Consider the following 57,671-nt stretch of genomic DNA (forward strand, 5'->3'; position numbering starts at 1 on the left):
CCCGGATGAAGGTGTACCTTACCCGGACGTCTTGGCAAAGTACACCGCGGCTTTTTTCAAGATGTCGCGCTCCTCGGTTACTCGCTTCAGCTCTGCTTTCAAGCGTCGCAGTTCATCATCTTTAGCATCTGCCGCAGCCCGCTCCGCCGGTGGCGTCTCATAGCGCTTTACCCAGGCGTAGATGCTGTGAATGCTGACGCCAAGTCGCTCGGCGACTTCGCTGACTGGATGACCACGCTCAGTTACCTGCTTGACTGCCGCAATCTTGAATTCTTCGGTGTACCTCTTGTCGCTCATAACTGCTCCTTTGCCCTAAATTATGGCTCAGGAGTGTCTACAATACTCGTGGCGATTCATCATGACGTTCCCCCACGTCGGGGTTGATGGCATGATCGTACAACCTGAGGACCAAGTCTTCACCTCGATATGGCACCGATTTAGGCCGCGTTTCCGCATTAGGCTCATGGCGGAGACGACATGAGCCAACGGTGGTCAAGGCATATCCAGATCCAGGTCAACCCGGAATTGCTGCGCCTTGGTTTCAAACATGTACCGGGCACGTCGTTGCTAGGCAAAACCAGTGGGGATCGGCCATGAATGCGAGCGCAAGACCAATACCGGGAGAACACGTCTTATTCCAAATATGCTAAAGGTTTACCCAGAGGTCGGCCACTGCATTTTTAGTATCAACCCCAATTTGGATCAGCCGTTCGCATCGCTCTAGCTGATCCCTCTCCTCGCGGCAAGCCACATACCAGTGTGCTGCTGCGACCGCTGGCACTTTTAGCAACGCTTTAAGATATGGTAGGTCCACATCGGACAAGGAGTGGCCGAGCACGTAGACAGTCTCTACAGCATCGAGTTGATCGAAAAATGCTTGATGCTGCAGGATCAATTTCTCTGAAGGCTTGAAAGTCCGCGAAAAGTAGCCGTCTATGATGCTGTGTGCTTCCATCAGACGGATATCAATCTCCGAAATGTCATCCCGATCATTGAGGGATTTCCTATCAGCGGGATTCCATGCATGGCCAAGGATTAACTCTTCGTCCCGCACTTTGGTTTCACCATGGATATGCAGTACGTGTTCGCCAGGCACTGCATACAGGTCCTGCAGTGTCGAGGTGTAGTTGAAGGTCAGGAAGGTCGCGTCCGCATCCACGCGTTTCAGTAGCGCCTTTGCGGAGTGAGACGTTGGAATCGGTAAGGCCCTTATCCACTCACCAAACAGCCCCAAAAGCCTGGTTGAAAGCCGCCCGACAACCTGCTCGACTTCGTACTGAAAGTCGTGATGCCCGGAATCACTCCAATCGTCATCGCCGTAGGAAGGCATAAACTGGCCCAGGTCGTCGATGATGTTATCCACGTCGATATCGGCCAATGCCGACTCAAGGGACGCCCAATCATCGCCCGCAGGTAGATAGTTTTCGACGGCCTGGAATACCTCGCGGTCATGTTGGCGTACGTACTCTTTGAAGTTCCAGTACCCTGACGGGATACCGTGCCATAAGTCGAATCCATTCCCGATGATGTAGAGCTTGGTCGGCTTTTCGTCTACCGCACGTTGTCGCTGGTTTGAGCGCATTTATTCCCGTCCTATTCTGCGTTCAGAAATTCCGCCCAAGCTTCGCTCAGGGCCGCGGCAAGATGCTGGCTGCCGCCAAGATGGTCGCGCCACTGCCCCTTCGTCGCCCGGCCGCTCGGTGCACGAGGGTCTCTCGCAACGTCGCGCGCCAAATCGCCGACCACGTCATCGCGCTTCGCTTGGGCCTTCAACCATGCCAAGAACGATCTGGCCGGCTTTCTTGTCCATGCGCTATCAACCACCTTCACGCTGGCCGCGCTTAGGTCAATGTCTACGCCAGAGTATTCGTACCAGTGGTCAGTGCAGACAGCCGCCTGGATCATTCGCTGCATATCCTCATCGGCGATGCCGTCAAGTTCGACAGTGTCTGGAATTTCAATTTCAATCTTCATTCGTTACTCTCCATGTGCGGCGCATAAGCTCGCCGGAATACAAGGTCTCCTGCGCCGCAGGATCAATCCTCTTCCTCCTCAAGCATTGCCTTCTTCTCCCTAGCCTGATGCTCGATGTTCTCGTTCGCATGCTTAAGCAGGCTGGAATACAGGCCGTATGCTGGGTCCAGCTTGCTAAGCCCTTTCAAGACGACCTCCGCATGTGCCTTCAAATCCAGATCAGCCTGGAACGGCTCTCCAACGGTGCCCCCCCTGTGGCCGGTGACCGTCGCGGTCCATAGGGCCGAGGACAGATTCTTTGCGGCCTGCTCGCTGACAACGTCTGCCAAGTAAAGCGCACGGCGGATAAATGGCGTTTGCTCGATCACGAACGTCTGGTGGGCGCTGCGGAATATGCTGCCCACGACATCCACGTGCGATTGCGTTCCGCCGCCAAGCACCTCCAGCAGCAGTTCCAGGAGAGCCGGGCCATACTTCCCGCACAGGCCAGATACGGTCGAGCCTATATCCATTGACAGGTCACGGCCGGACTTTTGGCCTACCGCCCAGGCCAAGAAGTCCCGCAGAAGCGTTACACCGTCTGGATGCGAAAGAAGCCCGAGCCCAGTGCCATTGCGGTCGCGCCGCAGGCTGTGGTAATCGAAATTCCGTGCACCGGCCAGCAGCCTTGCCTGCAACATCTTGATGACCTCGCCGGGATGTGCGATTACTGCCTTCTTGAGGAACGCGCGAATCCAGTTGTCATCGAACTGGCGTAGAAGTGCGATACGCTGAATCAGGGTTTCCCATTGCTGTTTCGTGATGGATTCAGGCGGGATCGTGCTGCTATGCGAAAGCCACATGAAGAACTCTCGCGTCGCCACGGCATCGACGGTGAAGTCCACGGTGCAAATCAGCTCCACCGCCAGCGCGGGCTTTTTCGCAGCGATTTGGCGCGCGATATATGCCGCATGCTGTAGCACCACAGGTTCACGCGACCGGAAAATTCGCCGCACAACGTCCATGTCGGCTTCGGTAAAGAAGTCGCCAGCCTGGCGTGCATAGGCCTCCGCGACAAGCTTCCATGCGCTCGGGGAGTCATCATCCAGAAGCTCCGCGAGCAGTTCGTGCCGGCTGGGGTCAGCCATGAGCACCGCCAGGGCAGTTCCAGCGAATTGCTTAAGCAGCGATTGAACGTCATCTTGCCTTGCCATCATCACCTTGGCCAGGTCGGGACGCTTCTGCAACAAGGCGTCGATGAAGGGCTGCGGGGTCGCCCAACCTGCGCCACCCACCTTCACGATTTCCTTAAGCCAGTGCTCCACGAACTCGTACAGGCGCTCGGCATCGGGAAACTCCCGGGACAGGTTTTCGATAGCATGTTCCAAGTCCGCCTGGTGCCCCTTACGGCTGAAGGATTCATCGTCATGCCATGTGTCGCTACCCCACGCGTCCGCGACCAGGCGGACCACCCTGGTCGGCAGATCACGATCCAACAGCCCAAGGATGGCATCGGCCCGTGACTGGCAGACGGCATCCTTGTTATAAACGGCATGCCAACTTACGGACTGCGCGGCCCTCACCAGCACAGCCGGATGCACCGCTGCGTCATCCAGGACATCCCTGACGCGCTCCAGTAGCTTCGCGTGCATGACGTTCCAAACCACATCTTCGTCATCATCGTGCATCGGGCTGCGCAATGCCTCCGAAAGCAGCTCCGCCGCAAGGAAAGCCTTCCGGTGCGAACTATCGGCCAGGCAGTTGACTATCGCGTCAATCACACGCGTGCGCACTGCCTCTGCCAACTCAAGGTCTAACTGGTAACGGGTAATAGTGAAGGTGCGGCCGCTGGAAGACTGTTCTTCCATGTCCGTGCGGAGAGCGCCTTCCAGGATCGAAAACGGCGTGTACACGCCATGTAAGGCCGAAGGCACGTTCAGCAGGTCCAGGGCAAAATCGACTACCTTTTCCACGTAGTCCACCGGCTTCTGTGGCGCGAATTCGGCGAGCTCCTTGAGAATGCGGATGCCATGACTCGGTTGCTGATGGAGCGGGCGGGCGTCTGACTTGCCGGCACGCCACAAGAGAACACACGCATCCTCCAGGCACTCGAAGTTGAACGCGGCGTTACGCACCATGCCGCAAACGCCAGATACGTCACCGTGGCCATCTTCGATAAGCCGGCGAGCGAAGCCCAGCGCCAGGCGTGGCTGGTAGTACGCGACTGCTTCGACGGCCTCGATGTGCGGATTGTGGTACTCGTTCACCCATTGCAGCTTGTTCTCGACGCTGGACAGCAGCGTGCTGCTATCGGTGGCACCGTTATGCATGCGCCAGTCCAGGCGGCCGAGATTGACCAACAGGTTCGTCAAATACTGAGAATCCGCAAGGTCAAATACCTGCTGAACCTTTGTGCTGGCCGCGCCGTTAATGTCGATGAAGTTCCGCTGGATGATAGAGTCAGCAAGGAGGTCTGGCGCCAAGCGATGGCGAAGACCGCGCTTGAATAGCACGCCGCCCTCGCTCAGCAAACGCAGCAGGCGCTGAACGTCCTCTTGCTCCAGGCCTTCAACGTCCCGCAAGATATTCAGCAAGCCTGGATCATCAAAGACCACCGGTTGCAGCAGCGCGACCATTCCCAGCACCGACTGCAGCTTCGGCACGTCACTGCCGGTGACAATTTGACCTGCGATGATCTTCTCGAGCCGGGCAAGCACGTGCTCCTGGAAGTTTTCGCTGTTGCCAATCAGTTCTGGCGCCAGGTTCTCCTTCGCGACGATTTGCGCCGCCAGCACGGTCACCAACGGAGTCAGGTACGTCAGCTCAGCGATAGCCTCTGCCGCGCCAGCCGGACCTTTGCATTCACGCAAAACGTACTTCGCCAGCGCCTTACCATCTTCCTTCGTGCGGACGCGCAGCTCCACCGTAGCCACCTGCCTGCTATCCAGCGCAGCAAGCGAAGCCTGGTTACGAACCATCGCACGGCCATACGGCCGCAGTGCCAGCAGCAGCTTGGCCTTATTTCCAGGCGCCGAGGCGTAGCGCATCAGCAGGCCAAGGTCATCTCGGTCGTGCGCGTCATCGACGATAAGCAGCTTCGCGCCTTGACCAAGCTCCTCCAGGTGATGGGTCTTCACATCTTCTGTGGGCGAGACAAAGCGGACTGAGACTTCCGGCCGTTCGCGCTTAAAGAGATCGACAACTTCACGCAGAACGCGCGTTTTGCCATTGCCCGGCGCACCCAACAACATCGTCACCATGAAGCTGTCATCCTTCAGGAGACCGATCAGCTGTTGCAGCTCATCCTGGCGACCAATCAGCTCCCAGCCATGGGTGAAATAGCGGCCTGGCTCAACGAAGCCCTTGAAGAATTCCGTAGGAGTCAGAAACGGGCCCGCTTCGGGCTCGCCCAGAAGTGCCTGACGGTTACCGCGGAAGTACGTGTCCACCAGGTCACGCCGGTCGACCAGGGGCAGCTCGCGGAACTTTGCCGAAATATCCACACGGTCCCACAGCTGCCAACCGTCATGCTGCGCGATAGCTTCTCGGGCACGCGGGCTTGCGATGTTAGACAGCAGCAGGACCTTCAAATCTGCTTTGTAGGTCTGCGTTCCCACGGCCGCGTTAACTTTCTGCGCACCGAACTCCTCCACACGCTTGCATTGGAAGGAGTGCACGCCGAAAGATGAACCACGGACTTCGATGTCGATGCCGTGTTGCTTGCTGCCAGTGCCGCCATAGCGGTTCACCACCCCGCCACGGGCGCGGTAGTAGCGTGCAAGGAAGTCGGCGCAGAAATTCTCGAAGCTGTCCGGCCGCAGGAAGTGCAGGGGCAAATCCACATCGTACGTCGACGCACCGGGAACTCCGCCCTGGATGGCTTCTTGGGATGCATACCCTGCAGCGGCTTCGAGCAACGCCAATTCCGTCTTCAGCAGCAGCGCCAGATTCGGCAGTTCCTTGGGCCGCGGGCGGGAGACGCCCTGCTCCCACTTGCTGACGGTCTGCTGGGTCACGCTAGCCCGGGCGGCAAACTCATGCTGAGTCCAGCCGAGCGCCTTCCGCAGGGATACCAGCAATGTTCCAAGTTCAGGGTATTTAACCATTTTTATGGGTTCCTTTTTTGATACGCATTTAAAGTGTATCAGAAAATATTACAGTGTCAAGGACGTCCCTCGTCACCTTGCCAGGCCCCATCAAGATGCCTCTATATGCGCTTCAGTTTTCCTTTCCGCGCGGGCACTCCCTTGTTCTGCGACACCGTATTTGTAAAACCCACCCCGAACTGACCTTGCAATTCCAAGCAAGCAGCTGACACATCCACCTGCCCGTAGCACTGCGCCAGGGCGCGATCCAGTTCGGACAGGCGCTCGCGGAACCCAGCCATTTTCCGATTAGTCATCCCGGCCATCAGGTCGCAGCCACCTGGCCCAGGAATTTTGATAATGACGCGCCCCGCCACGCCTAGTGCGGCACCAGACTTCTCAAGCATCTTTTTTACCAGTGCGTGCAATGCCTCCAGGTCTGATGGCTTCCCATCGGGGCCGTGCTTAGGCTGAAACCAGTGCGCCGCGGCGACCGTGAGTGCGATGCTAATCGGACCATCGGAATTAAACCGGTGGTCGCGCCATCGTTTAAGGTACCTAACACATCGGCGGAATTGGGCCTGCTCTCCCCCTGAAAAACGCCCCAAGATGTATGCGGTAAGCTCTTTCGGGAAGGCCTGGACCCACTTACACTGATCAGCACCAGAAAATTCACGGCCTTTCGCAAGAAGAAGGCTTCCGCTCTTGCCCCGCACGTACAACGCAAGGTCCACGTGATAGTCCGGTCGCCCATTACGTATATAAGTAACAGTAACGCAGGAGCGGCGGATGTCGACGGTTCGCCCATATCCTGCCAGGGCGTCCCGAACACGGCGTTTTAGGGCGACCGGGTCAGGAAACTCCCTCTCCGTGCACTCAAAGATGAGCCCTACGTCAATATCGTAGTTGCCGTCGAGTGGCACCACGCCAGTTCGCATGGCATAGCTGCCTTGGACGAAGTGGGCGAACTTCGGAAAGTCCTGAGGAAGACCATCGGCAAGAGACCGAAGAAGCACTTCCCGCTTTTCCCTCAGCTTGCGCTGCTCGTCGTCCGCATCCAGCTTTATCGCATTATGAAATCGCTCGAACTGCAGCTGTACTGGCGCAGGTCGTTTTCGCTCCTTGCTTGAGAAGGCCCAGACAGCCAGCCCCATTAATCCTAATATCTGCCACATGCGATTTTCCAACCTCCAGTGATATGAACGCCACGGCTCGGGCTGCACCACATATGCGCACGCACCCAGCCAAGATTCGCCCATCAATAACATCGTGTCCTGCAGGAATTTTGCTATAGAATACTGTATATATAACCAGTTTACAGATCAACAAATAGTTAACTCAAGATATCGAGTTTTCTCCTTGATCACCAGTAGTTGCTTGACTACATTATCCACTAGCACTCACCTGATGAGAGTGCTAACAAATCACGGCTTTCAATCGCACTTCCTGGCGGCCGTCTTACTCATGACGCGCTAGGAGGGGATGTGGGAGGAGTTCAGAAAGTTGAAACCGCGGCGGTAAGCAATGCCGCGCTGGCTCAGCCCAGCAAGCCATCGACCTTAACGGATACAGAATTGGCAGCCATCGTCAAAGCCCAGCTGACAGCTGGGCAGAACGTGCTGGTTGTTGTCAATAAATACACGGCAGCTCTATTCAGCGGCAGCTCCGATACCGGGCCTTGGGCCATCGCCTGCGCTGGCGAGCTGGGCACCGAGTTTTTTGCGGTGGCCAAGGCGAAATCAATCGCGAAGCGCCTCTGGGTACACAACACTCTAGAGCCCAAGCCTTGGGCGCTTGACCCGTCTGCCCTGCCGAAGAACCAGCTGGTCGTTACACAGCTTACGAGCTGGATGAAGTCGTTGGACGGCCGCCATGGCCACGCCAGCCCAGAGACTAAGGCCAAAGTCGCAGGGTTAGCGGCAAACCGCTGCCAGTTCGCCGGTTGCGGTGAAGACCTTTCAGCACATTTGGTCACAGGCCGCGCCGGGAATTTTAGCTACTTCGCTCACATTATTGCGGCGTCGGAAGATGGTCCGCGCGGCCACGCAACGTTGTCGGCTCAGCTGGCGGACGCCCCCGACAACTTCCTGCTGCTGTGTGATAAGTGCCACCGCCTGGTAGACAAGGTGGACCCGGATTCGTACCCAACCGACAAGCTCCAGAATATGCGCAATGACGCAATTAACGAAGTGCGGCGCTTGCTCGACACGCTGCGCTACCCAGAAGTCGAGCGGCTGTATATCGTTGGGAACGTCACCGGCCAGATGCCGCATATCAGCGACCGTGATGTGGATTCCGCGCTGTGGAAGGCGAAGCTTCGCTCTTCACCAAAGGCAGCTGATTCCGTATTTTCTTTCGGTGGCGCCCACCATGCGCCGCACGACGACGCGTACTGGCCGACTGTGTTCAAGACGTTGCAGTTCGACCTGCCGCTGTTTCAATCGAAGTTGAATGGCGTCGGAAATAGCGGGCGCCCGCGCCCACCGCTGGCTGTTTTCCCCTTGCACGGAACGTCAATTCTGATTCTCGCCGGCCGCATTCTAGGCGATATGGCCGGTACGCATGTGTTCCAGCCTCACCGCAACAAAGTCGGCGAGCACATGGAAACGCGCTGGGCATGGCCCGATGACGGGGTAAGTCCAGCACCCGGGAAGTACCAAGTCAAGGAACTGAAGCCCAACACTGCGCAATCGGATGAAGCTGCGCTCCTGGTGTCCCTCACTTATGGGATTACCACCAAGCGGCTACCTTCCCCCGTCGTCGTCAACGACGCGCTGGCGATGCCCACCCTCGAAATTACGGTCGACAACCCAAATCCGGCCATCATCCGCCATCCAGACGACCTGGTGCATTTTGGCGCAGCAGTCGACGACGCCTTGCGTACCTTGCAAGACACCTGGAAGGTGAAGAAGGTCCACCTGTTCGTAGGCGCGCCTACGTCGGCAGCGCTGCTGGTAGGCCAGAAAATGCAAGCCCGCCACCAGGCTACGTTCTATATCAACGAAACGCTGCCTAATGGCCCCGAATCAGTTTTTGCACCAACCATCGCAATATCCGCTACTGCAGTCAGCGCAATCCGAAACGGCCAATCCGTTTCACTTCAGACCTGAGAGGCAAACATGAAGAATCCGCCCGTCGTCGCACAACGCATCTTGAAGTCGCTTACGGACCGAAGCGAACTACGCCAGTGGGAAGTGCTGATTGGAGGTCTGCTCCACAGGCTTGAACTTGATGCTGACGCGCGGGCAGATGCTGAACGCGCCTATAAGGCTCTCGGCGCTTCGATTGCGCGCAAACTGAACATCCCAGAACACGACGTCATCGTCTCCCCGCAGGGCTCGATGGCGACACAGACGACCATTCGCCCTCGTGGCAACACGAACTTCGACCTGGATATCTTCGTCGAACTGCTGGGCCCCGGCTATGATCGCTTGGGCCCGGAGCAGATGTTCAGCTTGTTCGGCAAGGCTTTGGAAGGTAATGAAAGCGTTACTGGCGTGCCTGAAGAAAAACGCCGCTGCTGGCGCCTGCCCTACACCGGCAAACCCTATTACTTCGATGTGACGCCGGCGGTAAAGGGGCTGACTTATGCCGGTCAAGGCATGCGTGTTCGCGACCCAGATACGCAGTGGGCGCCAACGAATCCACGGGAATTTGCTGACTGGTTCTGCGAGATTGCGAAGCATCGCTTCCAGTTCTCTGAGACCTTCTACCGCAGCCTGGTGATGGATTCCGCGACTGTAAACCCACTCCCGTCCGAGAAAATCGGGATTGATGACGTACTGCGTCGCGCGGTACAGCTTATGAAGCTGCACCGTGACAACATGTACTGGGAAGCATCCCAGCACGACAAAGATACGAATCCAATTTCCATCATCATCGTGACTTTGGCTGCGCAGGCCTATGACGATCTGCGTGCAAGCGGCGCAGTGTTTAGTTCCCCCCTCGACGCCGCCCTGACTTTGGTCGCGAAGATGCCTGAGTTTATTGACCAAACCAACGGAATTTACAAAGTACTGAACCCTAAGCTGGCCGGCGAGAATTTTGCCGACAAGTGGAACCATGATGGTAAAGCGCGAGCAAACCAGTTTGGACGTTGGCACAACACGCTCCTGGACGATTTGGAAAACCTCACCCACCTAAACGCCGACCGCGCCGACGAAGCCACCATCAGAAAGGTCTTCGGTGCCGCAGGCGTGGATGCATGGAACGCGAGCCGGCCGGCTGCACCGACTCAGCTGGGCGGGCTGATTTCTTCCGGTCTCGCGAGCGCTAATCCCAAAGCCCCAATTAACCCAGGGTCGTCGAATACCTTAGGCTGATTCACCGGGTGACAGAGAAGATGTTTAGCCGGCACCAATTTCCCGCAGCTGTCAGCGAAGTTGCGGATTGGCTAGCCGCGTCCGATTACCACAAAGCTGGCGCCGTTCGAGCCGTTCATTACGGCTCGCGCGCCGAGTGGTGGCTGGATTTGTCAGGCCTGGGCTATCCGATACAGGCCGTCAAGATTTCATTGAATCCGGAGTTTCCTGCAGCCCCGTGCGAGCTATTCGTCGATCCCAAGCATTGCCTGGCGCTGCCGCATGTCGAAGAAGACGGCCGGGTGTGCCTGGCAACGGCTCCACGGCCGGAAGACTATGTTTCCCCGATCACGGCTGTTGCAGTGGCACTAGACCAGTTCAGCACGCAGCTCCTCCACAAATCGAATAGTCCGCTTTGGATTGAGCGCGAATTTCATCAGGAGCGCGCGTCATACTGGAACCGGTTTAACCTTCAAGCGCTCGAGGCGCGCGGTGCACGTCCGCCGCCACGGGTTACGTTTGTTGACGTACCAGCCGTTGACAGCTGGATGGAAGGAAGCATTGCCGCGTATGTGCGTACTAGCTCAAAGAGGCAGCGCATAGCCGTTCAGGTTGTCACGTCAAAGGACCATGACCCAGACGCGCTGGCAAAGCGTCACTCCTGGGCTGAGGGCACCTTCATGCGCGGCAGTTCGATTTTTATTCGCCTGCCCGAAGCGCAGCTGTGGACGCCAGCGACATGGCCTCAAACGTTTCAGGAAATTGTGAACCTCGCGCACTCCGCGACTGGTGGCGAGCTGTCCCTCGAAACGTGGCTGCGGTCGGCGGCCAGTGCAGTACATGAAGGCCCGGCTGGTAATAATAAGGTGGCACTCGGTCAGCAGCCGCTCCTGGTAGTTTTTGCTCTCGGCACCGAGTTATATGGCTACCAGCTGTCGCCACCTGCAGTCTCCATCGTGGAGACATTGCATGTAACGCCGATCATCATTCATCGTATTGACCCGCAATGGATTTTTGCCCGCGATCACGCGACCGCCGTAGTCAACCAAAGGCTGTCCAAGCGCGTGCTATTGCTCGGTTGCGGTTCGCTTGGATGTCAGGTCGCGGAGGTGCTGGCTCGAAGCGGCGTAGGAAAAATCGACATCGTGGACATGGAGATTTTCGACGGTCCCAACATTTCGCGGCATGTTTTGGGCATGTCCGCGGTCCGTCGTGGCAAGGCGCCCTCCGTGGCGGCATGCATAACGAAAGAGATTCCACGAATTGTCGTCCAAGGCTTCGCGGAGACGGCGCAACGGTGGGTTCTCGAACACTGCAAACCTGGGAAGCATGACTTGGTCATCGACTGCACTGCCGATTCTGGCGTGCGTCAATTTTTGGCTTTGAACCGTGATCGACTTCTCGGAGATGTGCCGGTAGCGCACGCTTGGGTCGAGCCTTTTTGCTCAGCAACACACGTGGTTGCGTCGATGCTGGATGCCCCGTGGCCGGCAACGGATCCGGTACACCCGAACGTAAGCGCGGCCACATATCCAGCTTCAACCAAGGTCCAGCTGCCAGCATGCAGCGATGGGTTCCATCCTTATGGCAGCTCGGACATTATGCAAGCAGCCGGGTTCTGCAGCGAACGGATTATCAGCATCATTGACCGACCGCTGGAGGTTTCCACAGTATGGAGCTATGTCCGCAGCCAGGCCTTCTTCGATGGGCTTGGGGTACCTGGCATCGAGACTAATCCAATCGTGCCTAGCCAAGGTGCGCCCAACGATGGGATTTCCATAACGCGCCGACTTGTAGACCTTCTGGGCAAAGAATGAAAGAAGCCCTCTTCCAGATTTCCGGGGCCACGTGGTCAATGCATCTCACGAAGGACGTCGTCGAGCTCCTGGGGAGTCATGCCCAACTGGATTCGCGCGCACCAGAATCGGTCGGCCAGCTGTATGCACGCGATCTGACCGCGTCCGTGATTGTTATTGAACGCGCCACAAAACTACGGGCGAAGTCAGCCTCTCGCGTTAAGGTGAAGTTCGATCCCAAGGAAGCGTATGCGGAGCGCAAAGTGCTGTTCGAATCAGGGCTGCACTGTGTCGGCTTGTGGCATACACATCCGGAACCAACTCCGTCGCCTTCAAGCGACGACAGGCGCCTGGCTAGAGACTATGCGCTAAGCGCCAAAAGCTACGTGACCGGGATAATGTTTGCAATCGTGGGGAATCGCCCCCTACCCGACGGGCTACGGGTTTGGGTTGATGATGGAAGCAACCTTCTGCCTGCAAATCTCATTCACGCAAAGCCCAACCATAGCAACGTGCTGACGGATAGTGCAGCCACGCGCTGAACGTTATTCTTGCCGATAGCGATCGGACGGATCGCGTTCTCAACCGCGTGTTGTCGATAGGTATCCGCTGGTGCCAGCGGTCGCAGAAGCATTGGCTCGCTATATCGACACCGTGCGCCCTCACACTTCTGCACCGGAGATATTCCTCGGACTGACGGCGCCACATCGCGCGTTGACGCCGGCGGCGCTATTCGACTTCGCCAATGGCAAGTTCAAAGCCTTGGGAATCGAGGCAAAGCATCGTGGCCCTCATGCATTGCGCCATGCCTGCGCGGCGCGCCTACATTGTCAACCACAACGGCTCCGCGTAAGCCCTGGCAGGCAGCGATCAGGCGAGACGATTCCCTCTGGCCGGAATAGCTCAGGTCGCGGCTCGGCCGCGCGCCTGTCCCACTGGATAATTGGCGATCGCGACGGCGATGCAGAGGCAAGCCCCCCCGCCCATGATGGGCAGCAATGCCAGCGGCAACGCAACAGGTAGCACTAACCCCATCACCGCAGCACACGCCACAAGCCAAGCGGCGCACACGCTGCCAGTCCACACATCAGGATGATGGTGAACAAACTCCCGGCCTTTGACCCAGCGCCGCACCACGCCATCCACCACGTAGGCGACCGCGAGCAGCAGCAGGCCGGGTGCCAGTTGCCCCAGGAGAGCGAGCCGAAAACTCGCCAGCAGCGCAAGGGCATTAAACGCGCGCAAATAGTCGCTATCCAGAAGCCGCCTGCCCACCGTGTCGAACTGATGCCCCGCCGCCGTCGTTGCCCTCCCCTGTTGAACGGACGCCCCCGGCATCAATGGGGCCACCACCGGGCGATCAAGCAACGCCAGCGCGCTTTCCAGCGCCCTGTGCGCGCGTGCATCTCCCCAAGCTTCACCATGGGCTGCATATTCGCTGCGGATGCGCTCGAAGAATGCCGAGGGCGGCGTCACCGCCGGCAGGTACAACACCAGCAGCAGAAGCATGATCAGCGACGCAATGGTGACGCCTCGGATCATGGCGCGGCCTCCGCCGTTCCCCCTTCGTCCGGTGCGGGCCCGGGATCGAGCAAGGTGAACCGGCCCTTGCACAGGTGGCCGCCGGAAACGGAGGCAAAGAACTGCAGATTGGGCAATTTACCCAGCAAAGAGGTCGGCACAAGTTCGTTAAACTCTTCGGCGATCTGGGTCGATTCGACCAAGGTGAAGTCACCCAGATGTCCGTCGCGGGCCGTGTTGCGCCCCACCTTCATGTTGTGGATCGCCGTCTGGCCGAAGGTCTCGTTGACGAATTCCTGCGTGGGCTGGTCTTTGGTGCGGAAGGCGATCAAGTTATTCAGGTTGCCCAGCGCCATGCGGGCCGCTTCCTGGCTGCCCAGGCGCTTGGCCAGGTCGGCGATGGTCTGCATGGCGACAGTGGTATAGATGCCGCCCTCGGCGCCTTTGTTCATGATCTCGATCAGCGGCTGGTTGATCACGTTCGACACCTCGTCCACGAACAGGGAGATACGGCGGTGCCCGCCCAGGTTGTAGCGGATGCCGGAACGGGCGGCAAGATCCGCCAGGCACATGGCGCCGATGGCCGAGGCCACTGCCGGATCGGGCAGCGAGTCGAGGCACATCAACAGCACGTGGCCGCCGCGCTCGATCTTCTCCAGATTCATGATGGGGCGTTCGTCGCTGGCGTCGAACGGCTCCGGCGACAGCGAACGGCCGAGGTCGCCCGACGTCAACATGGACAGGATCGGCAGCAGGTTGGCCGTGATCTTCTGGTAGTGCTCGCGGTTGTGGCGGAATACGCGCACTTGTGAATCGATGGCCTTGTCGTGGCGCGACTCGTGCACGTGGCGCTCGTAGTATTCGACAAACGCCACCAGTTCGGCACTGGCCACGGGCGACGGCGACTTGATGCTACCCTTGCGGGCCTTTTCCAGCAGGCGCACCAGATCCGGATTGGTGCGCCAGCCGCGTCCAAGCAGCTCCTCGAAAAAACGCTTCAGCGTCTCTTCCAGGATGGGCTCGATGCCGGCCTCGATATACTTCGTCAGCTTCATCAGGTTCGGCCGTCGCTCCAGCCGCACCATGCCCTGCGTGACCACGTTGACGGCATCCCAGCCGAAGGCCGAAAACGCGCCGGCCGTATCGGGCGGCAGGATCGATTGGATGCGCGATGCGATCTCGGTGGGCTTTTGCCAGTTGAACGTGAAGTCCAGGCGTACCCCCTTTTCCGGAAACGCCGGGTGAAACCAGAGGAAGGTATCCTCTTCCCGGTAGTCCGCACATGCCCGCTCCACCAGACGCCGCAGGCGCTTGGAGTTCTTCGGGTCCAGGATGATCACCACGTCGCCGCGCCGAATCGCCTGCGTGATCAGCCAGCCCAGGCACACGCCCTTGCCGGACTGCGTGGTGCCCACCACCAGCGTGCCGCCTTCGAAATTCTGCAGAGGCCGCGCAAGCAGCGTTTCACGCTGCTCGACGCCTTGGATGTACGGCAGGCCGATCTCTCCATCCGGCTGGGGCTCGACGACATAACCGAGCAGCCGCAACACCTGCGGCGGAATCCGCAGTTCGCGGTAGTCGACCTTGGCGAGCTCGTACAGCCGCTGGGAATGCACCGGCTGCCACTCGAAGCCAAAGCCGAACACGACCATGTCCGGGTCGGACGCCAGTTGCGCGAGGCGCCTGGTGGTGATTTTTTCCATCGCACGCCCGGACAGCGCCGCGCGCACGCCGATGATGCGCAGGCCTTGGCGAGCGCGCATGATACCCATGGGTATCATCACCGCCAGCAGCGGCAGCGCGAGCCTCTGCGGCACCGTGGCGGGCGTCAGGGCCAGCGTCCCCAACGCCGCTCCCCACCACACGGCGCTCGCCACCAGTTCCATCGGACTGCGCCAGGGCATCTCGTAGCTACGCATCAGCATGGGTACTCTCCTTCGCGCCGACCGAATCCACTGCCAGTCCCGTGACGAACTGGGGAGCGAGGCGAACGCCGGGCACCTTCGCACCATCAATCACGGCGGATTGCACGCCCTCCCCGCTCTCGTCCGGTTCGATCATGCCGGCATCGGCCAGTGCCCGCCAGGCTTGGCGCGCATCGACGCCTTGCCGCGCGAACGACGTCAATGGAACGAAGAGCGAGCCCGCCACGACGTGGCAGGCGGGACGTTCGCCGTGCAGGGAACCGACGATCGCCGCCAGTGCCCGCGCCACGGAACGGTTCAAGCGCATCGGAGGGCGCAGTTCCGCGTGACGTGGAAGATTCGTCGCCGCGTCATGGATGGGAAGTAACTGGCCGCCACGCCCGGCGCGCCATACTCCGCGAGGGACAGGGGCGGCAGTCCCCTCTTCCACGCTGCCGTCGGGCGCGGGCATGGCCGGCAAAGACAATTGCGCCGGCATTGCCTCCTGGCGTTCTGCCGTTCTGGCGGCTTTCTTGCGCTCGGGCCTGCCCGGCACTGGCGGAGCAACAGGTGGCTCCTCCACCGCATCGCACCATGGGTCGCCCTTATCTTCCGGCGGACATGCCGGTGGCTGCTCGGCGCATGGGCCGTGCACTTTCAGGCACCGGTGCAACGGTTCAGGGGTGGGCACCAGGTCGGCCAGCAGGAGGCCGGGTGGCGCGAGCGGGACGGCACTGATCGCCTCCCGCGCGCCGGGGGGCTGGATGGAAACGATATAGCCTCCAGACGACGATGGCGGCGCAATGCCGCCGGCGGCCAGAATATCCAGGACCGCCAGCGCGTTGTCGGGCGCCCCCGGCAGTTGCTCGTCGGCCAGCAGCCGAATGATGTCGGCGGCGCCGTTGGGCCACACCAGGTACAGCCCATCATCGCCGTACCACAGGCGCGAGCGCGCGACGTTGGGCAGCCAGCTATGGTCCGACTGCACCAGTTCGCGCATGGCCTCGATCACATGGCGCGCGAGATGCACCGGCACCTCGCCTTCAGCCGCATTGCCGCCAGGCGCGCCGCGTTCGCGCTGCAGCACCAGCGCCGCGGCGTGCCGCACCAGACGGTCCATGACGTTATGGTCGTGGTAGGTGGCCAGCCCGGAAATCGAGGCCAGCATATTGGGCACGATGACGTCGTTGCCGTGCGCCAGATCCTCCATGGTCGCCGGCGGCACGATGAATGGCAGCGCGAACAGGCCGAGCGCGCGGCGCTCGGCTCCTGGCAGCCATTGCACCGTGAGATGCGTGCAGCGGCGCTCGCGCAGCCAGGTCGAGAGGGGCAACAGGTACGCCTGCCATGCATGGTTCGGCCCATCGTACACCTTGAGCTGGCCGAGGCAACGGTACAGTTCACCGCACAGCCCGGCGATGAAGGTGGCGCGCCGCCAGCGCGGCTCCAGGATGCGGCGTTTGGAGATGGTCTCGCGCCCTGCGAAGATCTGCGAATCGGTCGCCTGGAGCGCATAGAAAGCCGTTTCCAGCCCGAGGCGCAGCAACCCGCCGGATTGGCTGTAGTGGCTGGCGCGCGTGGCGGGTAGCGCGTTGACGTAGGCGGCATAGGCCCGGATGGGCTGCAGCAGGTCCGTCTCGAAGGTGGCGTTGTCGCATCCGTAGCACAGCTTGATGCGGGCGATGACGTCCTTGTGGGCGGCCAGCAATTCTTCCACGCTGGCGACCTTGACGCCGGCACGTTGGGCGGTGCCCGATGCAGGCACCGGGTCGGCGCTTCCCGGTGTGGTCCCGCTGGCGTCGCCGCCGCGCCGCAACCGGGCAAACAGATTCGCGATGAACATGGCTCGGCTCCGGAAGTTGGCGGGCTACCAGTATCGGTGCCGCCACCTTCGCCAGTCCACCCGAAAAACAAGCGTTTAAGCCCCTGTTTCCGAGTCGGCTTCCGCAGGCGCCACGATGCTGGGTACGACGCGCTGCCTTCGCACGAAGTGCGCCTGGACACGTGGATCGCGCGGCAAGCGCTGCACCAGGATGCAGAAGACACACCCTTTGGTCATCGGCGGTGGCGCGCCAACAGCCGCGATGTAGCGTGCGAGACAGCGCGGACAGCGATGCATCGCAAGGCTGGGCGCCGTACGCTTCCAAACGCCGCACAGGTCGCTCACCAGCAGGAATGCCTTGTCGAAGGTCAGCTCGGACCGATGCGCACTGCGCTCGACAAAGAGCCGGTACGCCGCGACGAGCGCGTCGGCAGGCGCGCATCGCTGCCTCTCCAGCAGCGCCGTGAAAATGTTGGCGAATTCCGCGCCTTCCGCGCGCAAGCACAAATTACCGTCGAATACCCAGTCGCTGGACTCGGGACGGCGGCCGTTGGTGGCGCGGTCCCGACGGTAGAAGTGCGTGCGCAGCGCCGCCTGGCTCAATCCCGTGACATCGGCCACGGTCCCCAGGCGCGCCCCAAGGGCGATGCACTCACGGGCCAACTGCAACGCCCGGATGTGCGCATCGGCATCGTTGGCGGCCATGGCATCGGCTCAACCGGTCGCCATGCCAGGCTGGCCTGCCGGCGTATTGACGGCCGCGCGGCCGGCGCCCGCCGTGCACAACATGCCGGCCAGGCTGCGCGGCGCCGTCAACAGGGCCGGCAAATTACCGATCGGCTGGCACAAACTCTCGTGGGCCATGTTTTCGGCCAGGACGATCAAGTCGCGCACGCTCATGCTCGGCAGCAAGGCGGCGCTTTCCGCATCGAGATGGAACTTGAAGCTGGCGGTGAGCCGGTCGTGCTTGAGGGCGGCCTGGACGGTCAACAGGAAATTCAGGTTCAACTGCTGTACATCCGACAGGTGTGGGGCGTTGTCCATGATGGTTACTCCGTGTTGCCCCGTTGCCGGGGCGTGGTCTCAGGTGAGGTCCGGTTTGCAACAACGCGAGGTCTTGCGCTGTGCAGTGCAGCAGTGGCCGCCTATCGCGAAGCAGGCTACACCGCACGTTGGGACCGGTCAATAGCAACTGCTGTCGCTGTGCACTGCAAAAACGGATGGGGATTGACTTCACTGCTTACTCCGGTGGATGCTATAGGCTGCATAGCATCTTGATATTAATTTATGGGAGCGCAAGCAAGTGCTATCGACACCTCCCCCTTCTCCCTCTACAACTCGACAAAAATCCCCTCCCATGGTGCCCGACCAACGCAGCGTACCGCTTACCCGGCAGCAGGCTCAGCAGTTCGATGTCGGGCTGATTCCCGGCCTACGCGATCGGCTTATCGCTGAGTTGGATGCGCGCCACGTTCCATCGCATGAGTTCGTCTTATTCCTCAGTCATCTGACCGGCCGTGCCAAGCAGACCGTGGCCCGCTGGATCGACACCGATCATCCGGGGCTACCGGATCCGGCTTCGCTGGCCGTGCTGTCGTTGCAGCTTGACGTCGATACCGGCTGGCTGCTCGGACTGACCAGCCACCGCCTGCCCTTCGCCGTCGACCGCCTGCCGCCGCACCTGCTTCAACAGTTCCAGTTCTCTCCTGCCCGGCCCGCCTGGTTCGGCGCGGTGACAAGCAAAACCGATGTCGCCAGCGGGCAGGCCGTGGCCATCATGCACGGCCACGACATGGCGCCGCGGATACTGCACGGCAGCCCCTACTTCTACGATCCTACGCAAAACCACATCGCCTGCAACGGGGTCTACGTGCTCGAATACCTAGGCCAGACCATCGTGCGCCACGTCGAATTGCGCATCGGCGCCGGCCTGTTGCTACGGTGCGAGAACACCCAGTACGGCGAAGTCCTGGTGGGCGAAGATGTGCTGCGCGCCGATGACGGCGTGCGCGTGCGCGGCAGGGTCACCATGGCCATCAACGTCTGCGACTTCTAAGCACGCCCTCACCTCTCCGCTATCAGGCCATCCCCGGAACCGGCATGGCGCGTTCGCGCCGCCGGTCCCAGGGACTGTCCTTCAGCCGTCAAACCGCCTCGGCGATCTGCTTCCAATCGCCGCCGGACAGCTCCAGCAATTTGCCGCCCAGCTCTTCGAATTCGGTGGCGCGGTCATAGCATTCCACCTCCTGCGAATAGCCCGTCACGGCGTTGACCAGGCTATACCCGGTCAATTCACGCTCCCCGAACAGGTGCCGCAACACGCCGGCGCTTTCGGTCTCGTTCAGCGCATAGCGGTTGGCCAGCACTTCGACCGCCTTGACCGGATTGCCGACCATCTTGATGCCGATGGTCTTGCGCAGCTTCTCCGACACCAACTCGAAGGTCGCTTCCGACACCGCCGTCTTCACCAGGTCGCGCACCTTGAGGAAGATGGCCGTGTCGTCCGCCGCCAGCGTGTCGTCCTGGTACACCAGCACTTCCTCGTCGTCCGAGACCAGGTTGCGACCCGCGTGATTCTTGCGCATGCCGCGGTCCTGCACGATCAGGCCGTTGCTGCACACCAGGCGGAACAGCAGCGGTTCCACCCGCAGCGTGCCGCAACCGATTTCCGAGTTGCTGACGATGACACCCGCCTGCACCACGTCGCCCGGCACCACCTCGCACTGGATCCTGGAACTGACCACCTTGATGTACAGCTTCTTGCCGGTCAGTTCCACCGACTCGAAGCGCGCGCCGGGCAGCTCCTGCAACACCGGTACGATGCTCTTCGCCAGATCGAAGTTGTCGAGCCTGCGATAGCGCGTGGACAGGAACGCGCGGGCATGGCCGTCCAGGGTCCGCACGAGATAACTATCCGGTGAGTTGACCTTGAGCCAGCCGTTGACGTTCTGGTCCAGCAGTTCCGGGTTGTATTCGCGCATGCGCTTGAAGTACGACAAGGGAATGTCGAGCTTCTTGGCCAATTGCCCACACACGAAATCATCCAGCGGATAGCGCACTTCACCGCCGGCCTCGTCGATCACCAGGCGAAACTGCCCGGAGGGCGTGGTGCAGCCGCGCATCTTCTTGGCCGGCACGATCAGGTCGCGCTTGGCCGCCGCCTGGCGTTCGAGTTCGGCCGCCAGGTCCATCAGGGTGCATCCTGCTTTCATGATGATTCTCCAGTCATAAAAAACGCGGACGGACCATCCCTGCCGGGGACGGTCCCCGCAGGGTTGAACTACACGGCATCGCTGCCGCACCGGCGCTTGCGCGCCGAACCAGTGGCCTTGCGGCCGACCACCACCACTTCACCAAAACCTACGCCGCCAGGTCCTCGTGCGCGGCATGGCGTTCGGACACATTGGCCCAATCCGCACCCGCGCTACGGGGGATGAACACTTCGGCCTGATGGCCTTCCCCGTGACGGCAGCACTTCATGTAACGCCTCGCCAGCCCATAGGCGGCGGCCTGGCCGTCGAACATGGCGTCGGCGTCGTTATCGCCGTAGATGCGCAGCCGCGTCACCTGGTCCGGAATCCAGATGCGTTCCAGGTTGCTTGCGCTGATGCCCACCCATACAGGCTGGCCGGTGCGCTTCCGGATCGCCAGACCTGTCTCGACGCCCTCGCATACCGACAATTCGCCGGCCGGCTCGCCCAATCGGATGGCGGCGCCGTTCACGCCGCCACACAGAAGCTTCTTCGATTCGGCACCCAGCGCCTTGCGGCCGTCCTGCAGGTAGGTTCGCAGGAGCGACACCACCTGTCCGCCCTGGTCCTGCACCACCGCCACCAGCGCCGGATAGTTGCGCACCAGCTTCGGTTTGCCGCCGGACGGGTCCAGCTCGTAATAGCCCAGCGCCGGATGCAGGCGCAGCATGTCCGGGTAGCCGTCCATGCCGACGCCGCGGAACCTCAGATAGCGGTCAACCTCGTCGCCCGAGGTGATCGTCCGGGACTCGGACAGGATGCGATGCACCAGCCTGCGCGCATCCTTGAGCGGCCCGGGCGCCTGTGGCGACGCCGGCAGCAACCCTAAGCTCTGCTCGACGCGCCGCAACGCGGTGCCGGCGTTCCAACCGAAGTAGCCCATCAACAGCTTGAAGCCGCCGCCGACGCCACAGGCACGGCACACGTAGTTGCCGTCGCCAAACTTATCGGTGTACTGGAACCTATCGGTGCCGCCGCACGCCGCGATCGGGCATGGCTGATTGCGCCGGTTCAGCACTTTCCCGTCGACGCCCAGCGCACGCAGGAGCGGTGTCCAGCGTCCGAAGGCACTGGCACGCGCGGCCTGGAACCGCCGGTCGAACTCTTCCTGCTCGGGTGTCATAGCGCCTCCTGTTCCTCATGCGACTTCAACCTGGGAGAACAGGTCGCCGCGTTCGTCGCGCCGGCGCATCTGCTCGTTGATCCACTGGGGATTGGCCGCCAAGTGATCGGCGACCCATTCCGGGTTGGACATCACCGCGTGCCGCACCCATGCGGGATAGCACGCCAGGGACGCCTCGAACCAGTGCCGCAGATGGGCGCCAATCCAGCCGCGCACCTCCTCCGGGTCGCAGACGCCCACATAGGGCAACCGCGACAGGGGACTGCACGCAACCACGCGCATGCAATTGACGAACGAAAACGGCTGCCGGTCGCGCAGTGCGTCTGTGAACACCCAGCGCACAAGCTCGAACTTCTCGGCCAACGGCGTGCTCGGAATTTCCAGCAGGCGTACCTTGCGCAGCAGCCACCAGTGCAGGCCCACCACTTCTTCCTCGCTGAACTCCTCGACCGGCTCGTCGTCGAGCAGGTCCAGTGACGCGCACGCGCGCCCGGACAAATCGGCATCTTCGATCTGGGAAATATCTTCCACGATTGCCTCCGTAAAAAATGAACGGGACAATCGCCCGCATGGGAGCTTGTCCCATGGGGAGTGACAGGGGTTGGTTACCCTTCATTGACATGCTGGCTGTGCTGCCACGGCAAAACCGTTTTCGATGGGCTGCCAGCTACCATCGGGAAAATCGGTACGGCGCGCGGGGCGCCGCTGCAAGCACTGTAGGCAGCGATGCGGCCGAAGTCAAATTCTGTGCACCGGATTTACGCGCCCGCCTCCTTGCGGCGCGATGGCGCTGGAGGTAATGCGAAAACAGGGGCGATTTAGGCGGGGTTTCCACTATGGCGAATCGTCGCGGCGGGCTACGCTCGGGGACACCGCATATTCTTGGGGGGATCCGATGAACGCGCAAACCGACACCCCGATACTCGTCAGTACCGGCCACGGCGCCACCAACCGCAAGCTGCTGGCGCGCCAGTCGGCGGCGAAAACGGACCGCATTGAATCGGCCAGCAGAAAGGTGGGCATTACGCTCTGTAGTCCCGAGGGCAAGCGCCTGTACCTGCGCTGCTTCGAGATCAGCCAGATCAACTTCCACTACATCACCGTGTTCGCCCGGATGAAGGTCGCCGACACGGAAGTGGAGCGCATCGAGCGCGAGTTGCGGACCATGCTCGACAGCCGTCTCACGCGCCTGAACCAGGCCCTGGCGGACGCTGAGGCCAAATGCACGGCGAACGGCATAAGCCAGCTCGCCACCTACGATGTGGAACCGCTGGCCTTCGAGGCAAAGGTCTTCTCGATGCTCGACCGGCGGCTCCTGGAACTGATCGAAAAGGTAGACCAGCTCATGCCCATGCTGGAGACGCTGTGTATAGACGAGGTCATTACGCCAAGCCAGCTGATCATTGAGAAATCGAAGTTCAAAAAGACAGTGCGTGGAGCAGCCAAGGCCGCCCGTATTGTCAGGGGAGCGCTCGAACACCGGGCCAATTTGCATGCTCCCGTACCTGCCACGCCCGAGGCCTCCACATCGACCGCCCCGGCGACGTCGATCAACGAGGGCGCCATAGCACATCCGCACGGAGACGGCACCCGGGGCGATTCCGGCTTGGCGTGAAAATGCGGTATTCGCTCTGCGATCAAGGAGAACGCGCGTGGATGTACGGGTAATCCGGTGCATAGAAATTTGACATTATTCCCATACCATCTAAATTGCAGATGCAGTAGCTGGCCCTGCTGAAGTGGCGAGCATCCATATCCAACAGGCAAAATTATGCTCCGCCTTCGACCTGGTCTCGCCAGGGAGGATGAGTAACGTCATCGCTTCCCCGATTTGCGTACGAAGGTCGTACACGTTTTATTAGATGGCTTGCCCCATCCCATTTCTTCCATTTTTCGTGGCCGACTACCAGCCATCCTGGTCCGTCGTTTCCACGCCTACCTGACTGAAATCGTACATCTCGTCCAAGCGTTGGTACGGGCGCACCTACACATTAACAAGGAGGCGTTATGCCGGTCGAAATCGATATGAAGGACTACGTTTTGAAAATAAATCAAGTGATGGCGATATGTGGAAAATCGCGATCCGCCATCTACAAAGAGATACGTAAAGGACTGTTCCCCCGTCAGCTCAAGCTTACATCCCGCTCGGCCGGATGGTCGAAAAACGAGATCGAGCAATGGCTGGAAGAGCGCAAACGTGATCGCGACCAAGCGCCGCTACAGCCGTACTCGGCCCGGTCAGAGATTCTGCAAAAGCAATTTTCCAGTAGAGCTGGAACGCTGCTGCACCGGTTGACAACAACGCGTTGAACTCAATCCGACACGTAGCAACCGCTGTCCGCGAAATCCAATCGTCCGCACAGCGGCACCCGGCGTTCCGCTTAGCGGTACGCCGCGTTCCCCAGCCACCTTCCTCTGCTCCGCAATCAACTTCGCTAACCAGTCACCAGGTCGATGACCTGACTTGGCTCCCCAATTGCAGTTGTGTTCGCCCGCAAGCATGCCGCCACAGGCAGGCACGCTAATTCAATCGCAACCCGGCTTTTTTGTCTCCCGTGAACAACTAAATCTCAAGAAAAATGAATTCGTATGAAGCACGACAGAAAGCTCGAAACACAAAACAAGTGCCGGCAATTTCGAAATAATGGCAAATATTTTCCCTGGAAAAAAAACCTGAGACTCCGTACTTTTTCCGTACTTTTCTCCGAAGAATAAAAAAAGCCTACGTCGTGAAAACGTAGGCCTTTGATTTTAAAGCGAATTCTTGGTGGGAAGTGCAAGTTTCGAACTTGCGACCCCTGCAGTGTGAATGCAGTGCTCTACCCCTGAGCTAACCTCCCGAAGTGCACGCATTATAGCGTACGATTTGCGTTTGTAAAAGGGTCAAACGCGACTTTTACGCGGCGGCCGCCAAGGGCGCCAGCGAAGCGCGCCAGATGCAGCTGCCCTTGACCGCCTTGTCCAGCCCCGACAGCGTTTCCTCGTGCGCGGCCAGCTCCTCGTCCGAGGCGCGCACCACGATCACCTCGGCCAGCGCGATCTGCTCCAGCGCCACGCCCCCCTCGGACACCTCCTCCTCCACGTCCATGCCCAGGCTGTTCTGCCCGCGCGTCATGGCCAGGTAGACATCGGCCAGCAATTCCGCGTCCAGCAGCGCGCCGTGCAGCTTGCGGTGGGCGTTGGAGATGCCGAAGAAGTCGCACAGCGCGTCCAGCGAGTTGCGCTTGCCCGGACGCATTTCCTTCGCGTTCACCAGCGTGTCGATCACGCCGCTCACGTGGTCGTCGAACGGGGGCAGCTTGGCCAGCCGGAACTCGTGGTTCAGGAAGCCCATGTCGAACGGCGCGTTATGGATGATCAGCTCGGCGCCCTGGATGTATTCACGGAACTGCTGGGCGATCTCGGCGAATTTCGGCTTGTCGCGCAGGAATTCGGTGGTCAGGCCGTGGACGTTCAACGCGCCCTCTTCCGAATCGCGCTCCGGGTTGATGTAGACGTGGAAATTGTTGCCGGTCAGCGCGCGGTTGAACAGTTCGACGCAGCCGATTTCAATGATGCGATTGCCCAGCTTGGGGTTGATGCCGGTGGTTTCGGTATCGAGTACGATTTGACGCATGGATGTATTGGGTACGTGGAGTTGCGGGAAACTTGGCGAGCCGCGCAGTATAGCAAAGCGCGGCGTGGCGACCTTATTTGCGGCGCACGGAGTCGACGCCGCGGTTGGCCAGCACGTCGGCCCGCTCGTTGCCCGGATGGCCGTTGTGGCCGCGCACCCAACGCCAGTCCACCTTGTGCACCGATTGCGCCAGGTCCAGCGCCTGCCACAGGTCGGCGTTTTTCACCGGTTCCTTGCTGGACGTGGTCCAGCCGCGCTTTTTCCAGCCATGTATCCACTCGCTGATGCCCTTCTGCACGTACTGGCTGTCGGTGTGCAGCACCACGTCGCAGGGGCGCTTGAGCGCGTTCAGCGATTCGATCACCGCCTGCAACTCCATGCGGTTGTTGGTGGTGTTGTGCTCGCCGCCGAAGATTTCCTTCTCCGCCTCGCCCGCCACCAGCAGCGCGCCCCAGCCGCCGGTGCCGGGATTGCCCTTGCATGCGCCGTCGGTAAAAATCTCAACCTTATCCATCCTGCCGTTCCTGCTTTCTGTTGGTGCTGCTTGTTCTGTTGGTCACCGGCACCGCCACCGGGGCCTTCGCCGATTTCTTCCATGCCGGCCCGATCAGCCGCATGCCCTTCACGCGCTTGATCGCCTGCACCATGTACACGGCGCCCAGATAGGGCCACCAGCGCGGGCCGGCGCGGTCCATGAAGACGTAGCGCTGCAGCCATTGCTCGGTGCGGCACGCGGGCGCGTAGCAGCCGAAATGGCTGTGCGTCGCGCCCATATTCAGCAATTTTAACCAGTCTTTCATACGGGGCATAGAAATGAATTCGCCGGCCGGCGGCAGAAAGTGCGATCCCGTGACCCGTCCCGTCAGGTGGCTCAGGCCCCACAGACTGCGCGGATTGAAGCCGCAGATGATGACCTGGCCCTCGGGGATCAGCACCCGCTCCACCTCGCGCAGCACCTGGTGCGGCTCGGCGGCGAACTCCAGCACGTGCGGCAGCACCACCAGGTCCAGGCTTTGCGAGGCGAACGGCAGCTCGGCGTAGTCGAAGGTGACGGCCACCTGGCGCGCGGCGGCCGTGTTGCCGGCGCGCGGCCGCGGCCGGGTGTCTGCCAGCCATTTGCTGGGCATGCGGTTGGCGGCCAGCGCGTCGATCTGCGGCATGCCGATCTGCACCGCGTTGTAGCCGAAGATGTCGGCGGTGAGCGCGTCGAGCAGGGACTGTTCCCAGGCGCGGACATAGACGCCAGCGGGCGTTTGCAGCCAGCTGTCCAGCGCTATAATGGATTTTTCGGATGCAGCGTTATCCATGCCACTTCTTCCCCGACCCCATGACTCCTACCGCCCCACGCCCGCTCAGTGTCCTCACGGTGCCCGCTTTCAATGATAATTACCTGTGGCTGATACATGACGGCGTCCACGCCGCCGCCGTCGATCCGGGCGACGCCGGCCCCATCCTGGCGGCGCTGCGCGAACACGGCCTGCTGCTCACCGCCATTTTACTCACCCACCACCATGCCGACCACATAGGCGGCGTACCCACATTATTGCAGCATTACGCGGTCCCCGTCTTCGGGCCGCGCCATGACGGAATCGCCGCCGTCACCAGGCCGCTGTCCGAGGGCGACACGGTCGACGTGCCCGGCCTGGCGCTGCGCCTGTCCGTGCTGGACGTGCCGGGCCACACGCGCGGCCACATAGCCTATGTGCGCGACGGCGACGCCGAAGGCGGGGAACCGTGGCTGTTCTGCGGCGACACGCTGTTCGCCGGCGGCTGCGGCCGCCTGTTCGAGGGCACGCCGGCGCAGATGGTCGATTCGCTCGACAAGCTGGCGGCCCTGCCCCCGGCCACCAAGGTCTTTTGCGCGCACGAATACACCCTGTCCAACCTGCGCTTCGCCAGCGCGGTGGAACCGGGCAACGAGGCGCTGCGGGCCCGCGTGGAGGCGGACTCGGCCAAACGGGCCAGGGGCGCGCCCACCGTCCCCAGCACGATAGGCGTGGAACGCGACACCAATCCCTTCCTGCGTTACGCTGAGCCTGCGATCGCGGCGCAGCTGACGGCGGCGGGCAAGCTGGAGGGCGGCGAGGCGCCTGTGGCCGTGTTCGCGGCTTTGCGGCAGTGGAAAAACTCTTTCTGAGGGCCAATATGAAACTGGTGCGGTTTTATTTCGATCCGGTCAGCCCCTATTCCTGGCTGGCCAGCAAGGACATCCGCTGCATCGAGGCCACCAACGGCGTGGTCGAATGCGTGCCGGTGCTGTTCGCGGGGCTGCTGAAGGCGCACGGCCAGAAAGGGCCGGTCGAGGTCCCGGTCAAACGTGTCAACACCTTCCGCGACGTGATGCGGCTGGCGGCGGAGATGGGGTTGCGCTTCACCGGGCCGCCCGGGCACCCCTTCAACCCGCTGATGGCATTGCGCATGAGCATGGCCATCACGGACCTGGCGGAGCGGCGGCGCTTCACGGTGGAGATGCTGGCGGCGTGCTGGGAGCGGGGGCTGGACGTGTCGTCGTCCGAGGTGCTGATCGTGCTGGCCAACGAGTGCGGGCTGGACGGCGAGGCGCTGGCGCAGGCGGCGGTGACGCCGGAAATCAAGCAGGCGCTGACGGCCACCACGGCGCACGCGGTCGAGGCCGGGATGTTCGGCGTGCCGACCTTCGAGTTCGAGGGGGATTACTTCTGGGGCGCGGACCGCATCGACTCCCTGCTGTGGCGCATGGCGGGGAACCGCATCGACGAGGCCGCGTTGCGGGAATTCCTGGACCGCCCCGCGCTGGCGCAGCGCAGGGCGGAACAGCTGGGTTGAGGCGTTCCTAGATCTCTTCGTACAGCGGCAGGGTCAGGAACTCGGCGAAGGCGCTCGAGGTCGACATTTCCTCGAAGATCTCGGCGGCGCGCTCGTAGTTCGGGCTCTCGCCGTCCGGCGCGGTGGCCTTCACTTTCGGCAGTTCCTCGTCGATCATCTTGCGCACGATCTCGGCGGTCACCTTGGTGCCGTCGTCCAGCACGCCTTTTTCCGAACGGATCCACTGCCACACCTGCGAACGGCTGATCTCGGCGGTGGCCGCGTCCTCCATCAGGTTGTGGATGGGCACGCAACCGTTGCCGCCCAGCCAGCTGCCCAGGTAGTGGATGCCGACGTTGATGTTGTAGCGCAGGCCGGCCTCCGTGATCGGGGTCTCGGGCTGGAAGTTCAGCAGGTCGGCGGCGGTCACCTCGACGTCGGGGCGCTGCTTGTTGATCTGGTTGGGCGCGTCGCCCAGCACCTTCTTGAACTCGCCCATGGCCAGTTCCACCAGGCCCGGGTGCGCGACCCAGCCGCCGTCGTAGCCGTCGGTCGCGTCGCGCGCCTTGTCGTTGCGCACGCCGCCCATGGCGATCTCGTTCTTTTCCGGATCGTTCTTGATCGGGATCAGCGCGGCCATGCCGCCGATCGCCGGCGCGTTGCGCTTGTGGCAGGTCTTCAGCAGCAGCAGCGCGTAGGAACGCATGAACGGGGCCGTCATCGTCACCTTGGCGCGGTCGGCCAGGCAGAAGTCCTTGTCCAGCTTGAACTTCTTGATGCAGGAGAAGATGTAGTCCCAACGGCCGGCGTTCAGGCCCGAGCTGTGCTCGCGCAGCTCGTACAGGATCTCGTCCATTTCGAAGGCGGCGACAATGGTTTCGATCAGCACGGTGGCCTTGATGGTGCCTTGCGGGATGCCCAGCTCGTCCTGGGCCATCACGAAGATCTCGTTCCACAGGCGCGCCTCCAGGTGCGATTCCATCTTCGGCAGGTAGAAGTACGGGCCGGCGCCGCGCGCCAGTTGCTCCTTGGCGTTGTGCACCATGAACAGGGCGAAGTCGAAGATGCCGCCGGAGATGCGCTTGCCGTCCACCAGCACGTGCTTCTCGTCCAGGTGCCAGCCGCGCGGACGCACGACCAGGGTCGCGGTCTTGTCGTTCAGCTTGTAGGACTTGCCGTTCTGTTCCAGCGAGATGGTCTTGCGCACGGCGTCCATCATGTTGATCTGGCCGGTGATCTGGTTGTCCCAGTTCGGGGTGTTGGAATCCTCGAAGTCGGTCATGTAGCTGTCGGCGCCCGAGTTCAGGGCGTTGATGACCATCTTGCGTTCGACCGGACCGGTGATTTCCACGCGGCGGCATTCCAGCGCCTTGGGGATCGGGGCGATGGTCCAGTCGCCGGCGCGGATGTGCGCGGTTTCCTTGAGGAAGTCCGGACGCTCGCCCTCATCCATGCGCTTGGCGCGCACCACGCGCGCGGCCAGCAGTTCCTGGCGGCGCGGCTCGAATGCGCGCGTCAGCTTGGCCACCAGGGCCAGGGCTTCGGGCGTCAGCACGCTCTCGTAGCCTGGCTTGATGGCGCCCGTTATTTCCATGCCTGCTGGCAAAGTGATGGTGGCTTGCGTCATGTTATCTCCGTTCTGCGGTAAGGGGGGAATCCTCAGTATAGGCGCTTAGCGCCCACATCGTTTTTGCAGTATATTCACTAATTAGTTATGGAAACAAGACTAAAAATCACTTCATCCATGCGTTTTTTGCACAAATAAGGAAACTCCTCGGCATGGGACAGTTCAGACAGATCTCCACTTTCGTCGAGGTGGTGGCCAAGGGCAGCCTCTCCGCCGCGGCCCGCGCGGAAGGCATAGCGCCCGCCGTTATTGGGCGCAGGCTCGACGCGCTGGAGCAGCGGCTGGGGGTCAAGCTGCTGCAGCGCACCACCCGCAAACTGGCCTTGACCAACGAGGGCGCGGCCTTCCTGGAGGACTGCCAGCGCATCCTCAACGACCTGGAGGACGCCGAATCGGCCGTGGCCGAACGCAGCGCGCGCGCAACAGGCCACCTGCTGGTGTCGGCGCCGGCCGGTTTCGGACGCCAGCACGTGGCGCCGCTACTGCCCTCCTTCCTGGCCGAGAACCGCGACGTGCGCGCCACGCTGAACCTGAATGACCGCATGGTGGACCTGATCGGCGAGGGCGTGGACGTGGCGATCCGCATCGCCACGCTGTCCGATTCCAGCCTGGTGGGCGTGAAACTGGCCGACAATCAACGGGTGCTGGTGGCGACGCCGGCCTACCTGAAGCGCCACGGCACGCCGCGCACGCTGGACGACCTGGCCAAGCACAACTGCCTGGCCATCAGCAGCGACGGCAGCCAGCGCGGCTGGACCTTCCGCCACGAGGGCAAGATCGTCACGCTCAAGGTCGGCGGCAACATGGGCTGCAACGACGGCGCGGTGCTGCACGACTGGGTGCTGGCGGGCAAGGGCCTGGCGTGGCGCTCGATGTGGGAGGTGGGCGGCGACATCGAGGCGGGACGGCTGCACACGGTGCTGGACGAACACGCGGCGCCGGGCAACGACATCTACGCGGTGTTTGCGCAGCGCAATCACCTGCCGCTGAGGATCAGGGCCTTCGTGGACTTTTTGCGCAGGAGCTACGCGCAGGCGGGCTATTGGCGCAAGGCGTAGGGCGAAGCAAGCGCAGCTCGGTCCGCCGGATGCGCGCCCTACGGCAAAAGGTACGGGCGAAAAAAAATCCTCGGAAACCGAGGATTTTCTTATCTCGTAAGATTCAGCGTATTACAGAGGCTGAATGTTCGAAGCTTGCTTGCCTTTAGGGCCGGCGGTAACTTCGAAAGAAACGCGTTGGTTCTCTTGCAGCGACTTGAAGCCAGCGGTTTGGATCGCCGAGAAGTGAGCGAACAGATCTTCGCCGCCTTCGTCAGGGGTGATGAAGCCAAAACCCTTCGAGTCATTGAACCATTTTACGATACCAGTTGCCATTACAATTCCTATTTCAGTTAAGTTGGGCTTGCGCCCGTGATATCGTTTGAAGCAAGTAAGAAATGACAGACAAACTGCACTACTCTTGAATCTAACGATCCCGCATTATACCGAATAAAACGAGAAAAGATCGTCTTCACGAAAATAAATGCAAAGATGTGACTCAGTGAAAGCAGCCCATCTCCCGAGCACAAATTCGCGCGGCATGTGTGTCACTATAGACAAGATTTACAGGAAGCGGTTGAGGAATATCAAAAGTGCGCGGGTGCGCAAGCCCATTAGAGGTCGAATTCGGGGGCTTTGGGGTCGCGCGCGGCCCAGTCCAGGTACTGCGCAATCCGCGCCGCCAGCGCCGGCCATTCCGGCGCGTCCGCGGGCCGTTTCCCCAATAACGGCCGCAGTTCCTGCTCCAGACGGCGGGCCTCGGCGCCCAGCACTTTGAAGCCGAAAGTGCCCGCCGAACCGGCTATGCCGTGCAGCAATGCATGCAGTTTTTCAAGCGAGTCAAGGTCCGCGTCTTCGTTGCGGCAATGCGACACGGCGGTGGAAATCGCCTCCATCGCGCCCGGCACGGTGGCGCCATACCGCTCGCCGAGCGCGTCCAGGCGCGCCCTGAAATCCGGATCCACCAGGGTCGCCATGGCCGTGGTCCCTATTTGGTGCCGAAGATGCGGTCGCCGGCGTCGCCCAGGCCGGGAACGATATAGGCGTGGTCGTTCAGGTGCGAATCCAGCGAGGCGCAATAGATCTTCACGCCCGGATGCGCGTTCTGGAACACCGTGATGCCCTCCGGCGCGGCCACCAGGGCCAGGAAAATGATCTGCTCGTCGGTGACGCCGCGCTTCTTCAGCACGTCCACCGCGTGCACCGCCGAATTGCCGGTCGCCACCATCGGATCGCACAGGATGAAGGTCCGTTCCACCAGGTCCGGCAGGCGCACCAGGTATTCCACCGGCTGGTGGGTCTCGGGGTCGCGGAACACGCCGATGTGGCCGACACGCGCCGACGGCACCAGGTCCATCAGGCCGTCGCTCATGCCGATGCCCGCGCGCAGGATGGGCACGATGGCCAGCTTGCGGCCGGCGATGACGGGCGCCTCGATGGTCATCAGCGGCGTTTCGATCTGGCGCGTGGTCAGCGGCAGGTCGCGCGTGATCTCGTAGCCCATCAGCAGCGTGATTTCCTTGAGCAGGTCGCGGAAGGTGCGCGTGGAGGTGGCCTTGTCGCGCATGTGGCTGAGCTTGTGCTGGATCAGCGGGTGGTCGGTGATGAAGAGATTGGGGAAGCGCGGGTCTTGTTTCATGTTTGGTCACTCACTCTGATCGGTTATACCCGGCATTATCCCAGTCCAGGGCGGGCTGTGGAATGGCCCGGCCCAAATTATTGTGGCAGCGCCCGCTCCAGGATCGCGCCGCAGTCCACGCCCGCCGGCAAGCGGCCGTAGGCGCCGCCCGGTTCGCGCGCCAGCCGCGTCGCGACGAAGGCGCCGCTGACGAATGCCGGCGCGTGGCGCAGCAGCAGGCCGGCCTGCACCGCCAGCACGATGCGCTCGGCCAGCAGGCGCGCGCCGTACTCGTCCCGGGTCCCCTGCCGCAGGTCGGCCAGCAGCGCGGCCGTGTAGCGGGCGTGGGCCGCGTCGCCGCCGGCCAGCGCCAGTTCGGCGCCCAGCGCCTCGGCCGCCGCCGGGCTCTTCGCGAACGCGCGCAACAGGTCCAGGCACATCACGTTGCCCGAGCCCTCCCAGATCGAATTGACGGGGAATTCCCGGTACAGCCTGGCCAGCGGGCTCTCCTCCACATAGCCGCTGCCGCCTATCACCTCCATCGCCTCGGCGCCGAAGCCGGGGCCGCGCTTGCACACCCAGTACTTGCCCGCCGGTGTGAGGATGCGCGCCAGCATGGCCTGGGCCGGATCGGCGATCTCGTCGAAGCAACGCGCCAGCCGCAACGACAGCGCGGTGGCCGCCTCCGATTCCAGCGCCAGATCGGCCAGCACGTTGCGCATCAGCGGGTGCTCGGACAGCTTACGGCCGAACGCCTCGCGCTGGCGCGCGTGATGCAGCGCGTGCGTCAGCGCCGCGCGCATCGCGCCGGCGCTGCCCAGCACGCAGTCCAGCCGCGTGTGGCCGCCCATTTCCAGAATGGTCGGAATGCCCCGCCCCCGCTCGCCCAGCAGCCAGCCGTAGGCGCCGGTGAACTCGACCTCGGAGGACGCGTTGGAGCGGTTGCCCAGCTTGTCCTTCAGGCGCTGCACGCGGATCTGGTTGCGCGCCCCGTCCGGCAGGATGCGCGGCACCAGGAAGCAGCTCGGGCCCGTCCCGCCGTCGTCGCCGGTCTGCGCCAGCACCAGGTGGGCGTCGCTTTGCGGCGCCGAGAAGAACCATTTGTGGCCGACCAGGCGGTACACGTCCTCGCCCTCCTCCCCGAACAGCGCGCGGGCCTCGGACGGCGGCACGGGCGCGGCCCGCGTGGTGTTGGCGCGCACGTCGGAGCCGCCCTGCTTTTCCGTCATGCCCATGCCCACCAGCGCGCCGCGCTTTTGCGCCACCGGCAGCGGGCGCGGATCGTATTCGCGCGACAGGATTTTGGGCAGCCAGCGCGCGGCCAGGCGCGGGGCGTGGCGCAGCGCCGCCACGGCGGCGTAGGTCATCGTCACCGGGCACTGGGAACCGTTCTCCACCTGGCCGAACAGCAGGTATTTGGCGGCGCGCGCCACCTGCGCGCCCGGCGCGCCGTCCCACGCGGACGAATGCGCGCCGTTCTCTATCAGCAGCCGCATCAGTTCGTGCCAGGCGGGATGGAATTCGATCTCGTCCACGCGGCGCCCGCCGCGGTCGAAATTGCGCAGGCGCGGCCCGTGCTCGTTGGCCAGGCGCGCCAGCTCCAGCACCCCTGCCCCGCCCAGTTGCGCCCCCAGCGCGGAGAGTTCGGCCGCCGCCGCCCCGCCGCCCTCGCGTTCCAGCGCCGCCATCAGCGCGGGGTCGCACAGGAAAAGGTTGACGTTTTCGAAAGGCGCGGGCTGGTTTGTGACTTCGTGCGTGTCGAACGCTGGCATGGACGTTTGCATGGCGATGCTCCTGGTTGCGCTGGGTGCAGCCCAGCCCCGGGTTAAGAAAATTGCAAGCAGATGCTTTACTAATAAAAAACGTGGCGACTACGCCGAAAATAGCTGCACAATTCAGTGGCAAGCTTAACCATCTGCTACTCTATGGAGAGCGATTTTCACGCCAGTGCGCGCATTTTTCTCTAAAGACACAGTTTTGTTGTCTTTTTTCATGTTTTTAGAGCGCCATCAGTGATACATTTCGTTCTGGTTTTGCAACAATCATTGAAATAAGACCGTTACGATGCTATCCAGTTCCTCCCCCGCGCCCGCGCGCGACAGCTTAAACGATATGGACGGCCTGCTCGAAGAGGCTGGCGACATCGTGTTCCGGCTGTCCTTGGCGGGCCAGGTGCTGTACGCCAGCCGCCGCGCCGTCGCGCTGGTCGGCATCGGCGCGCTGGACGGCATGACGCTGGCGTCGCTGGCCGCCGAGGTCGACCAGCCCGTGCTGAAAACCGCCCTGCTCGAACTCGGCGAGGCCGGCCAGCCCGGCGCGGCGAAACGGATCGAGGCGCGCATCCGCTCGCAGGAAACGGAAACCTGGTTCGAGCTGCGCCTGTCCGTCTACACCGCGCCCGACCAGTCGCGCCAGATGCTGGTGGTCGGCCGCGACCTGACCTCCCAGCACACGACCGAAGAGCGCCTGCGCCACATGGCCACGCACGACGCGCTGACCGAGCTGCCCAACCGCCTGCTGCTCACCGACCGCATCCGCATGACCATCGCCCAGGCGCGCCGCTCCGGCCAGGGCTTCTCGGTCGCCACCGTCGGCCTGGACGCGTTCAAGAAAGTCAACGACGGCCTCGGCCATCCGATCGGCGACGCCGTGCTGCGCGTGGCCGCCGCGCGCCTGCGCAAGACGCTGCGCGACAGCGACACGCTGGCCCGCGTGGGCGGCGACGAGTTCGTGGCCGTGCTGCCCGGCACCTTCACCGAGGCGCAGATCAAGCTGGTCACCGGCAGGCTGCTGGCGACGCTGCAGGCGCCGTTCGAAATCGACTCGCACACCATCTACATCGGCGCCTCGGTCGGCGTGTCGGTCTATCCGCAGCACGCCGAGGACGAGGTGCGCCTGGTGGCGCTGGCCGACGCCGCCATGTCGCGCGCCAAGGAAACCGGCAAGGCGCGCTGCGTGGTCTACAGCGCGCGCCACAGCGGCCCGCCGGAGCACGACATCTCGCTGGAGGCGGCCATGTTCCAGGCCGTGCGCGAGGGCGAGTTCCTGCTGTACTACCAGCCCATCGTCGACGCGCGCACGCGCGAGATCGAGGGCTTCGAGACGCTGATGCGCTGGCGCCACCCCACGCTGGGCATGGTGCCGCCGGTGCGCTTCATCCCCATCGCGGAGACCAATGGCCTGATCAACCTGCTGGGCGCCTGGGCGCTGAAGGCCGCCTGCGTGCAGCTGAAGCAGTTCGAGGAGGTCGCCAAACGCTCTTTGTACATTTCTGTTAACATCAGCCCCAGGCAGTTCCGCAATGATAAATTCCTTGACGTGCTGGATGACGCCATGGCGTTCTCCGGCTTACCTGGTGAGAAATTGGTTCTAGAAATTACAGAAGGCACGCTGATGATCGATCCAGCGCACGCCGAAACGATATTGACCAAGATGGCCGATCGCAAGGCGCGCATCGCGATCGACGACTTCGGCACCGGTTATTCCTCCCTGGCCTACCTGAAGCGCTTCCCCATCTCCGTGCTGAAAATCGACCGCGCCTTCATCCGCGACCTGCCCGGCTCGCAGAAGGACGGCGCGATCTGCAACGCCGTGCTGGACCTGGCCAAGCACCTGGGCCTGAACGTGGTGGCCGAGGGCGTGGAAACGGAGGACCAGCTGGCCTACATGCAGGACCGCGGCTGCCAGTACATCCAGGGCTACCTGACCGGCAAACCGATGGCGGCCCACGTGGCCATGGCGGCGCTGCGCGAGCGCACCTACGCCAACCTGATGCCGCCGGAACTGCGCCAGGTGCAGGCATGAACGCGGGCATGAATCCCAACACCGGCGCGCCGGTGGACGGCAACAAGACGCTGGCCCAGTTGTGGGACCGCACCCGCATGCAGGGCGACATGCCCGGCTTCGCCAAGGCCATCACCGCCATCCTCAGCGCCATGCGCGGCGAGGACGACGTCGAATTCAACATGACGCAGACCGTGCTGTCGGACCCGGTCCTGACGCAGAAGGTGCTGCGCCTGGCCAACAGCGGCATGTATTCGGCCTTCGGCCAGCACGTCAGCACCGTCAGCAAGGCGGTGCTGGTGCTGGGCACGGACGCCATCGGCCACCTGGCGCTGGGCCTGAAGCTGATCGAGGAGATGTCGGTGGCCTCGCCCAACTCGTCGATCGCCCACGTGGAAATGGAAAAGGCCGTGCTGGCAGGGATGGTGGCGCAGCAGGTGGCCACGTCCGCGTCCAGCATCCACGCCGAGGAGGCCGTGGTGTGCTCGATGCTGCACACGCTGGGCCGCATGATGATCACCTTCTACATGCCCGAACGCTGGGCCGTGATGCAGCAGATCGCCGGCGAGGGCAACGAGGACGACGCCGCCATGCGGGTGCTGGGCTTGACGATGGAGGAAGTGGGCCGCGCCGCCGCCATCCACTGGGGCCTGCCGAAGAATCTGCTGAACGGCATGCGCAGCGTGGGTCCGGCCGAGCCGGGCGCCGAGGTCAGCCCGGCGGACTGGGTCGCCGGCCTGTCCACCATGGCGGCGCGCTGCGCCGACTCGCTGTGGCACGACGACGAGGACGGCGCGGCCGAGGTCAAACGCATCACCGAAAGCTATTCGGGCATGCTGGGCGTGGACGCCGAACAGATGGGCGAGGCGATCGAGCGCGCCAAGGCGGTCGCCGCCACGGACCTGTCGATCGCGCCGCTGTCCAAGCCCGCCGAGCGCCGCGCCAAGGCGCTGGCCAAGACGCGCCAGCGCGCCGAGGGCAACAAGGTCCTGCTCAGCGGCCTGGCCGACATGCGCGACATGGTCGACACGGCCAGTCCCGGCCAGATGGTGGCCATGGCGCTGGAAACCGTGTACAACGGCCTGGATTTCTCGCGCGCGGTGGCTTTCGTGCGCAACCGCCGCGAGGGCCGCTATTCGGCCAAGCTGTGCTTCGGCGATGGCGTCAAGGCCATGCTGCCGGAAATGGTGTTCGACGACGCCTACGAGCCGAACGTGTTCCACGCGGCCCTCAACAGCGACCGCGTGATCTTCATCGAGAACGCCAAGGACCCGAAATTCGCCGCCAAGCTGCCGCAATGGTGGAAAGCCAACCTGTCCGAGGCGCGCAGTTTCGTGATCCTGCCGCTGCTGGCCAATTCCCAGCCCACCGGCTTCCTGTACGGCGACTGGGACGAATCGTTCCCGCCCATCCAGCTCAGCCAGAACGAGTTCACGCTGCTCAACGAGATCCGCTCGCTGGTGGTGAAGGCGGTGGAGCGCCGCCACCAGCTGGAGGCGGTCGGCAACCGCGTCGGCTAGGCGGGCGCGCTCATTCCGCGGCGCGCTGCCAGCGGAACGACAGGGCCGCCGCCCCGGCGGCCAGCAGCGCCAGCGCGGACGCCACGTAGTACACCGAGCCGGGACCCATCCCCTCCCAGCACTGCGCCAGGAACAAGCCGCCCAGCGAACCGCCCACGCCGTAGGACAGGCTGATATACAGCGCCTGTCCGCGCGCCTGCAGCGGCCCCGCGAACCAGCGCTGCATCGCCAACACGCAGGCCGAATGGTGCAGCGCGAAAGTGGCCGCGTGCAGCAGCTGCGCCAACACCAGCACCACGATGAAGTGCGCGCCCGCCCCTATCATGGCGAAGCGCAGCACGCCCGCGGCGAACGCCAGTCGCAGCAGGCGCCACGCGCCCCAGCGCTTGAGCAGCGGCGCCTGGAAATAGAACAGCAGCACCTCGGCCAGCACGCCCAGCGACCACATGGCGCCGATCACGGTCTTGTTGTAGCCCTCGCGCTCCAGGTACAGCGAATAGAAGGTGTACAGCGACGTGTGGGCCGCGATCATCAGCGCCGAGGACAGGAAGAAGGCCAGCACCTCGCGCCGGCGCAGCACCGCCAGCAGCGCCGGCGGCGGCCCCGCGTGCCCCGCCCGCGGCGCGTCGTGCATGCGCAGCGCGGCGCCCAGCGTGCAGACCAGCAGCGCGCCCGCCGCCCAGGGCAAGGCGCGCGTGCCGAACCGGTCCAGCCCGACGGCCGTCAGCATGACGGCGACGATGAAGCCCACCGAACCCCAAAGCCGTATGCGGCCGTAGTGCGTCAGGTCGCCCCGCATCTCGGACAGCATCAGCGCCTCGCAGATCGGGCCCTGCGCGCTGGTGAAGAGGTTGAGCAGCACCATGGCGGCGAAGAAGTGCGCGAAGGTGGAGCCGATGAAGAAGCCGGAGAACGCCACCAGCGCCGCCAGGCCGGTCAGCCGCAGCACGATCACGCGCCGCTCGCTGTGGTCGGCCACCCAGCCCCACAGGTTGGGGCCGAAGATGCGCAACACCTGGATCAGCGACATCAGCACGCCGATCTGCGCCACCGTCATGCCGCGGTCGGCGAAAAACAGGCTGGCGTAGGTGGAGAACGTGCCCGCGTGGGCGTAGTAGAAGAAGAGGAAGGAGGAAAAACTGAAGAACTGGGTGGGCATGGATGCTCGAATGGCGCCGGCGCGGCGCGGGCCCGCGGCCGGCGCCACGCCCCGCGGATGTCCTAGGCCTGCTTGGCGATGTCCGGCGTGGAGACGCGCACGTCGCCGCACTGGGCGCGGTGCATCAGCGCGTGGTCGATCAGCACCAGCGCCAGCATCGCCTCGGCGATCGGCGTGGCGCGGATGCCCACGCAGGGGTCGTGGCGGCCGAAGGTCTCCACGCTGACCGGATTGCCGTCCTTGTCGATCGAACGGCGCGGCGTGCGGATCGACGAGGTCGGCTTGATGGCGATCGACACCGTGATGTCCTGGCCGGTCGAAATCCCGCCCAGCACGCCGCCGGCGTTGTTGCCGACGAAGCCTTCCGGGGTCAGCTCGTCGCCGTGCTCGGAGCCCTTCTGCGCCACCGCCTTGAAGCCGGCGCCGATCTCCACGCCCTTGACGGCGTTGATGCCCATCATCGCGTAGGCGATGTCGGCGTCCAGCTTGTCGTAGATGGGCTGGCCCAGGCCGACCGGGATGTTGCGCGCCACCACGTCGATGCGGGCGCCGATGGAGTCGCCCGCGCGGCGCAGCTCGTCCATCGCGTCCTCCATGCGCGCGATCAGCGCGGCGTCGCCGCTGGCGGCGAAGAAGGGGTTGTTGGGCACGTGCTCCCAGCCCTCGAACGGCACCGCGATGTCGCCCAGCTGGCTCATGCAGCCCATGAACACCGTGCCGTACTGCTGGCGCAGCCATTTCTTGGCGATCGCCGCCGCGCCCACGACCGGCGCCGTCAGGCGCGCCGACGAGCGGCCGCCGCCGCGCGGGTCGCGCACGCCGTACTTGTGCCAGTAGGTGTAGTCCGCGTGGCCGGGACGGAAGCTCTCGGCGATGTTGCCGTAGTCCTTGCTGCGCTGGTCCTCGTTGCGGATCAGCAGTGCGATCGGGGTGCCGGTGGTGACGCCCTGGTACACGCCGGACAGGATCTCGACGCGGTCCGGTTCCTGGCGCTGCGTGACGTGGCGCGAGGTGCCCGGCTTGCGGCGGTCCAGTTCGGGCTGGATGTCGGCCTCGCTCAGCGGCAGCCCGGGCGGGCAGCCATCGATCACGCAACCGATCGCCACACCGTGCGATTCGCCAAAAGTGCTAACAGTAAACAGCTTGCCAAAGGAATTGCCGGACATAGTCGAGAAATATATAAGAGACGGGGAAAATAGCTGGGAAAAATCTGGTGAACAGCCCATTTTACCAGTCCTGCGCACAGCCGTTGCAAACGCGCCCGAATAGTACTTATTAGTACGATATATTTCCTCCGAACGCCTGTCCCGCGATTTGTTGGGCGGTAGCCGCGGATTCCCGCGCTATCCTTGCAAACTGGTACTTATTGGCAACCATAAGACATTGAAATCGTCGTTGTCTTTGACAATCCGCTATATACTTGATTCAAGAACACCGAGATATTCTGGAGAAGCGACACATGCCCCCATCGATCACGCCCCTGGAGCAAGCCAAGGACGATCAGGACGATCTGGTATTCTTAGAAGAACATCCGGCCGCGCCCGCTTCGCACACTCCGCGCGAGGTCTGGCGCGTGATGATCATCGACGACGATGAGGACGTCCACTCGACCACCACCTTCGCGCTGGGCAACCTGGACATGCAGCACCGCCCGCTGGAGTTCGTGCACGCCTACTCCGCCAGCCAGGCCCGCGAAATGCTCAAGCACGAGCGCGAAATCGCCGTCATCCTGCTCGACGTGGTGATGGAGCAGGACGACGCCGGCCTGCACCTGGTGCGCTACATCCGCGAGACGCTGAAACTGGCCGACGTGCGCATCATCCTGCGCACCGGCCAGCCTGGCTACGCGCCGGAAATCGACGCCATCCGCGACTACGACATCAACGATTACAAGACCAAGTCCGAGCTGACCCGCATCAAGCTGTTCACCACCGTGACGGCCGCGATCCGCTCCTACGAGCAAATCCGCAAGATCACCGACAGCCGCCGCGGCCTGGACCAGATCGTCCACGCCAGCACCGAGCTGATGTCGCTGCACGGCGTGCAGAACTTCGCCGCCGGCGTGCTGGCGCAGATCGCCGGCCTGCTGGGACAGAAGGCCAACGGCGTGCTGTGCGTGCAGGACTGCCCGGAGTCCGGCTGCCACGAGCTGGTGGCGATGGCGGCGGCCGGCCGCCACGGCCACCTGAGCAACCTGCGGGTCAGCGCCCTCAACGAGCCGCGCGTGACCCAGGCCATGGAGCGCACGCTGGCCGAGCGCCGCAACCACTACGGCGGCGACGCCATCACGCTGTACTTCGCCGGCAAGGCCAGCCGCGCCTTCGTCGCCTTCCTCGACACCGACCGCGCGCTGACGGAGATCGAGGAGCGCCTGTTGGAGGTCTTCTGCAGCAACGTGGCCGTGGGGCTGGACAATGTGGAACTGGTCTCGCACCTGCACAACGCCGCCTTCTACGACCAGCTGTCCAAGCTGCCGAACCGCACCCGCCTGATCGAGATCCTGGACGCCACCCTGGCCGGCCCGGCCAAGGACGACGCCACGCTGTCGCTGGTGGACCTGGACCACTTCGCCGAGACCAACGACGCGCTGGGCCACCAGTTCGGCGACGAGCTGCTGGTGGCGGTGGCCGAACGGCTGCAGTCGCGGCTGGGCCAGCAGTTGACGGTGGCGCGCATCGGCGGCGACATCTTCAGCGTCCTGGGCGACGCCGCCCAGGTCAACCCGGCCATGATACTGGCGCTGTTCCAGGTGCCGTTCAGCATCGACGGCCAGGACGTGCAGCTGTCTGCCACGCTGGGCCTGGTGCGCCTGGCCGAGCACGACGGCTGCGGCGCGGACGCGCTGAAGGACGCCGACATCGCGCTCAAGCGCGCCAAGTCGCAGCAGCGCGCCGGCCACTTCTACTTCTCGCGCAGCATGGGCGTGGAGATCCGCGAGCGGGTGCGCATGATGCACGCGCTGCGCACCGCCTTCGGCCAGAACCAGCTGTTCGTCGTCTACCAGCCGCAGATCGACCTGGCCACGCGCCGCCCGGTGGGCGCCGAGGCGCTGCTGCGCTGGCAGACCGCCGACGGCAAGTTCATCTCGCCGGACCGCTTCATCCCCATCGCCGAGTACTCCGGCCTGATCATCGACATGGGCGAGTGGGTGATGCGCACCGCCTGCCGCGAACTGGTGGCGCTGCGCGCCGCCGGCCACGACAACTTCATGATGTCGATCAACGTGTCGCAGGTGCAGTTCCGCCACCCCTACTTCCTCGAGATGCTGCGCCGCGCGCTGGCCGACACCGGCGCGCCGCCCGAGTTCGTGGAGCTGGAGATCACCGAATCGATGGCGATGGAGGAGCCGGACCTGCTGATCAAGATGCTGGGCCAGATCAAGCAGACCGGCGTCAGCATCGCGATCGACGACTTCGGCACCGGCTTCTCGTCGCTGTCCTACCTGCAGCGCCTGCAGATCGACCGCCTGAAAATCGACCGCGCCTTCGTCACCGAGATCACCGGCTCCGCGCGCGGCAGCAGCATCGCCGAGATGGTGATCCAGCTGGGCCGCAACCTGGGCCTGGCGGTGATCGCCGAGGGTGTCGAGGACGAGCGCCAGGCGCAGATCCTGCACACGCTGGGCTGCCCGCTGGCGCAGGGCTTCCTGTTCGCCCGCCCGATGACGGCCGACGCCCTGAACGGTTGGCTCAGCAACGACGCGCTGGAAGGCGTGGCATAGCCCGCGACCCGGCGGCGGCGCGAAAAAAAACGCTATCGGTCCGATAGCGTTTTTCGTCGGGGGCCTTGCCGGGCCTAGTCCGCCGGCTGCTCCTCCTCGGCCGGCCAGTCGCGGATATAGGCCTTGAGCATGCGGTTCTCGAAGCTTTGCGCCTCCAGCACGGCGCGCGCCACGTCGTAGAACGAGATCACGCCCAGCAGGGTTTTCGCGTTCATCACCGGCAAGTAGCGCGCGTGCTTTTCCAGCATGATGCGGCGCACCTCGTTGACCTCGGTGTCCGGCGTGACGGTGATGGGATGATCCTCCATGTGCTTGCGCACGGTGCCGCCGCCGACGGTGCCGTCGTTCTCGTGCAGCGCCTTCAGCACTTCGCGGAAGGTCAGCATGCCGACCAGGTCGCCGAATTCCATCACCACCAGCGAACCGATGTCCTTCTCGGCCATGGTCTTGGCGGCTTCCGCCAGCGGCTGGTCTGGCTTGATGGTGTAGAGGATGTTGCCTTTGACTTGCAGAATTTCGGAGACTTTCATTTTGGGCCGTCCTGTCCGTTGAATGGTGTTTTGTAGTTATTGTAAGCCTTAGTAGCGAATGTAGCGTATGCCTGGAAAAAAATCCAGCGTTGCGCAAAATCAAATTCCTCCTATGAGACGGCCCTGTTGCGCGCTGCCGAAACGGGTTACGATCTGCCACCTCACAACCCGACGAGACAACCATGAGCGGTCCCCACTACCCCGGCTTTGATACGCTTGCCTTGCACGCGGGCGCCGCGCCCGACCCGGCCACCGGCGCACGCGCGACCCCGATCCACTTCACCTCCTCCTTCGCCTTCCGCGATTCCGACCACGCCGCCGCCCTGTTCAACATGGAACGGGCCGGCCACGTCTACTCGCGCATCTCGAATCCGACCAACGCCGTGCTGGAGGAACGCATCGCCGCGCTGGAGGGCGGCGTGGCCGGCATCGCCACGGCCAGCGGCCAGGCGGCCATGCACCTGGGGCTGGCCACCATCGCCGGCGCCGGCTCGCACATCGTCGCCTCGCGCGCGCTGTACGGCGGCTCGCACAACCTGCTGGGCTACACGCTCAAGCGCTTCGGCGTCGAGACCACCTTCGTCGACCCGCGCGACCTCGACGCGTGGCGCGCTGCGATCCGGCCCAACACCAAGGCGCTGTTCGCCGAAACGCTGGGCAATCCCGGCCTGGACGTGCTGAACGTGCCCGTCGTCGGCGCGCTGGCGCACGAGCACGACCTGCCGCTGATGCTGGACTCCACCTTCACCACGCCCTACCTGCTGCGTCCATTCGACCACGGCGCGGACCTGGTGTTCCACTCGGCCACGAAATTCCTGTGCGGCCACGGCACCGCCATCGGCGGGCTGCTGGTCGACGGCGGCACCTTCGACTGGCAGGCCGCCCACGACCGCACCGGCCGCTTCGCCGAACTGTGCGAGCCGTACGACGGCTTCCACGGCATGGTGTTCGCCGAGGAGTCCACCGTGGCCCCGTTCGCGCTGCGCGCGCGGCGCGAGGGCCTGCGCGACTTCGGCGCCGTCATGAGCCCGCACAACGCCTTCGCCGTGCTGCAGGGCATAGAGACGCTGGGCCTGCGCATGGAGCGCCACGTCGCCAACACGCGCAAGGTGGTCGAGTTCCTGGTGTCGAATCCGGCGGTGGCGTCCGTGTCCTATCCCGAACTGGCGTCCCATCCGGACTACGAATTGGCGAAAACGCTGCTGCCCAAGGGGTGCGGCGCCGTGTTCTCGTTCACCATCAAGGGCGACCGCGCGGCCGGCCGGCGCTTCGTCGACAGCCTCAAGGTGTTCTCGCACCTGGCCAACGTGGGCGACGCCAAGTCGCTGGTGATCCATCCCGCCTCCACCACGCACTTCCGCGTGCCGGCCGAGCAATTGGCGGCGTCCGGCATCGCCGAGGGCACGATGCGGCTGTCGGTGGGTCTGGAGGACGTGGACGATTTGATCGAGGATCTGGCGCGCGGCCTGAAGCTGTCGCAGAAAGGGGCATGAGATGCTGTTAGACGTGCAAGGCGCTCCCGCCTATTGCTACACCGGCGGCAAGCCCTTCGACGCCGCCCTGCCCACCGTGGTCTTCATCCACGGCGCGCAAAACGACCACTCGGTGTGGGCCCTGCAAAGCCGCTACCTCGCGCACCACGGCCACGGCGTGCTGGCGGTCGACCTGCCCGGCCATGGCCGCAGCCGGGGGCCGGCCAGGCGCAGCGTGGAGGACCTGGCGGAGTGGCTGATGGCCGTGCTGGACGCGGCCGGCGTGCGGCAGGCCGCGCTGGTCGGCCACAGCATGGGATCGCTGATCGCGCTGGAGGCGTCGCACCGGGCGTCCGACCGCGTCGCCAGGCTGGCCATGCTGGGCGCGGCGTTTCCGATGAAGGTGTCCGACGCGCTGCTCAGCGCCGCGCTCGACGACGAGGAGGCCGCGATCGACATGGTCAACATCTTCTCGCACTCGACGATGGCGCAAAAGCCGTCCTGTCCGGGACCGGGTTTCTCCGTGATGGGCGGCGCGCGGCGGCTGATGCAGCGCATGTCGCGGCTCAATCCCGAGCGGCTGTTCCACACCGACTTCAGCGCCTGCGACGCCTACGCCAACGGCGAGGCGGCGGCGCAGGCGGTGCGCTGCCCCGCCCTGTTCATCATCGGCAGCAGGGACATGATGACCCCGTCCAAGGCCACCCGGCTGCTGACGGGCGCCATCGCGCACGGCAAGGTGGTGCGGGTCGACGCCGGCCATTCCATGATGCAGGAACAGCCCGACGCCGTGCTGGACGCGCTGACCGCCTTCCTGCGCTAGCCGCCACGGCCGACGCCGCTTGGGGTCTGACCCCAATCCGCTGCTGACGCCGCTTCCTGGCGGCATCGGTGGCGGGCGCGGGCGCCTCAGCGGCAGTCGAGCGGGCCGAAATGCTCGGCCAGGGTGCGGCCGAGGCCGTCCTCGACGGCGCCCTCGACCTGGCGCGCCAGGCTGGCGGCGTCGCGCTCGGCCTGCAGGTCGCGCTGGTCCTCGTCGTCGCCGGCCACGCCGGAATTGACGGGCATGCCGCCGAACACGAACACGCGGTAGACGTCCGCCAGGGTCAGCTTGGCCGGATTGGCCAGCAGCACCCAGTTGTCGGCCCCCTCGCTGACCCGCTTGCCCCACTGCACCCGCCGCGGCGCCTCCGCCTTCACCTTGCCCACCCACCCCTGCGCGGCCATGCGCTCGAGCAGGCTGTCCATCTCGTCGTAGCCCATGCGGGTGCGCGCGCGGATGGCGGCCGAGTTGACCAGCGCCGTGTCGCCGCAGCGCGTGGCCGTGTGCAGCACCTTGAGGATGGCCATCGCGTCCACGAAGGCGCCGCCGGGCACGGCCTCGTGCCACCAGCGCTCGTATTTCACCACCGGCAGCGCCGCCACGAACAGCGCGCCGATCAAGGTGATCAGCCACGACAGGTAGATCCACAGCAGGAACAGCGGCAGCGCCGCCAGCGCGCCGTAGATGCGCGAGTACGTCGGGAACTGGGTGATGAAGACCGCGAAGCCGCGCTTGGCCAGCTCGAAGAACAGCGCCGCCACCAGCCCGCCCCACAGCGCGTCGCGCCAATCCACCTGGCGGTTGGGCACCACCGTGTACATCAGCGTGAAGCCGGCCGTGGTGGCGGCGATCGACAGCAGCGTGTAGACCACGGCGGCCAGCACCGGAACCTCGCCCAGGTAGTCGCTGGTGGCCACGTACACGTGCGTGGACAGGGACAGCGACACGCCCACCAGCAGCGGCCCCAGCGTCAGCAGCGCCCAGTAGACCAGGATGCGGCGCGCCCAGCTGCGCTCCGCCTTCACCCGCCAGATGCGGTTGAACACGCGCTCGATCATGCCCATCATGGCCACCGACGTGAACACCAGCGCCACCGCGCCCACCGCCGACAGCCGGGTGGCCTTGGAGGCGAACATGGTCAGGTTGTTGAGGATGGGCGTGGCGATCTGCTTGGGCATCACGCTTTGCACGAAGTAGGCCTCGAGCGCCTTGCGCAGCGTGGTGAACATGGGGAAGGTGGTGAAGATGGCCAGCGCGATGGTCAGCAGCGGCACCAGCGCGAACACGGTGGCGAAGGTCAGGCTCCCGGCCACCTGCGGCAGGCTCTCCTCGCGCAGGCGGCGCCGCGCGAAGCGGAACATGTCGCGCGTCTCGTGCCAGGACAGCGCGCGCAGCACCGCCACGCCCACGTTGCAGGTGCGGAAAATGTATCGGAGGAACGGGGAAATAATCTTGGAAACCATGTAGCCCTAGGGTTGAAGCATGCGCGCGGCCCTGATGCCGCACGCCAAAGCGCCATATAATACCAAGATGACCACCCCAGACCTCATCATTCTCGTCTTATACTATTCACGGCACGGCGCCACGCGCAAGCTCGCCGAGCTGATCGCGCAGGGCGTGGACGGCGTCCCCGGCTGCGAGGCGCGGCTGCGCACGGTGCCCGCCGTGTCCAGCGTGGCCGAGGCAACCGCGCCCGGCGTGCCGCCCGACGGCGCGCCCTACGTGGAACCGGACGACCTGCGCGAATGCGCGGGGCTGGCGCTGGGTTCGCCCACGCGCTTCGGCAACATGGCCTCGGCCATGAAGTACTTCTGGGACGGCACCTCGGCCGAATGGTTGTCCGGCGCGCTGGCGGGCAAGCCGGCCTGCGTGTTCACCTCCACCGGCAGCCTGCACGGCGGCCAGGAGTCGACGCTGCTGACGATGATGATCCCGCTGTTCCACCACGGGATGATGGTGCTGGGCCTGCCCTACACCCAGCCGGAGCTGATGACCACCGCCAGCGGCGGCTCGCCCTACGGCGCCAGCCACTGGGCCGGCCTGGACGGCGACAGGCGGCTGACCGAGGACGAGAAACGCCTGGCCACGGCCCTGGGCCGCCGCCTGGCCGAGACGGCGAACAAACTGGGCGCAAACGGATCGCGGGGACAATGATGGAAACCACGTCGCAAAAATACTTCCACTGGGGCGCCATCGCCAGCATGGTGTCGCTGATCGCGCTGTGCGTGCTGTGGGAAACCGTGCTGGCGCCGCTGAAGCCGGGCGGGTCCTGGATGGCGCTGAAGGCCGCGCCGCTGCTGTTCCCGCTGGCCGGCATCGTCAAGCGCGACGTCTACACCCTGCAATGGACCTCGATGATGGTGCTGCTCTACTTCACCGAGGGCGTGGTGCGCGGCTGGAGCGACCTGGGCGCCACCTCGTCCTGGCTGGGCTGGAGCGAGGCGGCCATCGTCACCGTCTACTTCCTGTGCGCGGTGATGTATGTGCGGCCCTACAAGAAGGCGGCCAAGAAGATCGCCAAGGACCTGCTGGAAAAGGTCAACAAGGGCCACGCCGCCAAATGAGCGCCCCCTCGCCAGCGTCGCTGCACACCTTCCTCGCCCATTGCCGCACGCTGCTGGGCGATGGCCATGTGCTGACCCTCGCGGACGAGATGGCGCCCTTCCTCACGGACTGGCGCGGACGCTTCACCGGCAGCGCGCTGGCGGTGCTGCGGCCCGCGACCGTGGAGCAGGTGGCGGACACGGTGCGCGCCTGCGCGCGATGGCGCGTGCCGGTCGTGCCGCAGGGCGGCAAGACCGGCCTGGTGCTGGGCGGCGTGCCGGACGCCAGCGGGACCGCCGTGGTGCTGTCGCTGGCGCGCCTGAACCGCGTCCGCGCCGTGGACCCGCTCAACCGGACCATGACGGTGGACGCCGGCTGCGTGCTGCAGGCCATCCAGCAGGAGGCCGCCGCGCACGACTGCCTGTTCCCGCTGTCGCTGGCGGCCGAGGGCAGCTGCACCATCGGCGGCAACCTGTCCACCAACGCGGGCGGCACCGCCGTGCTTCGCTACGGGAACACGCGCGAGCTGTGCCTGGGCCTGGAGGTGGTGACGCCGCGCGGCGAGATATGGGACGGCCTGCGCGGCCTGCGCAAGGACAACACCGGCTACGACCTGCGCGACCTGTACATCGGCGCCGAGGGCACGCTGGGCGTCATCACCGGCGCGGTGCTCAAGCTGTACCCGCGGCCCAAGGCCGGCATCACGGCGCTGGCCGCCCTGCCCTCTCCGGCCGCCGCGCTGCGCCTGCTGGCGCTGATGCAGGGCCATTGCGGCGCCAGCCTCACCGGCTTCGAACTGATGTCGTCGTTCTGCCTCGGGCTCGTGGCCCGGCAGTTCCCCGGCCTGCCGCGCCCCTTCGAAGGCGGGCACGCCGCGCACGCCCAGTACGTGCTGATGGAACTGTCCAGCAGCGAATCGGAGGCGCACGCGGTCGGCCTGCTGGAACGCGCCATGGGCGAGGCGCTGGAGCAAGGCGTCGTCGAGGACGCGGTGGTGGCCAAGTCGGTCGCGCAGTCGCAGGGGCTGTGGCGGCTGCGCGAACACATCCCGCTGGCGCAGGCCAAGGCCGGCAAGAACATCAAGCACGACATCTCGCTGCCGGTGTCCAGCATCCCCGCCTTCATCGAGCAGACCGCGCCGCTGTTGGAGCGGGCCTTCCCCGGCTGCCAGCTGGTCTGCTTCGGCCACATGGGCGACGGCAACCTGCATTTCAACGTGGCGCCGCCCGAACACGTGCCGCACGAGGAATTCCTGGCCAACCAGGCCGAGGTGAACCGCGTGGTGCACGACAGCGTGGCGCGTTTCGACGGCTCCATCTCGGCCGAACACGGCATCGGCGCGCTCAAGCGGGACGAACTGCTGCGCTACAAGTCGCCGCTGGAGATGAACCTGATGCGGGCCATCAAGGACGCCCTGGACCCGCTGGGCATCATGAATCCGGGGAAAATCCTATGAAACGCTCAGTCATCGCCGCCATGCTGCTGGCCTGCGCCGCGGGCGCCGGCGCGCAAACCGTCTACAAATGCACGGTGGACGGCAAGATCGCCTACGGCGAGCGCCCTTGCCAGGACGGGACCACCGCGCTGATCGCCGTGCCGCACGCGCCCGCCGCCGATCCGGCCGCCGCCGCCGACCTCAAACGCATGCGCAAGGAGGCCAGGGAGCTGGAGAAGGAACGCCGCCAGCGCGACGCCGCCGACGAGCGTGAACTGGCGCGCGCCGGCAGGGAGGCCGCCGCGCGCAACAAGCGCTGCGGCAAGCTGAAGCTGGAAAAGAAATGGGCCGACGACGAGGTGCGCGGCGCGCTGGTGCAGAACCTGGACCGCGCCAAGACGCGCGCGCGCCAGGCGGGCGACCGCCTCGCGCTGGAATGCCCGAATTGAAAGGCCTGTCTTGACCGGTGCCGCGCCAGATCCAGCGCAGGGTCCCGCGAACGGTCCGGCGGCATCGGCCGCGCCGCTGCGCCGCCTGTCCCGCTGGCTGCTGTTCGGCGAATGGCGCGCCCACCCCGTGCGCGCGCTGACGGCCATCCTGGCCATCGCCATCGGCGTGTCGCTGGGCTTCGCCATCCACCTGATCAACGCCGCCGCCTTCAACGAGTTCTCGTCCGCCATCAAGAGCCTGTCCGGGCAGGCGGACGTGCAGGTGTCCGGCGCCGAGGCCACCTTCGACGAGGCGATCTACCCGCTGCTGGCCGGGCGCGCCGGCGTGGCCGTGGCCTCGCCGGTGCTGCAGTTGCAGGCCTCCGTGCCCGGCCAGCGCGCCCCGCTGGAAATCATCGCGCTGGACGTGTTCCGCGCCGGCCATGTGACGCCCGACCTGATCGGCGTGCCGGAGACCGAGGACAAGGCGTTCGACACCCTGTCCGACGACGCCATCTTCCTGTCGCCGGCCGCCCGCGCATGGCTGAAGGCCGCCAACGGCGGCAAGCTGGTGCTGCAATCGGGCACCCGGCCCGTCGAGCTGCGGGTGGCGGGATCGTTGCAGCGCGCCCGCGCCGGCCAGCGCCTGGCCGTGATGGACCTGGGCGCCGCGCAGTGGCGCTTCCAGCGCCTGGGCAAGCTGTCGCGCGTGGACCTCAAGCTGCGCGACGGCGTGGACCGGGCGGCCTTCAAGGCCGCACTGGCGCGCGAGCTTCAGCGCGACTTCCCGGGCCGCTTCCACGTCGGCAGCCCCAACGACGAGGACCAGAACAGCCGCAACGCCAACATGAGCCGCGCCTACCGCGTGAACCTGAGCGTGCTCGCGCTGGTGGCGCTGTTCACCGGCGCCTTCCTGGTGTTTTCCACCCAGGCCCTGTCGGTGATGCGCCGGCGCGGCCAGTTCGCGCTGCTGCGGGTGCTGGGCATGGAGCGCGGCCAGCTGCTGCGCCAGATCATGCTGGAGGGCTGGACCCTGGGCGTGATCGGCTCCCTGGCCGGCATCGCCGCCGGCTACGGCATGGCGGCGGCGGCGCTGAGCACCTTCGGCGGCGACCTGGGCGCCGGCTACTTCGCCGGCGTGCGGCCGGAGGTGCGGTTCACGCCGCTGGCCGCGCTGGTGTACTTCGCGCTGGGGGTCGGCGTGGCGGTGCTGGGCTGCGCGGCGCCCGCGTTCGAGGCGGCGCGCGCCACGCCCGCCATCGCGCTCAAATCGGGCAGCGAGGAGGCGGCCATGGCGCGCCTGTCGCCCGCCTGGCCGGGCCTGGGCTGCCTGGCCCTGGCGGCCGCGATGGCGCTGCTGCCGCCGGTGTGGGAACTGCCCGTCTTCGGCTACCTGTCCATCGCGCTAATGCTGGTGGGCGCCATCTCGCTGATGCCGCGCCTGTCCGGCGCGGTGTTCCGGCTGGCGCACCGGCGCGGGGCCGCCGCCGGCGGGGGCGACGCCCACGGCGCCGGCGGCTCCGCCGTGCTGGCGCTGACGCTGGCGCGGCTGGCCAACGCGCCCAGCCAGGCCGGCATCGCGCTGGGCGGCGTGCTGTCCAGCTTCAGCCTGATGGTGGCGATGGCCATCATGGTGTCCAGCTTCCGCGTGTCGCTGGACCAGTGGCTGCTGGAGGTGCTGCCGGCCGACCTGTATGCCAGCAGCGCCGCCGGCGGCGGCACCGCCGGCCTGAATCCGCTGGAGCAGCGGGCGATACGCGAACTGCCAGGCGTGGCCAAGGCCGACTTCCTGCGCGTGCGCGGCCTGCAACTGGCGCCCGAGCGGCCGGCCGTGCTGCTGATGGCGCGCGGCATCGAGACCGGCCAGGCCGACTCCATGCTCGCCATGACGGGACCGTCGCTCGCGCCGCCGCCGGGCGCCCGCCCGGTGTGGGTGTCCGAACCGATGACCGACCTGTATGGCGTGACGGCGGGCGGCACGCTGAAACTGCCGCTGGCCGGCGCCGAGCACGAATTCTTCGTGGCCGGCGTCTGGCGCGACTACGCGCGCCCGTCCGGCTCGGTGCAGATGCGGCTGGCCGACTACCAGGCCATCACCGGGGACCGGGACATCAACAACGTGGCGATCTGGCTGGCCAAGGACGCGGCCATGGCGGACGTGAAGGCCGGCCTGAAGGCGCTGCCCTTCGGCGCGCTGCTGGAACTGAACGAGCTGGGCGAACTGCGCGCCATGAGCCTCAAGATCTTCGACCGCAGCTTCGCCGTGACCTACCTGCTGGAGGCGATCGCCATCGTCATCGGCCTGTTCGGCGTGGCGGCGACGTTCTCGGCGCAGACGCTGGCGCGCTCCAAGGAGTTCGGCATGCTGCGCCACATCGGCGTGACCCGGCGCCAGATCCTGGCCATCCTGGCCATGGAGGGCGGCGCGCTGACGGGACTGGGCATCGCCACCGGCTTCGTGCTGGGCTGGATCATCAGCCTGGTGCTGGTGTTCGTGGTGAACCCGCAGTCCTTCCACTGGACCATGCAAATGCACCTGCCATGGCCGCTGCTGGGCACCGTGGCCGCCGCCATGCTGGTGGCGTCCGCGCTGACGGCGCTGCTGTCCGGGCGCCAGGCGCTGTCCGGCGCGCCGATACGGGCTGTCAGGGAGGATTGGTAGATGAGAATTCGTTACCGTTGGCCGACCGGCCGCGCCATCGCGCCGATGCCGCGGCCAATGCCGCCGCACGTGGCGCTGCTGGCGCTGCTGGTGCCGCTCCTGCTGCTCGCACTGGCCACCACGCGCGCGGCCATGGCAGCGCCGCCGCGGCTGGCCGCCGTCACCCCCTTGCCGCCCGGCGCCTCGCTGCGCTTCCCGCGGGACTACGGCGCCCATCCGGACTACAAGACGGAATGGTGGTACGCCACCGGCTGGCTGAAGACCCCGGACGGCAAGGACCTGGGCTACCAGGTCACCTTCTTCCGCAGCGCCACCGGCAACGACCGCGACAACCCCAGCCAGTTCGCGCCGCACCAGCTCATCATCGGCCACGCCGCGCTGTCCGATCCATCGGTGGGCAAGCTGCTGCACGACCAGCGCAGCGCCCGCGCCGGTTTCGGCCTGGCCTACGCGAAAACCGGCGACACCGACGTCAAACTGGACGACTGGCGCATGCTGCGCGCGGCCGACGGCAGCTACCGGGTCACGCTGGCGGCCAGCGCCTTCACGCTGGAGCTGACGCTCGCGCCCACCCAGCCGCCGCTGCTCCAGGGCGAAAACGGCTATTCGCGCAAGGGCCCGGGCGCCGGCCAGGCCAGCTATTACTACAGCGAGCCCCAGTTGAAGACCAGCGGCACCATCACCCGCGCCGGGGGCCGGCCGCAGGCCGTCACGGGCGCCACCTGGCTCGATCACGAATGGTCCACCCAGGTGCTGGACGCCGACGCCAGCGGCTGGGATTGGGTGGGCGCCAACCTGGACGACGGCGGTGCCTTGATGGCGTTTCATATCCGTGGCAAGACAGGTGGTAAACTATGGGCCCACGCGACATGGCGCGACGCATCCGGTAAGATCACGCATTACGCGCCGGACCAGGTCAGTTTTACCCCGCAAAGGAAGTGGCGTTCGCCGCGCACCAATGCCGAGTATCCCGTAGCCACCCAGCTCGCCACCGGCGCCACGGTGTGGCACATTTCGCCCCTGCAGGACGACCAGGAGCTCGATTCGCGCCGCAGCACGGGCGCGGTGTACTGGGAGGGCGCGGTGACGGTGGCCAGGGACGGCGCGCGCGCCGGCCTGGGCTACCTGGAACTGACCGGCTATGTACGGCCCATGAAACTATGACTAATAACAACGGCAACAGGATGAACAACAGCATTACCAGCAACCCAGGCGCCGCCGGCAGCGCCGGCGGCGCGGACACCGCCGCTCCCCCATCCGCCTCCAGCGAAGCGCGCGACGCGAAGAAGGGCAGCCTGGCGGCCTTCAAGGGCCTGGCGCCCTTCCTGCTGCCCTATCGCCGCCAGTTCGCCATGGCCGGCGTCGCGCTGGTGGTGGCGGCCGGCGCCACGCTGGCCATCCCGGCCGCGTTCAAGCAGATGATAGACCTGGGCTTCGGCACCGCCGCCGGGGTGCACAGCGCGGACAACGTGAACATGGTGTTCCTGGCCCTGTTCGCGGTGGCCACCGTGCTGGCGCTGGCCACGGCGGCGCGCTTCTACACCGTGTCCTGGCTGGGCGAGCGCGTCACGGCCGACATCCGCGGCGCCGTGTACCGCCATGTGGTCACGCAAAGCCCCGAATTTTTCGAAACCACGCAAACCGGCGAGGTCCTGTCCCGCATCACCACCGACACCACGCTGATCCAGGCCGTGGTCGGCACCAGCATCTCCATGGCGCTGCGCAACGTGCTGCTGTTCATCGGCGGCCTGGTGATGCTGTTCGTGACCAGCCCCAAGCTGACGGCCATCATCATCGGCCTGCTGGTGCTGACGGTGCTGCCGATCGTGATGTTCGGCCGCCGCGTGCGCAAGCTGTCGCGCGACTCGCAGGACCGCATCGCCGACGCCTCCGCCATGGCCGGCGAGATCCTGAACGCCATGCCCACGGTGCAGGCCTTCACGCACGAGAAGATCGAGACCTCGCGCTTCAGCGCCTCCGTCGAGAACGCGTTCACCACGGCGATGAAGCGCATCCGCGCGCGCGCCTTCCTGACCATGCTGGCCATCGTGCTGGTGTTCGGCACCATCGTGTTCGTGCTGTGGCTGGGCGCGCACGCCGTCCTGCAGGGCACCATGACGGGCGGCGACCTGGGCCAGTTCATCCTGTACGCCTCCATCGTGGCCGGCGCCATCGGCGCCCTGTCCGAGGTGATGGGCGAGGCCCAGCGCGCCGCCGGCGCCACCGAGCGCCTGCTGGAACTGATGTCGGTGAAATCGGAGATCCAGTCGGCCGCCCATCCGCTGGCGCTGCCGCCGCGCGCGGCCAACGGCGCCTCGCTGGCCCTGTCCGACGTCACCTTCTCCTACCCTTCGCGCCCGGACACGGCCGCCCTGTCGCACCTGACGCTGGACATCAAGCCCGGCGAGACGGTGGCCGTGGTGGGCCCGTCCGGCGCCGGCAAGACCACGCTGTTCCAGCTGTTCCTGCGCTTCTACGACCCGCAGCAGGGCGTGATCAAGCTCGATGGCGTGGACATCAAGCAACTGGACCTGCACACGCTGCGCGGCGCCATCGGCATCGTGCCGCAGGACACGGTGATCTTCTCGGCCGACGCGATGGAGAACATCCGCTACGGCCGCGCCGGCGCCACCGACGAGGAAGTGATACAGGCCGCCCGCCTGGCCGCCGCGCACGAGTTCATCGAACGGCTGCCGAACGGCTACCAGTCCTTCCTGGGCGAGCGCGGCGTGCGCCTGTCAGGCGGCCAGCGCCAGCGCATCGCCATCGCCCGCGCGCTGCTGAAGAATCCCCCGCTGCTGCTGCTGGACGAGGCCACCAGCGCGCTGGACGCGGAGTCGGAGCGCCTGGTGCAGGGCGCGCTGGAGGCGGCCATGGCCGGCCGCACCACCGTCATCATCGCCCACCGCCTGGCCACCGTGCAGCGCGCCGACCGCATCATCGTGATGGAGGACGGCCAGATCGTCGAAACCGGCACCCACGCCTCGCTGGTGGCGCTGGGCGGCATCTACGCCAACCTGGCCGCGCTGCAGTTCCACAACGTGCACGTCACGCACTGAGCGCGCCCAGCTCCTCCTGTAAAATCACCTTCTTTCAGGAGACGCCCGTGACCGACGCCGAACTGCGCCAGCGCTGCCACACCATACTGCCCGGCCACCGCCAGCCGTCCGCCGCCGAGACCTTCGGCGCGATGGCCGCGTGGTGCGAGGCGAACAAGGTCGCCCACGACGTCTACGGCGACGGTGAGCTGATCCAGTCCTTCGAACAGAAGATCGCCGCCCTGCTCGGCTTTCCCGCCGGCGTGTTCTGCATGACCGGCACCATGACGCAGGTGACCGCGCTGCGGCTGGCCTGCGCGGAGCGCGGCAGCACGCTGGTCGGCCTGCATCCCACGGCGCACATCCTGAAGCACGAACGCGGCAACCACCAGTTGCTGGGCCATTTCCACGCGCTGCAGATCGGCGACCCGTTCCGCCCCTGGACGCTGCAGGACCTGCAGGTGCTGCCCGAGCGGCTGGGCGCCGTGTCGCTGGAACTGCCGGCGCGCGAGATCGGCGGCCAGTGCCCCGGCTGGGACGAGCTGCGGGCCATCAAGACGTGGTGCCGCGAACAGCGCATCCACCTGCACATGGACGGCGCGCGGCTGTGGGAAACGGCCGCCGCCTACGGCAAGCCGCTGCACGAGATCTGCGCCGGCTTCGATTCCGTCTACGTCTCGCTGTACAAGGGCATAGGCGGGCTGGGTGGCGCGGTGCTGCTGGGCGGCGACGCCTTCGTCGCGCGCGCCGCCGAGTGGTTCAGGCGCCAAGGCGGCAACGTCATCCACCGCACGCCCTACGTGGTGTCCGCCGCCATGCAGTTCGACGCGCGCCTGGCCGCCATGCCGGACTACCACCGCCGCACCGTCGCGCTGTACGATACCCTGCGGGCCTACCCGCGGCTGACACCGAACCCCGCGCGCCCGCACGCCAGCCTGCTGCACCTGCACATGCCGGTGAACCGCGACCGCGCCACCGACATCCGCAACGCCTTCGCCGAGCGCCACGGCGTGTGGCTGTTCAACCGCGCCGGCCACGCCCAATTGCCCGGCCATAGCGTGACCGAATGGTACGTGGGCGACAACCTGCTCGCGCTGAGCGACGACCGCCTGCGCGAGATCCTCGCGCTGTGGTGCGCCGACCTGGGCGCCGACCTGGCCGCCGCCTCCAACCTGTAAAGAACAACAATGACTTTTGCTTCCCTGGGCCTGATCGATCCGCTGCTGCGCATGCTGGATTCCGTGGGCTATACCGAACCCACCCCCATCCAGAAACAGGCGATACCGGCCGTGCTGGCGGGCCGCGACCTGATGGCCGCCGCGCAGACCGGCACCGGCAAGACCGGCGGCTTCGCCATCCCCCTGCTGCAGCGCCTGACCATGGAGGGCGAGCGCGCCGCGCCCAACGCCGTGCGCTGCCTGGTGCTGGTGCCCACCCGCGAGCTTGCCGAGCAGGTCTATGAAAGCTTCCGCGGCTACGGCCGCAACGTGCCCATGCGCTGCCACGTGGCCTACGGCGGCGTGCCCATCGATCCGCAGATCGCCAAGTTGAACAAGGGGCTGGACGTGCTGGTGGCGACGCCGGGCCGCCTGCTCGACCTGTACCGCCAGGGCGCCCTGCATTTCCAGCAGCTGCAGTCGGTGGTGCTGGACGAGGCCGACCGCATGCTGGACCTGGGCTTTTCGCGCGACCTGGAGGCCATCCTGGAGGCGCTGCCCGAGGGGCGCCAGACCCTGCTGTTCTCCGCCACCTTCTCGGACGCGATCCGCGAGTTGGCCAAGGGCTTGCTGAACGATCCGCTGTCGCTGCAGGTCAGCCCGCGCAACGCGGCGGCCAAGTCCGTGAGGCAGTGGGCCATCACCACCGACAAGAAGAGCAAGCCCGAGCTGTTCCTCTACCTGCTGCGCAAGCTCGAATGGGGCCAGGCGCTGGTGTTCGTGAAGACCCGCAAGGGCGTGGACGCGCTGGTGGACTACCTGCGCTCGCAGGGCGTGAGCGCGGACTCCATCCACGGCGACAAGCAGCAGCACGCCCGCCAGCGCGCGCTCGACAAGTTCAAGGCGGGCATGACGCAAATCCTGGTCGCCACCGACGTCGCCGCGCGCGGGCTGGACATCG

General features: G+C 64.7%; 48 protein-coding genes, 1 tRNA gene and 1 pseudogene (1 of these 50 running past the window's edge). 24 read left to right on the plus strand and 26 right to left on the minus strand.

What is annotated here, in order from left to right; translation table 11 throughout:
- The 5 genes and pseudogenes from BM436_RS08150 to BM436_RS36035 all read right to left on the minus strand — a co-directional run.
- Positions 1-297: pseudogene (locus tag BM436_RS08150) on the minus strand (transposase); the annotation flags it as partial.
- Between the two features lie 349 nt (positions 298-646).
- Complete coding sequence (locus BM436_RS08155) at positions 647-1,582, minus strand: bacteriophage abortive infection AbiH family protein (protein ID WP_093555021.1); 936 nt, start codon at positions 1,580-1,582, stop codon at positions 647-649.
- An 11-nt stretch (positions 1,583-1,593) separates the two neighbouring features.
- Positions 1,594-1,974 carry a hypothetical protein gene (locus tag BM436_RS08160; RefSeq protein WP_093555022.1) on the minus strand — a complete coding sequence of 127 codons (381 nt, stop codon included), beginning with the start codon at positions 1,972-1,974 and terminating at the stop codon, positions 1,594-1,596.
- Between the two features lie 62 nt (positions 1,975-2,036).
- On the minus strand, positions 2,037-6,059 hold the full coding sequence (locus tag BM436_RS08165; protein ID WP_093555023.1) for a helix-turn-helix domain-containing protein: 4,023 nt from the start codon (positions 6,057-6,059) through the stop codon (positions 2,037-2,039).
- A gap of 101 nt (positions 6,060-6,160) precedes the next feature.
- Entirely contained in the window at positions 6,161-7,213 is a 1,053-nt protein-coding gene (locus BM436_RS36035; RefSeq protein ID WP_143133009.1) for a cyclic GMP-AMP synthase DncV-like nucleotidyltransferase, read from the minus strand.
- A 399-nt stretch (positions 7,214-7,612) separates the two neighbouring features.
- Between BM436_RS36035 and BM436_RS08180 the strand changes: the two genes are divergently transcribed.
- The 4 genes from BM436_RS08180 to BM436_RS08195 are packed head-to-tail and all read left to right on the plus strand — an operon-like array spanning position 7,613 to position 12,677.
- Positions 7,613-9,148: an SAVED domain-containing protein gene (locus BM436_RS08180; RefSeq protein ID WP_093555026.1), complete on the plus strand. Its 1,536-nt coding sequence runs from the start codon at positions 7,613-7,615 to the stop codon at positions 9,146-9,148.
- A gap of 9 nt (positions 9,149-9,157) precedes the next feature.
- A complete protein-coding gene (locus tag BM436_RS08185) occupies positions 9,158-10,360 on the plus strand; it encodes a nucleotidyltransferase domain-containing protein (protein ID WP_093555027.1) in 1,203 nt (400 codons plus the stop codon).
- Positions 10,361-10,368: 8 nt separating this feature from the next.
- On the plus strand, positions 10,369-12,156 hold the full coding sequence (locus tag BM436_RS08190; protein WP_093555028.1) for a ThiF family adenylyltransferase: 1,788 nt from the start codon (positions 10,369-10,371) through the stop codon (positions 12,154-12,156).
- A complete protein-coding gene (locus BM436_RS08195; protein ID WP_093555029.1) occupies positions 12,153-12,677 on the plus strand; it encodes a Mov34/MPN/PAD-1 family protein in 525 nt (174 codons plus the stop codon). The genes BM436_RS08190 and BM436_RS08195 overlap by 4 nt, the downstream gene beginning before the upstream one ends.
- A gap of 361 nt (positions 12,678-13,038) precedes the next feature.
- On the opposite strand, the gene BM436_RS08205 is transcribed toward BM436_RS08195, so the two are convergent.
- The 5 genes from BM436_RS08205 to BM436_RS08225 form a co-directional block, all read right to left on the minus strand.
- Positions 13,039-13,677 carry an IncC plasmid conjugative DNA transfer DtrJ family protein gene (locus tag BM436_RS08205; RefSeq protein WP_093555030.1) on the minus strand — a complete coding sequence of 213 codons (639 nt, stop codon included), beginning with the start codon at positions 13,675-13,677 and terminating at the stop codon, positions 13,039-13,041.
- Positions 13,674-15,581 (minus strand): conjugative transfer system coupling protein TraD, encoded by a 1,908-nt coding sequence (traD, locus tag BM436_RS08210; RefSeq protein ID WP_093555031.1) that lies wholly within the window; start codon positions 15,579-15,581, stop codon positions 13,674-13,676. Before traD ends, BM436_RS08205 begins: the two co-directional genes overlap by 4 nt.
- On the minus strand, positions 15,568-17,403 hold the full coding sequence (gene mobH / locus BM436_RS08215; RefSeq protein ID WP_093555032.1) for a MobH family relaxase: 1,836 nt from the start codon (positions 17,401-17,403) through the stop codon (positions 15,568-15,570). Before mobH ends, traD begins: the two co-directional genes overlap by 14 nt.
- Before the next feature lie 75 nt (positions 17,404-17,478).
- Positions 17,479-18,087: a FlhC family transcriptional regulator gene (locus tag BM436_RS08220; RefSeq protein WP_093555033.1), complete on the minus strand. Its 609-nt coding sequence runs from the start codon at positions 18,085-18,087 to the stop codon at positions 17,479-17,481.
- A gap of 9 nt (positions 18,088-18,096) precedes the next feature.
- The gene (locus BM436_RS08225) at positions 18,097-18,426 is read right to left on the minus strand and encodes a flagellar transcriptional regulator FlhD (protein WP_093555034.1); all 330 of its coding nucleotides are present in this window, start codon (positions 18,424-18,426) and stop codon (positions 18,097-18,099) included.
- Between the two features lie 313 nt (positions 18,427-18,739).
- Here BM436_RS08225 and BM436_RS08230 point away from each other — a divergent pair, with 313 nt between their 5' ends.
- A complete protein-coding gene (locus tag BM436_RS08230; protein ID WP_143133010.1) occupies positions 18,740-19,438 on the plus strand; it encodes a S24 family peptidase in 699 nt (232 codons plus the stop codon).
- Between the two features lie 88 nt (positions 19,439-19,526).
- On the opposite strand, the gene BM436_RS08235 is transcribed toward BM436_RS08230, so the two are convergent.
- The 3 genes from BM436_RS08235 to BM436_RS08245 form a co-directional block, all read right to left on the minus strand.
- Positions 19,527-20,594: a DUF932 domain-containing protein gene (locus BM436_RS08235; RefSeq protein ID WP_093555036.1), complete on the minus strand. Its 1,068-nt coding sequence runs from the start codon at positions 20,592-20,594 to the stop codon at positions 19,527-19,529.
- 148 nt (positions 20,595-20,742) lie between these two features.
- On the minus strand, positions 20,743-21,756 hold the full coding sequence (locus BM436_RS08240) for a DUF7146 domain-containing protein (protein WP_093555037.1): 1,014 nt from the start codon (positions 21,754-21,756) through the stop codon (positions 20,743-20,745).
- A gap of 15 nt (positions 21,757-21,771) precedes the next feature.
- The gene (locus tag BM436_RS08245; protein WP_093555038.1) at positions 21,772-22,287 is read right to left on the minus strand and encodes a hypothetical protein; all 516 of its coding nucleotides are present in this window, start codon (positions 22,285-22,287) and stop codon (positions 21,772-21,774) included.
- Positions 22,288-22,651: 364 nt separating this feature from the next.
- On the opposite strand from BM436_RS08245, the gene BM436_RS08250 reads away from it, so the two are divergent.
- Both BM436_RS08250 and BM436_RS08255 read left to right on the plus strand, forming a co-directional pair.
- Positions 22,652-23,371, plus strand: a complete 720-nt coding sequence (locus tag BM436_RS08250; protein ID WP_143133011.1) for a DUF1845 domain-containing protein — start codon at positions 22,652-22,654, stop codon at positions 23,369-23,371.
- A gap of 392 nt (positions 23,372-23,763) precedes the next feature.
- Complete coding sequence (locus BM436_RS08255) at positions 23,764-24,066, plus strand: helix-turn-helix transcriptional regulator (protein WP_218164830.1); 303 nt, start codon at positions 23,764-23,766, stop codon at positions 24,064-24,066.
- Between the two features lie 455 nt (positions 24,067-24,521).
- On the opposite strand, the gene BM436_RS08260 is transcribed toward BM436_RS08255, so the two are convergent.
- From BM436_RS08260 to BM436_RS08275, 4 genes are all read right to left on the minus strand, one after another.
- Positions 24,522-24,596, minus strand: a tRNA-Val gene (locus tag BM436_RS08260).
- Positions 24,597-24,652: 56 nt separating this feature from the next.
- Entirely contained in the window at positions 24,653-25,372 is a 720-nt protein-coding gene (gene dnaQ / locus BM436_RS08265) for a DNA polymerase III subunit epsilon (protein WP_093555040.1), read from the minus strand.
- Between the two features lie 73 nt (positions 25,373-25,445).
- Entirely contained in the window at positions 25,446-25,886 is a 441-nt protein-coding gene (rnhA, locus tag BM436_RS08270; RefSeq protein ID WP_093555041.1) for a ribonuclease HI, read from the minus strand.
- Positions 25,879-26,679, minus strand: coding sequence for a class I SAM-dependent methyltransferase (locus tag BM436_RS08275; protein ID WP_093555042.1), 801 nt, complete (start codon positions 26,677-26,679; stop codon positions 25,879-25,881). Before BM436_RS08275 ends, rnhA begins: the two co-directional genes overlap by 8 nt.
- A gap of 20 nt (positions 26,680-26,699) precedes the next feature.
- Between BM436_RS08275 and gloB the strand changes: the two genes are divergently transcribed.
- Positions 26,700-27,509 carry a hydroxyacylglutathione hydrolase gene (gloB, locus tag BM436_RS08280; protein ID WP_093555043.1) on the plus strand — a complete coding sequence of 270 codons (810 nt, stop codon included), beginning with the start codon at positions 26,700-26,702 and terminating at the stop codon, positions 27,507-27,509.
- 8 nt (positions 27,510-27,517) lie between these two features.
- On the plus strand, positions 27,518-28,177 hold the full coding sequence (locus BM436_RS08285) for a 2-hydroxychromene-2-carboxylate isomerase (protein ID WP_093555044.1): 660 nt from the start codon (positions 27,518-27,520) through the stop codon (positions 28,175-28,177).
- A 7-nt stretch (positions 28,178-28,184) separates the two neighbouring features.
- On the opposite strand, the gene aceB is transcribed toward BM436_RS08285, so the two are convergent.
- Positions 28,185-29,783 carry a malate synthase A gene (gene aceB, locus BM436_RS08290; RefSeq protein WP_093555045.1) on the minus strand — a complete coding sequence of 533 codons (1,599 nt, stop codon included), beginning with the start codon at positions 29,781-29,783 and terminating at the stop codon, positions 28,185-28,187.
- A 152-nt stretch (positions 29,784-29,935) separates the two neighbouring features.
- Here aceB and BM436_RS08295 point away from each other — a divergent pair, with 152 nt between their 5' ends.
- Positions 29,936-30,841, plus strand: coding sequence for a LysR family transcriptional regulator (locus tag BM436_RS08295; protein ID WP_093555046.1), 906 nt, complete (start codon positions 29,936-29,938; stop codon positions 30,839-30,841).
- A gap of 111 nt (positions 30,842-30,952) precedes the next feature.
- Here the strand turns inward: BM436_RS08295 and BM436_RS08300 are convergent, their stop codons facing one another.
- The 4 genes from BM436_RS08300 to BM436_RS08315 form a co-directional block, all read right to left on the minus strand.
- Positions 30,953-31,156 carry a cold-shock protein gene (locus BM436_RS08300; protein ID WP_093555047.1) on the minus strand — a complete coding sequence of 68 codons (204 nt, stop codon included), beginning with the start codon at positions 31,154-31,156 and terminating at the stop codon, positions 30,953-30,955.
- A 278-nt stretch (positions 31,157-31,434) separates the two neighbouring features.
- Positions 31,435-31,797, minus strand: a complete 363-nt coding sequence (locus BM436_RS08305) for an Hpt domain-containing protein (protein WP_093555048.1) — start codon at positions 31,795-31,797, stop codon at positions 31,435-31,437.
- 11 nt (positions 31,798-31,808) lie between these two features.
- Entirely contained in the window at positions 31,809-32,459 is a 651-nt protein-coding gene (gene upp, locus BM436_RS08310) for a uracil phosphoribosyltransferase (RefSeq protein WP_093555049.1), read from the minus strand.
- Between the two features lie 77 nt (positions 32,460-32,536).
- Positions 32,537-34,210 carry an isovaleryl-CoA dehydrogenase gene (locus tag BM436_RS08315; protein WP_093555225.1) on the minus strand — a complete coding sequence of 558 codons (1,674 nt, stop codon included), beginning with the start codon at positions 34,208-34,210 and terminating at the stop codon, positions 32,537-32,539.
- A gap of 292 nt (positions 34,211-34,502) precedes the next feature.
- Between BM436_RS08315 and BM436_RS08320 the strand changes: the two genes are divergently transcribed.
- Together BM436_RS08320 and BM436_RS08325 are read left to right on the plus strand one after the other, a co-directional pair.
- Entirely contained in the window at positions 34,503-36,242 is a 1,740-nt protein-coding gene (locus tag BM436_RS08320; protein WP_093555050.1) for a putative bifunctional diguanylate cyclase/phosphodiesterase, read from the plus strand.
- An 8-nt stretch (positions 36,243-36,250) separates the two neighbouring features.
- Positions 36,251-37,741, plus strand: coding sequence for an HDOD domain-containing protein (locus tag BM436_RS08325; RefSeq protein WP_229489641.1), 1,491 nt, complete (start codon positions 36,251-36,253; stop codon positions 37,739-37,741).
- 10 nt (positions 37,742-37,751) lie between these two features.
- Here the strand turns inward: BM436_RS08325 and BM436_RS08330 are convergent, their stop codons facing one another.
- Complete coding sequence (locus BM436_RS08330; RefSeq protein ID WP_093555051.1) at positions 37,752-38,900, minus strand: MFS transporter; 1,149 nt, start codon at positions 38,898-38,900, stop codon at positions 37,752-37,754.
- Between the two features lie 62 nt (positions 38,901-38,962).
- Positions 38,963-40,066 carry a chorismate synthase gene (gene aroC, locus BM436_RS08335; RefSeq protein WP_093555052.1) on the minus strand — a complete coding sequence of 368 codons (1,104 nt, stop codon included), beginning with the start codon at positions 40,064-40,066 and terminating at the stop codon, positions 38,963-38,965.
- Positions 40,067-40,359: 293 nt separating this feature from the next.
- Here aroC and BM436_RS08340 point away from each other — a divergent pair, with 293 nt between their 5' ends.
- The gene (locus BM436_RS08340; RefSeq protein ID WP_093555053.1) at positions 40,360-42,621 is read left to right on the plus strand and encodes a GGDEF/EAL domain-containing response regulator; all 2,262 of its coding nucleotides are present in this window, start codon (positions 40,360-40,362) and stop codon (positions 42,619-42,621) included.
- A gap of 74 nt (positions 42,622-42,695) precedes the next feature.
- Here the strand turns inward: BM436_RS08340 and BM436_RS08345 are convergent, their stop codons facing one another.
- The gene (locus BM436_RS08345) at positions 42,696-43,151 is read right to left on the minus strand and encodes a CBS domain-containing protein (protein ID WP_093555054.1); all 456 of its coding nucleotides are present in this window, start codon (positions 43,149-43,151) and stop codon (positions 42,696-42,698) included.
- 182 nt (positions 43,152-43,333) lie between these two features.
- On the opposite strand from BM436_RS08345, the gene BM436_RS08350 reads away from it, so the two are divergent.
- Both BM436_RS08350 and BM436_RS08355 read left to right on the plus strand, forming a co-directional pair.
- On the plus strand, positions 43,334-44,644 hold the full coding sequence (locus BM436_RS08350; protein ID WP_093555055.1) for an O-acetylhomoserine aminocarboxypropyltransferase: 1,311 nt from the start codon (positions 43,334-43,336) through the stop codon (positions 44,642-44,644).
- 1 nt (position 44,645) lies between these two features.
- The gene (locus BM436_RS08355) at positions 44,646-45,446 is read left to right on the plus strand and encodes an alpha/beta fold hydrolase (protein WP_093555056.1); all 801 of its coding nucleotides are present in this window, start codon (positions 44,646-44,648) and stop codon (positions 45,444-45,446) included.
- An 86-nt stretch (positions 45,447-45,532) separates the two neighbouring features.
- Here the strand turns inward: BM436_RS08355 and BM436_RS08360 are convergent, their stop codons facing one another.
- Positions 45,533-46,909, minus strand: coding sequence for a YihY family inner membrane protein (locus BM436_RS08360; protein ID WP_093555057.1), 1,377 nt, complete (start codon positions 46,907-46,909; stop codon positions 45,533-45,535).
- A 67-nt stretch (positions 46,910-46,976) separates the two neighbouring features.
- Between BM436_RS08360 and wrbA the strand changes: the two genes are divergently transcribed.
- The 9 genes from wrbA to BM436_RS08405 form a co-directional block, all read left to right on the plus strand.
- Positions 46,977-47,600 carry an NAD(P)H:quinone oxidoreductase gene (gene wrbA, locus BM436_RS08365; protein WP_093555227.1) on the plus strand — a complete coding sequence of 208 codons (624 nt, stop codon included), beginning with the start codon at positions 46,977-46,979 and terminating at the stop codon, positions 47,598-47,600.
- The gene (locus tag BM436_RS08370) at positions 47,600-48,010 is read left to right on the plus strand and encodes a DUF2069 domain-containing protein (protein WP_093555228.1); all 411 of its coding nucleotides are present in this window, start codon (positions 47,600-47,602) and stop codon (positions 48,008-48,010) included. The genes wrbA and BM436_RS08370 overlap by 1 nt, the downstream gene beginning before the upstream one ends.
- Positions 48,007-49,446 (plus strand): FAD-binding oxidoreductase, encoded by a 1,440-nt coding sequence (locus tag BM436_RS08375; protein WP_093555058.1) that lies wholly within the window; start codon positions 48,007-48,009, stop codon positions 49,444-49,446. The genes BM436_RS08370 and BM436_RS08375 overlap by 4 nt, the downstream gene beginning before the upstream one ends.
- The gene (locus tag BM436_RS08380; protein WP_093555059.1) at positions 49,443-49,874 is read left to right on the plus strand and encodes a DUF4124 domain-containing protein; all 432 of its coding nucleotides are present in this window, start codon (positions 49,443-49,445) and stop codon (positions 49,872-49,874) included. The genes BM436_RS08375 and BM436_RS08380 overlap by 4 nt, the downstream gene beginning before the upstream one ends.
- A 76-nt stretch (positions 49,875-49,950) precedes the next feature.
- A complete protein-coding gene (locus BM436_RS08385; protein ID WP_093555229.1) occupies positions 49,951-52,515 on the plus strand; it encodes an ABC transporter permease in 2,565 nt (854 codons plus the stop codon).
- Between the two features lie 45 nt (positions 52,516-52,560).
- The gene (locus BM436_RS08390; protein ID WP_371859629.1) at positions 52,561-53,679 is read left to right on the plus strand and encodes a lipocalin-like domain-containing protein; all 1,119 of its coding nucleotides are present in this window, start codon (positions 52,561-52,563) and stop codon (positions 53,677-53,679) included.
- 20 nt (positions 53,680-53,699) lie between these two features.
- On the plus strand, positions 53,700-55,574 hold the full coding sequence (locus tag BM436_RS08395; RefSeq protein ID WP_093555061.1) for an ABC transporter transmembrane domain-containing protein: 1,875 nt from the start codon (positions 53,700-53,702) through the stop codon (positions 55,572-55,574).
- 47 nt (positions 55,575-55,621) lie between these two features.
- Entirely contained in the window at positions 55,622-56,731 is a 1,110-nt protein-coding gene (locus tag BM436_RS08400) for a threonine aldolase family protein (protein WP_218164831.1), read from the plus strand.
- A gap of 9 nt (positions 56,732-56,740) precedes the next feature.
- Positions 56,741-57,671, plus strand: partial view of a DEAD/DEAH box helicase gene (locus BM436_RS08405; protein ID WP_093555062.1) — the 5' portion only. It continues 662 nt past the right edge of the window; the window shows 931 of its 1,593 coding nt (coding positions 1-931); the start codon lies at positions 56,741-56,743; the stop codon falls past the right edge of the window.

This window comes from Pseudoduganella namucuonensis, assembly GCF_900116645.1.
Lineage (GTDB): Bacteria > Pseudomonadota > Gammaproteobacteria > Burkholderiales > Burkholderiaceae_D > Rugamonas > Rugamonas namucuonensis.

What these genes read in the sequence shown, in the direction of transcription:
- BM436_RS08205 (WP_093555030.1), bottom strand. Translation starts at nt 13,677, where the DNA reads ATGATCCGAGGCGTCACCATTGCGTCGCTGATCATGCTTCTGCTGCTG.
- BM436_RS08330 (WP_093555051.1), bottom strand. Translation starts at nt 38,900, where the DNA reads ATGCCCACCCAGTTCTTCAGTTTTTCCTCCTTCCTCTTCTTCTACTAC.
- BM436_RS08380 (WP_093555059.1), top strand. Translation starts at nt 49,443, where the DNA reads ATGAAACGCTCAGTCATCGCCGCCATGCTGCTGGCCTGCGCCGCGGGC.
- BM436_RS08345 (WP_093555054.1), bottom strand. Translation starts at nt 43,151, where the DNA reads ATGAAAGTCTCCGAAATTCTGCAAGTCAAAGGCAACATCCTCTACACC.
- BM436_RS08375 (WP_093555058.1), top strand. Translation starts at nt 48,007, where the DNA reads ATGAGCGCCCCCTCGCCAGCGTCGCTGCACACCTTCCTCGCCCATTGC.
- BM436_RS08325 (WP_229489641.1), top strand. Translation starts at nt 36,251, where the DNA reads ATGAATCCCAACACCGGCGCGCCGGTGGACGGCAACAAGACGCTGGCC.
- BM436_RS08370 (WP_093555228.1), top strand. Translation starts at nt 47,600, where the DNA reads ATGGAAACCACGTCGCAAAAATACTTCCACTGGGGCGCCATCGCCAGC.
- rnhA (WP_093555041.1), bottom strand. Translation starts at nt 25,886, where the DNA reads ATGGATAAGGTTGAGATTTTTACCGACGGCGCATGCAAGGGCAATCCC.
- mobH (WP_093555032.1), bottom strand. Translation starts at nt 17,403, where the DNA reads ATGTTCATCGCGAATCTGTTTGCCCGGTTGCGGCGCGGCGGCGACGCC.
- BM436_RS08235 (WP_093555036.1), bottom strand. Translation starts at nt 20,594, where the DNA reads ATGAAAGCAGGATGCACCCTGATGGACCTGGCGGCCGAACTCGAACGC.
- BM436_RS08185 (WP_093555027.1), top strand. Translation starts at nt 9,158, where the DNA reads ATGAAGAATCCGCCCGTCGTCGCACAACGCATCTTGAAGTCGCTTACG.
- BM436_RS08240 (WP_093555037.1), bottom strand. Translation starts at nt 21,756, where the DNA reads ATGACACCCGAGCAGGAAGAGTTCGACCGGCGGTTCCAGGCCGCGCGT.
- BM436_RS08340 (WP_093555053.1), top strand. Translation starts at nt 40,360, where the DNA reads ATGCCCCCATCGATCACGCCCCTGGAGCAAGCCAAGGACGATCAGGAC.
- BM436_RS08355 (WP_093555056.1), top strand. Translation starts at nt 44,646, where the DNA reads ATGCTGTTAGACGTGCAAGGCGCTCCCGCCTATTGCTACACCGGCGGC.
- wrbA (WP_093555227.1), top strand. Translation starts at nt 46,977, where the DNA reads ATGACCACCCCAGACCTCATCATTCTCGTCTTATACTATTCACGGCAC.
- BM436_RS08250 (WP_143133011.1), top strand. Translation starts at nt 22,652, where the DNA reads ATGAACGCGCAAACCGACACCCCGATACTCGTCAGTACCGGCCACGGC.
- BM436_RS08315 (WP_093555225.1), bottom strand. Translation starts at nt 34,210, where the DNA reads ATGCCAGCGTTCGACACGCACGAAGTCACAAACCAGCCCGCGCCTTTC.
- BM436_RS08225 (WP_093555034.1), bottom strand. Translation starts at nt 18,426, where the DNA reads ATGGACAACGCCCCACACCTGTCGGATGTACAGCAGTTGAACCTGAAT.
- traD (WP_093555031.1), bottom strand. Translation starts at nt 15,581, where the DNA reads ATGCTGATGCGTAGCTACGAGATGCCCTGGCGCAGTCCGATGGAACTG.
- BM436_RS08305 (WP_093555048.1), bottom strand. Translation starts at nt 31,797, where the DNA reads ATGGCGACCCTGGTGGATCCGGATTTCAGGGCGCGCCTGGACGCGCTC.
- BM436_RS08155 (WP_093555021.1), bottom strand. Translation starts at nt 1,582, where the DNA reads ATGCGCTCAAACCAGCGACAACGTGCGGTAGACGAAAAGCCGACCAAG.
- aroC (WP_093555052.1), bottom strand. Translation starts at nt 40,066, where the DNA reads ATGTCCGGCAATTCCTTTGGCAAGCTGTTTACTGTTAGCACTTTTGGC.
- BM436_RS08395 (WP_093555061.1), top strand. Translation starts at nt 53,700, where the DNA reads ATGAACAACAGCATTACCAGCAACCCAGGCGCCGCCGGCAGCGCCGGC.
- BM436_RS08195 (WP_093555029.1), top strand. Translation starts at nt 12,153, where the DNA reads ATGAAAGAAGCCCTCTTCCAGATTTCCGGGGCCACGTGGTCAATGCAT.
- BM436_RS08165 (WP_093555023.1), bottom strand. Translation starts at nt 6,059, where the DNA reads ATGGTTAAATACCCTGAACTTGGAACATTGCTGGTATCCCTGCGGAAG.
- BM436_RS08230 (WP_143133010.1), top strand. Translation starts at nt 18,740, where the DNA reads ATGGTGCCCGACCAACGCAGCGTACCGCTTACCCGGCAGCAGGCTCAG.
- BM436_RS08320 (WP_093555050.1), top strand. Translation starts at nt 34,503, where the DNA reads ATGCTATCCAGTTCCTCCCCCGCGCCCGCGCGCGACAGCTTAAACGAT.
- gloB (WP_093555043.1), top strand. Translation starts at nt 26,700, where the DNA reads ATGACTCCTACCGCCCCACGCCCGCTCAGTGTCCTCACGGTGCCCGCT.
- BM436_RS08255 (WP_218164830.1), top strand. Translation starts at nt 23,764, where the DNA reads ATGCCGGTCGAAATCGATATGAAGGACTACGTTTTGAAAATAAATCAA.
- BM436_RS08220 (WP_093555033.1), bottom strand. Translation starts at nt 18,087, where the DNA reads ATGGCCGCCAACGATGCCGATGCGCACATCCGGGCGTTGCAGTTGGCC.
- BM436_RS08350 (WP_093555055.1), top strand. Translation starts at nt 43,334, where the DNA reads ATGAGCGGTCCCCACTACCCCGGCTTTGATACGCTTGCCTTGCACGCG.
- BM436_RS08300 (WP_093555047.1), bottom strand. Translation starts at nt 31,156, where the DNA reads ATGGCAACTGGTATCGTAAAATGGTTCAATGACTCGAAGGGTTTTGGC.
- BM436_RS08295 (WP_093555046.1), top strand. Translation starts at nt 29,936, where the DNA reads ATGGGACAGTTCAGACAGATCTCCACTTTCGTCGAGGTGGTGGCCAAG.
- BM436_RS08390 (WP_371859629.1), top strand. Translation starts at nt 52,561, where the DNA reads ATGCCGCGGCCAATGCCGCCGCACGTGGCGCTGCTGGCGCTGCTGGTG.
- upp (WP_093555049.1), bottom strand. Translation starts at nt 32,459, where the DNA reads ATGAAACAAGACCCGCGCTTCCCCAATCTCTTCATCACCGACCACCCG.
- BM436_RS36035 (WP_143133009.1), bottom strand. Translation starts at nt 7,213, where the DNA reads ATGTGGCAGATATTAGGATTAATGGGGCTGGCTGTCTGGGCCTTCTCA.
- BM436_RS08275 (WP_093555042.1), bottom strand. Translation starts at nt 26,679, where the DNA reads ATGGATAACGCTGCATCCGAAAAATCCATTATAGCGCTGGACAGCTGG.
- dnaQ (WP_093555040.1), bottom strand. Translation starts at nt 25,372, where the DNA reads ATGCGTCAAATCGTACTCGATACCGAAACCACCGGCATCAACCCCAAG.
- aceB (WP_093555045.1), bottom strand. Translation starts at nt 29,783, where the DNA reads ATGACGCAAGCCACCATCACTTTGCCAGCAGGCATGGAAATAACGGGC.
- BM436_RS08360 (WP_093555057.1), bottom strand. Translation starts at nt 46,909, where the DNA reads ATGGTTTCCAAGATTATTTCCCCGTTCCTCCGATACATTTTCCGCACC.
- BM436_RS08285 (WP_093555044.1), top strand. Translation starts at nt 27,518, where the DNA reads ATGAAACTGGTGCGGTTTTATTTCGATCCGGTCAGCCCCTATTCCTGG.
- BM436_RS08160 (WP_093555022.1), bottom strand. Translation starts at nt 1,974, where the DNA reads ATGAAGATTGAAATTGAAATTCCAGACACTGTCGAACTTGACGGCATC.